General features: G+C 51.8%; 45 protein-coding genes and 1 pseudogene (1 of these 46 only partly in view). 32 read left to right on the top strand and 14 right to left on the bottom strand.

The annotated features are described in order from the left end of the window. The first annotated feature begins 81 nt into the window (after nucleotides 1-81). The 3 genes from M6D81_RS01830 to M6D81_RS01820 all read left to right on the top strand — a co-directional run bounded on the left by M6D81_RS01830 (nucleotide 82) and on the right by M6D81_RS01820 (nucleotide 6,077). Nucleotides 82-726 carry an HAD family hydrolase gene (locus tag M6D81_RS01830; RefSeq protein WP_262675071.1) on the top strand — a complete coding sequence of 215 codons (645 nt, stop codon included), beginning with the start codon at nucleotides 82-84 and terminating at the stop codon, nucleotides 724-726. A gap of 35 nt (nucleotides 727-761) precedes the next feature. Then, complete coding sequence (locus tag M6D81_RS01825; RefSeq protein ID WP_317259084.1) at nucleotides 762-1,553, top strand: aminoglycoside phosphotransferase family protein; 792 nt, start codon at nucleotides 762-764, stop codon at nucleotides 1,551-1,553. Between the two features lie 99 nt (nucleotides 1,554-1,652). Next, nucleotides 1,653-6,077, top strand: coding sequence for a carbohydrate binding domain-containing protein (locus M6D81_RS01820; protein ID WP_262675070.1), 4,425 nt, complete (start codon nucleotides 1,653-1,655; stop codon nucleotides 6,075-6,077). Between the two features lie 17 nt (nucleotides 6,078-6,094). On the opposite strand, the gene M6D81_RS01815 is transcribed toward M6D81_RS01820, so the two are convergent. The 4 genes from M6D81_RS01815 to M6D81_RS01800 form a co-directional block, all read right to left on the bottom strand. After that, nucleotides 6,095-6,955 carry a carbohydrate ABC transporter permease gene (locus M6D81_RS01815; protein ID WP_262675069.1) on the bottom strand — a complete coding sequence of 287 codons (861 nt, stop codon included), beginning with the start codon at nucleotides 6,953-6,955 and terminating at the stop codon, nucleotides 6,095-6,097. Between the two features lie 12 nt (nucleotides 6,956-6,967). Continuing rightward, nucleotides 6,968-7,879 carry an ABC transporter permease gene (locus M6D81_RS01810; RefSeq protein WP_262675068.1) on the bottom strand — a complete coding sequence of 304 codons (912 nt, stop codon included), beginning with the start codon at nucleotides 7,877-7,879 and terminating at the stop codon, nucleotides 6,968-6,970. A gap of 60 nt (nucleotides 7,880-7,939) precedes the next feature. Continuing rightward, on the bottom strand, nucleotides 7,940-9,577 hold the full coding sequence (locus M6D81_RS01805) for an extracellular solute-binding protein (RefSeq protein WP_262675067.1): 1,638 nt from the start codon (nucleotides 9,575-9,577) through the stop codon (nucleotides 7,940-7,942). A gap of 159 nt (nucleotides 9,578-9,736) precedes the next feature. Next, nucleotides 9,737-12,055, bottom strand: coding sequence for an AraC family transcriptional regulator (locus M6D81_RS01800; RefSeq protein ID WP_262675066.1), 2,319 nt, complete (start codon nucleotides 12,053-12,055; stop codon nucleotides 9,737-9,739). A 252-nt stretch (nucleotides 12,056-12,307) separates the two neighbouring features. Between M6D81_RS01800 and M6D81_RS01795 the strand changes: the two genes are divergently transcribed. From M6D81_RS01795 to M6D81_RS01770, 6 genes are all read left to right on the top strand, one after another. Beyond that, on the top strand, nucleotides 12,308-13,297 hold the full coding sequence (locus tag M6D81_RS01795; RefSeq protein ID WP_262675065.1) for a Gfo/Idh/MocA family protein: 990 nt from the start codon (nucleotides 12,308-12,310) through the stop codon (nucleotides 13,295-13,297). A gap of 84 nt (nucleotides 13,298-13,381) precedes the next feature. Then, nucleotides 13,382-14,848, top strand: coding sequence for an ABC transporter substrate-binding protein (locus M6D81_RS01790; protein WP_262675064.1), 1,467 nt, complete (start codon nucleotides 13,382-13,384; stop codon nucleotides 14,846-14,848). A 21-nt stretch (nucleotides 14,849-14,869) separates the two neighbouring features. Continuing rightward, nucleotides 14,870-15,760, top strand: coding sequence for a carbohydrate ABC transporter permease (locus tag M6D81_RS01785; protein WP_262675063.1), 891 nt, complete (start codon nucleotides 14,870-14,872; stop codon nucleotides 15,758-15,760). Beyond that, nucleotides 15,760-16,602, top strand: coding sequence for a carbohydrate ABC transporter permease (locus M6D81_RS01780; protein ID WP_262675062.1), 843 nt, complete (start codon nucleotides 15,760-15,762; stop codon nucleotides 16,600-16,602). Before M6D81_RS01785 ends, M6D81_RS01780 begins: the two co-directional genes overlap by 1 nt. A gap of 84 nt (nucleotides 16,603-16,686) precedes the next feature. Beyond that, nucleotides 16,687-19,395 (top strand): cache domain-containing sensor histidine kinase, encoded by a 2,709-nt coding sequence (locus M6D81_RS01775; RefSeq protein ID WP_262675061.1) that lies wholly within the window; start codon nucleotides 16,687-16,689, stop codon nucleotides 19,393-19,395. A 1-nt stretch (nucleotide 19,396) separates the two neighbouring features. Then, nucleotides 19,397-20,971 (top strand): response regulator, encoded by a 1,575-nt coding sequence (locus tag M6D81_RS01770; RefSeq protein WP_262675060.1) that lies wholly within the window; start codon nucleotides 19,397-19,399, stop codon nucleotides 20,969-20,971. 27 nt (nucleotides 20,972-20,998) lie between these two features. On the opposite strand, the gene M6D81_RS01765 is transcribed toward M6D81_RS01770, so the two are convergent. The 3 genes from M6D81_RS01765 to M6D81_RS01755 form a co-directional block, all read right to left on the bottom strand. Next, on the bottom strand, nucleotides 20,999-22,156 hold the full coding sequence (locus tag M6D81_RS01765; RefSeq protein ID WP_262675059.1) for an MFS transporter: 1,158 nt from the start codon (nucleotides 22,154-22,156) through the stop codon (nucleotides 20,999-21,001). Between the two features lie 27 nt (nucleotides 22,157-22,183). Then, nucleotides 22,184-23,092: an NAD(P)/FAD-dependent oxidoreductase gene (locus M6D81_RS01760; protein ID WP_262675058.1), complete on the bottom strand. Its 909-nt coding sequence runs from the start codon at nucleotides 23,090-23,092 to the stop codon at nucleotides 22,184-22,186. Between the two features lie 129 nt (nucleotides 23,093-23,221). Beyond that, on the bottom strand, nucleotides 23,222-23,608 hold the full coding sequence (locus tag M6D81_RS01755) for an Rrf2 family transcriptional regulator (protein ID WP_262675057.1): 387 nt from the start codon (nucleotides 23,606-23,608) through the stop codon (nucleotides 23,222-23,224). Nucleotides 23,609-23,974: 366 nt separating this feature from the next. Between M6D81_RS01755 and M6D81_RS01750 the strand changes: the two genes are divergently transcribed. The 11 genes from M6D81_RS01750 to M6D81_RS01700 all read left to right on the top strand — a co-directional run bounded on the left by M6D81_RS01750 (nucleotide 23,975) and on the right by M6D81_RS01700 (nucleotide 30,797). Next, entirely contained in the window at nucleotides 23,975-24,232 is a 258-nt protein-coding gene (locus tag M6D81_RS01750; RefSeq protein ID WP_262675056.1) for an RDD family protein, read from the top strand. Between the two features lie 7 nt (nucleotides 24,233-24,239). Then, the gene (locus tag M6D81_RS01745; RefSeq protein WP_262675055.1) at nucleotides 24,240-24,380 is read left to right on the top strand and encodes a hypothetical protein; all 141 of its coding nucleotides are present in this window, start codon (nucleotides 24,240-24,242) and stop codon (nucleotides 24,378-24,380) included. 27 nt (nucleotides 24,381-24,407) lie between these two features. Beyond that, entirely contained in the window at nucleotides 24,408-24,809 is a 402-nt protein-coding gene (locus tag M6D81_RS01740) for a GNAT family N-acetyltransferase (RefSeq protein ID WP_262675054.1), read from the top strand. Nucleotides 24,810-24,880: 71 nt separating this feature from the next. Beyond that, nucleotides 24,881-25,201 (top strand): hypothetical protein, encoded by a 321-nt coding sequence (locus M6D81_RS01735; protein ID WP_262675053.1) that lies wholly within the window; start codon nucleotides 24,881-24,883, stop codon nucleotides 25,199-25,201. 221 nt (nucleotides 25,202-25,422) lie between these two features. Beyond that, entirely contained in the window at nucleotides 25,423-26,640 is a 1,218-nt protein-coding gene (locus tag M6D81_RS01730) for an MFS transporter (RefSeq protein WP_262675052.1), read from the top strand. Further along, nucleotides 26,621-27,430: a GNAT family N-acetyltransferase gene (locus tag M6D81_RS01725; RefSeq protein WP_262675051.1), complete on the top strand. Its 810-nt coding sequence runs from the start codon at nucleotides 26,621-26,623 to the stop codon at nucleotides 27,428-27,430. Before M6D81_RS01730 ends, M6D81_RS01725 begins: the two co-directional genes overlap by 20 nt. 99 nt (nucleotides 27,431-27,529) lie before the next feature. Continuing rightward, complete coding sequence (locus tag M6D81_RS01720) at nucleotides 27,530-28,321, top strand: PhzF family phenazine biosynthesis protein (RefSeq protein WP_262675050.1); 792 nt, start codon at nucleotides 27,530-27,532, stop codon at nucleotides 28,319-28,321. A 33-nt stretch (nucleotides 28,322-28,354) separates the two neighbouring features. Continuing rightward, nucleotides 28,355-28,987, top strand: a complete 633-nt coding sequence (locus tag M6D81_RS01715; protein ID WP_262675049.1) for a histidine phosphatase family protein — start codon at nucleotides 28,355-28,357, stop codon at nucleotides 28,985-28,987. 33 nt (nucleotides 28,988-29,020) lie between these two features. Beyond that, nucleotides 29,021-29,488, top strand: coding sequence for a hypothetical protein (locus M6D81_RS01710; protein WP_262675048.1), 468 nt, complete (start codon nucleotides 29,021-29,023; stop codon nucleotides 29,486-29,488). A 16-nt stretch (nucleotides 29,489-29,504) separates the two neighbouring features. Next, nucleotides 29,505-29,915 (top strand): hypothetical protein, encoded by a 411-nt coding sequence (locus M6D81_RS01705; RefSeq protein ID WP_262675047.1) that lies wholly within the window; start codon nucleotides 29,505-29,507, stop codon nucleotides 29,913-29,915. Nucleotides 29,916-30,029: 114 nt separating this feature from the next. Next, nucleotides 30,030-30,797 carry a DUF3891 family protein gene (locus tag M6D81_RS01700; RefSeq protein ID WP_262675045.1) on the top strand — a complete coding sequence of 256 codons (768 nt, stop codon included), beginning with the start codon at nucleotides 30,030-30,032 and terminating at the stop codon, nucleotides 30,795-30,797. A 124-nt stretch (nucleotides 30,798-30,921) separates the two neighbouring features. Here M6D81_RS01700 and M6D81_RS01695 read toward each other — a convergent pair whose 3' ends face one another. The 6 genes from M6D81_RS01695 to M6D81_RS01670 are packed head-to-tail and all read right to left on the bottom strand — an operon-like array spanning nucleotide 30,922 to nucleotide 35,606. Then, nucleotides 30,922-31,767, bottom strand: a complete 846-nt coding sequence (locus M6D81_RS01695; protein WP_262675044.1) for an urease accessory protein UreD — start codon at nucleotides 31,765-31,767, stop codon at nucleotides 30,922-30,924. Further along, nucleotides 31,733-32,437: an urease accessory protein UreG gene (gene ureG / locus M6D81_RS01690; protein ID WP_262675043.1), complete on the bottom strand. Its 705-nt coding sequence runs from the start codon at nucleotides 32,435-32,437 to the stop codon at nucleotides 31,733-31,735. Before ureG ends, M6D81_RS01695 begins: the two co-directional genes overlap by 35 nt. A 12-nt stretch (nucleotides 32,438-32,449) precedes the next feature. Next, nucleotides 32,450-33,136, bottom strand: a complete 687-nt coding sequence (locus M6D81_RS01685) for an urease accessory protein UreF (protein ID WP_262675041.1) — start codon at nucleotides 33,134-33,136, stop codon at nucleotides 32,450-32,452. A gap of 29 nt (nucleotides 33,137-33,165) precedes the next feature. Further along, entirely contained in the window at nucleotides 33,166-34,884 is a 1,719-nt protein-coding gene (gene ureC, locus M6D81_RS01680; RefSeq protein WP_262675040.1) for an urease subunit alpha, read from the bottom strand. After that, the gene (locus M6D81_RS01675) at nucleotides 34,881-35,258 is read right to left on the bottom strand and encodes an urease subunit beta (protein WP_262675039.1); all 378 of its coding nucleotides are present in this window, start codon (nucleotides 35,256-35,258) and stop codon (nucleotides 34,881-34,883) included. The genes ureC and M6D81_RS01675 overlap by 4 nt, the downstream gene beginning before the upstream one ends. Nucleotides 35,259-35,297: 39 nt before the next feature. Next, the gene (locus tag M6D81_RS01670) at nucleotides 35,298-35,606 is read right to left on the bottom strand and encodes an urease subunit gamma (protein WP_262675038.1); all 309 of its coding nucleotides are present in this window, start codon (nucleotides 35,604-35,606) and stop codon (nucleotides 35,298-35,300) included. Nucleotides 35,607-35,894: 288 nt separating this feature from the next. Here M6D81_RS01670 and urtA point away from each other — a divergent pair, with 288 nt between their 5' ends. The 8 genes from urtA (at nucleotide 35,895) to M6D81_RS01630 (ending at nucleotide 43,095) form a co-directional block, all read left to right on the top strand. Continuing rightward, nucleotides 35,895-37,148, top strand: a complete 1,254-nt coding sequence (gene urtA / locus M6D81_RS01665; RefSeq protein ID WP_262675037.1) for an urea ABC transporter substrate-binding protein — start codon at nucleotides 35,895-35,897, stop codon at nucleotides 37,146-37,148. 16 nt (nucleotides 37,149-37,164) lie between these two features. Continuing rightward, nucleotides 37,165-38,070, top strand: a complete 906-nt coding sequence (gene urtB, locus M6D81_RS01660) for an urea ABC transporter permease subunit UrtB (protein WP_262675036.1) — start codon at nucleotides 37,165-37,167, stop codon at nucleotides 38,068-38,070. Nucleotides 38,071-38,086: 16 nt separating this feature from the next. Next, a complete protein-coding gene (urtC, locus tag M6D81_RS01655) occupies nucleotides 38,087-39,202 on the top strand; it encodes an urea ABC transporter permease subunit UrtC (RefSeq protein WP_410795677.1) in 1,116 nt (371 codons plus the stop codon). Further along, the gene (gene urtD / locus M6D81_RS01650) at nucleotides 39,147-39,905 is read left to right on the top strand and encodes an urea ABC transporter ATP-binding protein UrtD (RefSeq protein WP_262675035.1); all 759 of its coding nucleotides are present in this window, start codon (nucleotides 39,147-39,149) and stop codon (nucleotides 39,903-39,905) included. The genes urtC and urtD overlap by 56 nt, the downstream gene beginning before the upstream one ends. A gap of 2 nt (nucleotides 39,906-39,907) precedes the next feature. Next, the gene (urtE, locus tag M6D81_RS01645) at nucleotides 39,908-40,603 is read left to right on the top strand and encodes an urea ABC transporter ATP-binding subunit UrtE (RefSeq protein ID WP_262675034.1); all 696 of its coding nucleotides are present in this window, start codon (nucleotides 39,908-39,910) and stop codon (nucleotides 40,601-40,603) included. Between the two features lie 120 nt (nucleotides 40,604-40,723). Further along, the gene (locus M6D81_RS01640; RefSeq protein WP_262675091.1) at nucleotides 40,724-41,197 is read left to right on the top strand and encodes a GNAT family N-acetyltransferase; all 474 of its coding nucleotides are present in this window, start codon (nucleotides 40,724-40,726) and stop codon (nucleotides 41,195-41,197) included. Nucleotides 41,198-41,286: 89 nt separating this feature from the next. Beyond that, nucleotides 41,287-42,006 carry a YebC/PmpR family DNA-binding transcriptional regulator gene (locus tag M6D81_RS01635; protein ID WP_262675033.1) on the top strand — a complete coding sequence of 240 codons (720 nt, stop codon included), beginning with the start codon at nucleotides 41,287-41,289 and terminating at the stop codon, nucleotides 42,004-42,006. Then, nucleotides 42,007-43,095 carry an NAD(P)H-quinone oxidoreductase gene (locus M6D81_RS01630; protein WP_262675032.1) on the top strand — a complete coding sequence of 363 codons (1,089 nt, stop codon included), beginning with the start codon at nucleotides 42,007-42,009 and terminating at the stop codon, nucleotides 43,093-43,095. A gap of 1 nt (nucleotide 43,096) precedes the next feature. On the opposite strand, the gene M6D81_RS01625 is transcribed toward M6D81_RS01630, so the two are convergent. Further along, entirely contained in the window at nucleotides 43,097-44,032 is a 936-nt protein-coding gene (locus M6D81_RS01625) for an NAD(P)/FAD-dependent oxidoreductase (RefSeq protein ID WP_262675031.1), read from the bottom strand. A 115-nt stretch (nucleotides 44,033-44,147) separates the two neighbouring features. Between M6D81_RS01625 and M6D81_RS01620 the strand changes: the two genes are divergently transcribed. The 4 genes and pseudogenes from M6D81_RS01620 to M6D81_RS01605 form a co-directional block, all read left to right on the top strand. Further along, nucleotides 44,148-44,717 carry a YhcN/YlaJ family sporulation lipoprotein gene (locus tag M6D81_RS01620; protein WP_262675030.1) on the top strand — a complete coding sequence of 190 codons (570 nt, stop codon included), beginning with the start codon at nucleotides 44,148-44,150 and terminating at the stop codon, nucleotides 44,715-44,717. Nucleotides 44,718-44,805: 88 nt separating this feature from the next. Continuing rightward, nucleotides 44,806-45,270, top strand: a complete 465-nt coding sequence (locus M6D81_RS01615) for a MarR family winged helix-turn-helix transcriptional regulator (protein WP_262675029.1) — start codon at nucleotides 44,806-44,808, stop codon at nucleotides 45,268-45,270. Nucleotides 45,271-45,374: 104 nt separating this feature from the next. Continuing rightward, nucleotides 45,375-45,671, top strand: a pseudogene (locus tag M6D81_RS01610) (MFS transporter); the annotation flags it as partial. A gap of 67 nt (nucleotides 45,672-45,738) precedes the next feature. Further along, nucleotides 45,739-45,862, top strand: partial view of an MFS transporter gene (locus tag M6D81_RS01605; protein WP_410795676.1) — the 5' portion only. 728 nt of this gene lie beyond the right edge of the window; 124 of the gene's 852 nt are visible here — the first part of the coding sequence; the start codon lies at nucleotides 45,739-45,741; its stop codon lies off the right edge, out of view.

Genomic DNA, 45,862 nt, shown 5'->3' with positions numbered 1-45,862 from the left:
AGCATTATACATTCGGAGTGGCCTGAGGTGAAAGCGAGACTTGAAGGCATGCTGTTAATCTGAAGTGACATAGGGGATCGGATGAATAAATATAAAGGGATTATTTTTGATATGGATAATACATTATTGCGCTCCGACATTGATTTTGAATCCATGAAGCGGGCTACTCACGACTATTTGTTGAAGAAAGATGTATTGCCATCGCCTCTTGATCTTCATAAGCATACTACGGCAACCGTGATACAAGCAGGGCAAGCGTCGCAGAAGCTAACCGAGGATATGTCGGCCGAGATGTGGAGCATCGCAACGAAGTATGAAATACAGGGGATGCATAATGCGCCGCTGGAGCCGGGAGTGATGGAGCTTCTTAACGAGCTTCACGGGCATTATTGCATGGTTGTTGTGACGAATAATGCGATAGATGCAGCGAAGCAGGCGCTTACGGATAATGGTATTATCCATTTGTTCGACTTGCTTATTGGAAGAGAAATGATGAACGAGCTGAAGCCTTCACCATCGGGAGTTATCTATGCCCTGAAGCAATTCAACCACTTAAATACCGAAGATTGGGTGTCGGTTGGCGATGCATGGGTTGACGGGAGAGCGGCGTTGGATGCGGGCGTCGACTTTATTGCGTATCGGAGCGACCGGGAGAAGTTATGTGCCAACGGCGTTGCGCCAATGGCGGAGATTCAGGAAATACATGAGCTGCTGCGATATGTATGAGCTTTAATTACAAATTCCATTCGAGGTGACGTAAGCTGCTTAAAATAGGAGAAGGTAGAACGGCGGATATCTACGATATAGGAAAAGGCAAAATCTTAAAGCTATATAAGATAGGGTTCCCTAAGCAGGCCATCGACGAAGAGTACTTGAATAGTCAATACGTGTACGCACTGGGAGCGGCGGCACCCGAGCCTTATGAAAGAGTTGAAAACGGTGAACGTTACGGGATTGTTTTCCAGAAAGTCGATGGTACGACCGTTCTTCAGCAGATTGTGAACGATCCGCCGAATATCGAACAGTATGCTTATATGCTGGCGGAAACTCATGTTCAACTGCATCAGATGTCTGCCGACAGGATGGAAAGAAAACAGAAAGCGGCGTTAGCACAGCAAATTGCAAAAACAAATCGGCTGACCAGGGCGGAGAAGGACGCTGTGCGGGGTCATCTCGAACGCTTGCCGGACGGGATGCAGTTGTGCCACGGCGATTACCATCCTGGCAATGTGATTGCTGGCCGCAAGTCTTGGGTAATCGATTGGATGTCCGGCATGTCCGGCCATCCTTGCGGCGATGTCGCCAGAACGTGGCTACTGCTGACGTTCGGCACTGTTCCTGATGAGATGCCCGAGAAGGAAGGCAAGCAGTTAAATCTAATGCGAAGACGGCTGACCGAGATTTATTTGAACAATTATGTAAAGCTGTCGGGAGCTACACAATCTGGCATTGAGGAATGGTTGTTGCCGATGGCAGCCGCGAGACTGGACGAGTGGATACCGGAAGCAGAATTGAACACCCTAACTGCATTCGTGCAGGGCCGATTACGTTAAAACATCATATGTTGACATCAAAAGTCATAAAAAAGCATGTATATTGACCGATTCTTTCTGTATCCTTCATTTGAATGCGCTTACATTACTAGGAGGGATATGATGAGGAAGAAGGCTATATTATGCGTGTTGCTGTGCGTCCTGATTTGGCCGCAGCTGGTGTGGGGGGCCGATACTAGCGTAGATGAGCTGCAGCAGTATGACCAACCCATTAACTTCGGCAGAGGGGTGTCGGAATCGCCGGATGGAGGTGCGCTCGCATGGGGCGAATCGTATTATTTGAAGAGCTACATGAATATGTATGACGCAACCGGCGACAAGGTCTGGCTGGACAAGATGACCGATCACTTCGACCGGATGCTGCTCAATGCTTGGGATCACAATGGAGACGGATACAAGGGCTGGCCCGATATTCGCTATGCCCATAATCAAGTAAAGAATGGACAATTCGCTATCGAAGGCTCATTGGCAGGAGATGAGGCCGAATTACTAATGAATGGATCGTTCGAGGTCGATTCTGATCTGAATGGCATACCAGATGGCTGGCAGCAGGAAGGCAACCCGTTATCGGGCTCTCGCTCTGTCTTGCCGGATGACGTATTCCATGGTTCTGCGGGCTTCATATTGGAGAGCGACGGTGCACAAACGAACCGGCTGGTGCAGCAGCTCGATTACGTGCCTGGGGAGACTTATGTCGTGGAAGGCTTCTCTGGCGTAGACACGGAGAAAACGCAAGCGAAGATCGAAATATATCATGAAGCCGGCAATAAAGTGCTTGGATACGTTCGTATACATCATGTCGGCTATGAGCGTCAAGTATTTACCTTCCAGGCGCCGCAGCTTGGTGCCGTTCAATTACGGTTAAGCCTGGAGCACTATGATCAGCCGGGCTATAAGGCGAGATTCGATCAGCTAAGCGTGAAGCCGGTTCGCACATCCGATTCCGATGGGGGCGGCTTTCCTCTTCTGTTGAATGGCGGCTTCGAGGACGTCGACTCGCAAGATTCGACGATGCCGGAGCATTGGTCGCGCTGGAGCAACTCTGTGTCCCAGAATGTCTATCTGACTTCGGACGCATATGCCGGAGACTATGCGTTCGCGGTTACGACAGACGCTTCGTCGTGGGAGATTGCCGAGCAGGAGATCTCCTATACGCCGTCCGAGAAGTATACGGTATCCTTCCATGGCAAGGTACTGCAGGCCGCGGGGGCAGGACGAGTGGAGGCTTATAATGCAACGGATAATATCAAAATAAAATCCGTTCTGTTCAATCAGACCGATTGGCAAGCGCTCTCCTTCACGTTCACTGCGCCGGAGCAAGCCGGAAAGCAGCTGAAGATCCGCATCTATCAGTCGAACTGGCAGCTGCAGGGATTCACCTCGATCGTCGATGAGTTGACGGTCACGCCCTATCAGCCGCAGCTGCTTATGAACGAAGGGATGGAAGCGGTTGACAGTGCGGACCCTACTATGCCGGAGCATTGGTCGCGCTGGAGCTATTCGGTGACGGACAACGTGTACAGGAGCGGAGCTGATGCTCACTCCGGCAACTACGCATTGGCTGTCACGACGGACAACACCTCATGGGAGGTGGCCGAGCAGACAATCGGTTACGAGCCCGGGGAGACGTATGCCGTCCAATTCTGGAGCAAGGTGCTGGGGACGGCAGCGGGCGGAAAGGTGCAAATCTATAATGCGACCGACAATGTGATGCTGGCCACAACGACCTTCTACGCAGCGGAATGGAAACCCTATACCTTCACATTCACAGCTCCGAATGCGGAGGGAAAGCTGCTGAAGCTGCGCTTGCTTCAAACGGATTGGCAGCTTAACGGACATACGGTTCTGTATGACGATTTCAGTATGAGCAAGGTCCTGATTAAGCCTGCTCTACTCGAGAATGGCGGATTCCAGTTCGCGGACAGCCAGGATTCCACAATGGCGGCAAGCTGGTCGCGAACATCGGGGGCGAATGCAAGCGATGTCTACGTGACGGAAGCGCTCAACACCTACTATACAGGGAATAAAGGGCTTGCTATCACAATCGGACATGGCGCATCCCAGCAGCTGAATACGGAGTCCGGCACGAAGTATGTATTGCAATATAGAGGCCGGACATCCAGACCGGACGAATCGGCCAATGTCGACATCTTCAATGTGACGGATCAGACCATTCTGGCATCGGCGCATATAAGCGGGCCCTCATGGCAGAAGCGTGCACTTGTCTTTACAGCACCCCATGAGAAGATGCTGGAGCTCAGACTGCACGCGACAGGCGAGCAGAGTAGCGGGAATGACGTCTATTATGACGATATCGCCATTAATGAAGTCGTCGCAACACTGCCTGCCGGTTGGCAGCTGCTTGATACAGATGTTGCGCAAGCGCACCGGACTAACGACACATCAGTCTATTACGAGGGTGGTGCGACGAATACGAACGATTGGGTGCTGGAGCTGCTGCATGACGGCGTGAGCGAATCTGTCATCACGCAGCAACTGCATAACTACGTTCCGAATGTTCCGTACGCATTCGCGATAACCGGACGGGTAAGCGATGGGGCAACAGGAACAATACGCGCACGCGACCTGACGACAGGAATAGAGCTCGCATCAGCATCGTTCCAGAACAACGAGAAATTCGAACGGATATCTGCAGGCTTCACAACGCCGGCTGAAGGCCATGACATTCGTCTGGAGATAGCCCTAAGCGGCGGATCGAGCGGCGACAAGCTGTACGCCTATGATGCGATGGGCGGGCAGCTATGGGAGCAGATGGTGCATGAGGGGATTATTATCGCGCCCGTACTGCGATTCGTGAAGGCGATCTATGATGATGAGACACTGCATGAACAATACTTAAGCAGAGCGGATGCATACCGTGACTTCGTGGTGGACAATCTTGTTCATAAGTGGGACCCGTATTGGAAGCAGATTAGCGGAATAGACGGTGCGAACAATGGTCGGGGAACCTATATTTTCCCGCCGGGGTTCAGCACAGAGTGGTTCCCTTCCCGCAGTCTGCCGCATAATCAGTACCTGGCTTACGCCGTCATGCTTCATCTCTTGTACGATGTGACGGAAGATGCAGCCGAGTATGCAGCTGAACGCCCGTTATACTTGAGCAGAGCGAATGACATGAATCGGACGTTCAAGGAGACGTTACGCGAACATCCCTTGAACGCATCTCTCGGGACGGACGCGTATCTGTGGAATTACTGGGACAATCTGGGCGTATGGGATGACGGCCATTACTACACTTCCAACCAGGAGGATATGTCTCATGCCGCGCTTACCTTGACCGGTCCGCTAGAGGCATATGCCTATAATCAAGTGTTCGACGCGGAAGACATGGTGAAATTAACGCATACCTTTACCGACATTATGTGGAATCAGAGTCTTGTCGACCCCGTGCTGTCCTGGTACAATTCGCGGCAGCCAGCCTACACGGTAGATCAGATCAGAACGAGACAGTTCCACCATTGGATGGACTTCGCCCAATTCGATCCTGTCGTATGGGAGATCGGCAACGCTGTATGCGAGACGGGCTTATGCTCGAATTATATCGCCTCCGGCGTAGCGAAGTGGAGCCGGAATAAAGTCGTCAATGGCGGGTTCGAATTCGCGTCACCCGCTTCATCCTCCTTGCCGGGCTATTGGACAGCATCCTCAAGCGCCGGCACAGGTGATGCGATCTACCGGAGCAGTACGGAGGCATATCGCGGGGCTTGGTCGGTTGCCATTCCGAAGAACGGTCCCGAAGTTCATCGACTGCAATACCGCATGCAGCATTATGAACCGAATACAACCTACGAGTTGTCGTTCTTCGGGAAGACGGACGGAAGAGCAATGGGACGGATCGAGGTCGTGAACGAGACGGATCAAGAAGTGCTGAAGGGAAGGTACTTCAGAAGTGAGGAATGGAGCGGTGAGCAACTGACATTCCGAACGCCGGAAGCAGCTGGCAAGGAGCTGTACATCTCGTTCGCCGCACACGAGAACGAGCATCTGGACGGCATCGTCTATGTCGATGAAGTACGCGCTTACCCGTCGCTTCATCGCTCTCAGCTGCCCAACAGCGGCTTCGAGACGGCAGATAGATGGGATGAAGCGTGGCCGCGTTATTGGCGGCGAGGCGAGACGACGGAAGCAGGTCTTATTCAGCTGGATGCGAGCGTCTCCCAAGCCGGAAGCCAATCCTTAAGGCTGGAGAGCGCTGCAAGCGGAGCGGAGCAAGAGGCGATATACGAATGGACCGGTTATCTGCCCGGATCAATCTATCAATTGTCCGCATACGGGAAGGCGGAAGGCAGCAGCGAGGGAAGCATTCAAGTGATGGATACGGCAACGAATGAGCTGCTGGCGGAGGGGGGCTTCTCCGACAGTGAATGGCGGAAGCTGTGCATCACATTCGCTGCTCCCGCGGAGCACGATCACAAGCTGAAGGTGATCATCACGCATGACGATCCCTCGCAGCCTGATCAGACCTTATGGGTGGACGAGATTGGCATTGTGCAGGCCGATTAGCCGGATACCTTGCAGCCTTATCCCTTAACGGAACCCAGCATCGCGCCTTGAACGAAGTATTTCTGCACGAACGGATAGAGGCAGATAATTGGAAGAATGGCCACATACACGGTCGCGTACTTAATATTCAAGCTCATCACGGCCAGTTCTTCCGCCCCTGTCGTCGTCGTCTGTGCAGCCATATCGCCCTGTATCACGATATTGCGGAGAATAATCTGCAGCGGGTACAGGGCTTTCTCGTTCAGATAGATGAGTGCAGGGAAGAAGCTGTTCCAATGGGCGACGGCATAGAACAGGAACATCGTGGCCATCACGGGCAAGGATAGCGGCAGCACGATTCGGATCAAGGTGCGGAATTCGCCTGCTCCGTCAACAGTGGCCGACTCATGCAGCGAATCAGGGATGTTCTGGAAGAACGTGCGCATCAGAATCATATTGAATACATTAATAGCGGTCGGGATCAGAATCGCCCATACCGAGTTCACCAGGCCGAGCGAGTGAACGACCATGTAGCGGGGGATAAGACCGCTGTCGAAGAACATCGTCAGCACGACGAACAGGGAGATCAAGGAGCGACCGTACATATACCCCCGCGACAACGGGTACGCGCATAACGCGGTCATGATCAAGTTAATCGCGACGCCTCCGGTTGTATACATGAGTGTATTGGCGTAAGAACGCAAGATGGAGGGATCAGCCAGAATGACATCGTAAGCTTGCAAGGTGATGTCCTTGGGGAAGAAGTAGACCTCGCCGCGCGAGACGGCATCCCCGGCGCTAATCGAGACGATTCCCATGTAATAGAGCGGGTAGAGTGTGATCAGTATAAGAAAGATCATGAATAAGATATTGCAAATATCGAATATTCGGCCGCGCATAGGAAGGCCTCCTTAGAACAGCTTCGTGCCGCTAATTTTTTTGGCGAACTGGTTCGCCGAGACGACAAGCGCGAATGCGATGACGGACTGGAAGATGCCGACGGCTGCGGCAAAGCTGAAGTCGCTGTCAATGAGCCCCCTGCGGTAGATAAATGTCTGGATGACGTCCGCCGTCTCATAGGTAGGCCCGCTGTATAGCAAAATAATCTTCTCGAAGCCGACGGACAGCATATGGCCCAGCGTGAGCAGCAGCATGATTGTCACAACAGTCGAGATGCCGGGCAGCGTTATATGCAGCATTTTTCGCCAGCGGCTTGCGCCGTCCATCGTGGCCGCTTCGTACAGCTGCGGGTCGATCGACGTCAACGCAGCCAGATAGATGATGGAATTCCAGCCCATGCCTTGCCATATCTCGGAGCTGATGAAGATGGTGCGGAACCATTGCGGCATGGACAGGAACGTCTGTGCTTCGCCTCCGATCCACTTGATCAGGCTGTTGATCAGCCCGTCAATGGACAGGAAGTTCACCAGCATGCCTGCAACAACGACGACTGACAAAAAATGCGGCACATAGGTAACCGTCTGAATAAATCGTTTAAACAGCTGCAAGCGCAGCTCATTAAGCAACAGGGCGAAGATGATGGAGGAAGGGAAAAAGAACAGCAACGAGTACAAATTGATAAGCAGCGTATTGCGGAACACCTTCCAAAAGTACGGATCGCCGATAAATTGCCCGAAATACTTGAAGCCTGCCCAGGGACTCTTGAAAAAGCCCTTCACGATCGAATAATCCTGGAACGCCATCAGATTGCCCACCATCGGGGCATAGTGAAAGGTCAGGAAGTAGATAATGGGCAAGGAGATCATGATGTACAGCGCTTTGCTTTTATAGAGTTTTTTCTTCATATCCACCACGGATTGCATGCCTATCGCCCTCTCTTTCCAAACCGGGGGAAAGCGAACGTGCTTTCCCCCGTCCATTGCCTATCGTACCCGATCCAGCGCCGCGTTGTAGATGCTGACGAGCTCGTCGGAGCCTTTCTTCTTCAGTTCCGCGACGAAGCCGTCCCAATCCTTCATCGAGCCTTCGATCATAATGAACTTATCCATGTTCTGCGTCAGATACGCGTCCAGCTGCGAGCGAAGCTGCTTCAACCGTTCCCGCTCCTCCATCGTGAACGGAGGATCGCTGACGAAGCGGATATTCTCGCCCGCTTGCTCCGCCTTGGCCGCCTTGTCGTCCCACCGGATGGACTCCTCCGTCTGCCAGGTGACGCCCATGCGATTGTCCTCGTACAGCCCGAAGCCCAAGTAGCCAAGGCCTAGCGCAGAGGCGAGCGAGTAATAGGGACTTTGCTCGTCTTTATACTTGTTGTATACGTCATCCGCCATCTTGTACTCGCCGTTCGTCAGCGTATAGTCTTTTCCTTCCATGCCGAGACTGGTCAGGCTGGAGCCTTCCTCGGAGTATAACCAGTCCATGAACGCAATGGCCTTTTCTGGGTTTTTCAGCTTCGCATTCAGAACATAGGACTCCGACAGATGACCTTTCGGATAGATGAGATTCCGCTTGGCGCCGGTCGGAGCAGTCAATGTATCCAGCATGTCGAATTGATGCTCCGCATTCACCTTCTTCAATGTGACGTTGAAGGAGCCGGCGAAGCCATGATTGTCCTGGAAGTAGAACGACTTGCCGGAGCTCAGCTTCTCTTGCCAGATCTGAGAGGTGGCCGTCGAGTAATCGGGGTCCAGCAGCTTCTCTTTATAGAGCATATGGAGCCATTCTACCGCTTGCTTGAATTCCGAAGATTCCGGTCCGAATTGATATTTATCCGTCTCGGGCTCATAGTAGACCTTGGAGCCGTTGAAGGTGGTGTAACCGCTTCCAAATCCGAAGGTAATCGGATTGAGCAGATTCTCTGTGCCCGTCAGGCCGTTCGCGGCGCGAGCGGTGAACGGATAGGAATCGGGGTAGGCTTCCTTCATTTTTTTCAGCACCTGATAAAGCTCGTCATAGGTGGTCGGCTGATTTAATCCCAGCTCCTTCAACACGTCTATGCGCATCATCGGAAGCTGTCCGCCCGAACCGGATTTTTTAGCCGCAAGCGGAAATCCGTACAGCTTCCCGTCGATTTTGTTTTTGTTAATATCGGGCTGCTCTTGAATCACTTTCTTGAAGTTGGGCATATCGTCCAGGTAAGGGGTCAGGTCCAGGAAGATGCCTGAATCCGCGAAGTTCTGTATATCGTCTTGCTTTACTAGCAAGATGTCCGGCATCGTATTGGTTGCAATCAGTGTTTTTTTCTTATCATCGTAATTGCTTTGGGGCACACCTTGCACGTTCAGCTTGACATTCTGCCGTTTCAGAAATTCTTGTACAGCGACGGAATCCGTCAGCAAAGCTTGCGAGGGATGCTCATACCTCATCCAGGTCAATTCCAGAGGTTTGTCGTCAGAGCCGGCTTTTTCTTGCTTGCCGCTGTCTCCTTTGGCCGTTGGCGCGGGACTGGCCGTTCCTCCCGACTCGGTATTGTTGTTGTTCCCGCTACAGCCCGACAGCAACCCCAGCAGCAAGGCCATACAGCATAACCATAACCATCCTGTCCTTCTTTTCCGGTGCATCGTGATAACCCTCCTCAGCGTTCATCTATTTTCTTGCACTTCCCACGATAGCACCGGACTATCTACATATATAGAGTCAAAAAGGAGCTAAGCGCACCAATATCCCTTATTCCACGAAATGTTTCACATTTCCACCATGCGCTAAAAAGTCGCCTGTGCCTATAAACCTTGCTTTCGCGTATGAAGCTGGCGATAGTCAAGAGGAGAGAGACTCTCGTGTTTCTTGAACAGTCGCAGGAAGGTCGTTCGACTTGTTATTCCGATACGCTCCGATATTTCGCTTACTTTCATATCCGTCTGCGCCAGCAGCTCCTTGGCTTTGGATATGCGAACGAGGCTGATATATTGGGTAATGCTCGTTCCTGTCGTTTCCTTGAACAGGCGGGAGACATACTTGGGTGACAGGCCGATCTCATCGGCGATCGTCTCCAAGTAGATGTTGTCGGCATAATGCTGTTCGATATATCGGGTTATGTCCGACACGACGGAACCCGACTTGCTCCCGCCTTTTACCGCAGTCTCCAATGCGATTCTCCCATAGAAGTCCAACAACTGCTCCGTCCGCTCATGCAGCTCGCCGGGAGACATGCTGGGTCTGACAAGCACGGCATATTGCTGGTCGCTGAGCAGGAGGGCGAGAGGGAGCTGGCGGTCATGAACGAAGCGAACGCCTGTGTGCATCAGATCCGTCAGCAGGGCTCCCAGATACGTATAGGACACGCCGATGTTTTTATTCGCTTGCAGCAGTCGTTCCACCTCGGCTCGCAGAAGCTCCAGATTGCCTGCTTTTAGTCCGTTCACGATTTTGTTCTCATCCAGGAAGGAATAATAATACGTTTGCTCGATTGCTAAATCTGCGGCGTCCGTCATCGTTACGCCAGTTGATCTTTTGCCGTGGACAATAGCCGTTATAGCGTCGCTGTACGATTTCACTATATCGCCCGGCTTGTCGTACAACTTGCCGATTCCGACCGTCATCCTGCAATATATCGAATCATACTGAAATGTCGTCTTAATCTGCTCCAGCGCCTCATCGAACAGCTCCCGTTGTTGCGGCTGCTTCAGATTGACGATACCTGCATACAGATTGGGCTCAGCCTCCAGCACATAACAGGATACGTAGCGTCGCAGCAGTCCCCATATAACATTTTTCATCTTGTCCTCGATCATGATCCGGTCAGATTCATGCACCTCCTCGTAGAAGCGCTCCTTGTAGTGAAAGAGGAAGCAGCAGCATAGATAGTTGCCGTCCTGAAATTTCAGTTCATCCAATATCCGGCTTGGCGGCTCTTGCTGCGTCCATACGCTTCCTTTCATCATGTTGGTGAAAAACTGGTCGAGCAGCTCGCTGGAGTATTCGTTCAGCTTGATTGAAGCGTCTCGGTTGTGCTGGACAAGCTGACGGATCATGCTGCCGATGGCCGTCAATTCGTCATGGTTGTCGTACGTACCGCCAGCATTCATGTCTTGCTCGCTGCGCAGCAGTATGTTCTTAATGTTGCGGATGGGATTGTACAGATTGACGCTGAAGATGAAAGAGAAGATGATTCCGATCAAGATAAGGCTGATGCAAATCCAGATGACGAGACTCAAGATGTTGGCCGCTTCTCCGCTGAATGCGGATAGTGGCGTGATAGAGATATAATTCCAACCGAAGGCGTCGGACGGGATGTTGACAACGAGAGCGTCGACGCCGTCAATCTTCATAATACGGTTTGATTGGGTATGGAATAACCCTTCATGCATGGAGGTTATCGCTTCCGGCTTCAAGGCGCTGGTATTAAGAATAAGATGGCCGTTGCCGTCTGTAATGAGGTAGGCAGTGGATGAGTAGAGTGCGTTGTTCTTAAGCGTAGATGCGATGGCCGGAACGGAGAGTGTCGTGACAAGCGTTACCCGGTTTCCATTGACGTATTGTGTCGATATGCTCGGAATGACTTCATTCGATTTGCGCTTAATGCTGCTGCTTGCTTGCGTAGGACCAAGGATCTGGAAGAAGCTCGTTGAATGAAGCCTTTCTTCCCAGTAAGGCTTGTCGTAACCGTCGAGTGAGTAGAACTTATCGAAGAACGTATTGAACTCGACAAGTCCTTCACTGGAGAATACGCGTTCGGCATCCGCATAGAGGAAGATATAATCGATGAAGGAGCTGATCTCATTCCGCTTCTGGGCGATCGCCCTTACGATGAGCTGGAGATTGACCCGTTCCGAGTCGGTCAGCTGGGGGTAGGGGGTCAAGTGCTGTTGGATAACATCACTGAGCAATAAGTTGTTGTTCGTCGTATGCGCCATGCCCAGGTAGATGTCTATGGTTCCGGAAGAGAACTTTAAATTGGCCGTGAGCTTCTGCGTGACGTCGCGCTTGGCCATATGATCCACATTCAGATAGACGATGCAGCCGATGACGATGATGGGGATCAGTAGAGAGAGAAAGTACATGAGTATTTTTAAGTAGAGCTTATTTTTTACGATATCCACAAGACGATCCCCCATTTCCATCTTCATTAGAGTCATAAATGCACATTAAAAGTCATTATTCGGCCTTCTGTTGTCCATTTCCTTCTGATACGCTACCGAATGAAGCGTTTACATGAAATTGAGAGGGATGGGATAAGGAATCGGCTGGTTGTACCTTTGTATATGCTGCTCAGCGGATTTTATTCATAATTCCGAATGAAACGGGAAGGGCGGCACGAAGACACAGAATTTACAGAAAAGCGGGGAATAGAGATGAAACGTATTCGAGCAGTTATCGTCGGTGCAGGCGCCATATCGGAAAATCACCTGAAAGCTATGCAAGACAGCAGCAGGACCGAGCTTCTGGCCGTTGCCGATCTGGAGCAACAGCGATTGGAGCAGTGCGCCGCTGCATACAGCATCAGAACTTATCACGATTATAAAGCAATGATTCTACAGGAGCGTCCGGATGTAGTCGTTATCACGCTGCCTCACTTCCTCCATAAGGAAGCGGTCATCTGGTGCGCGGAGCAAGACTGTCATGTGCTGGTCGAGAAGCCGATGGCCATGAACGTGCAGGAGTGCCGGGAAATGAACGAAGCGGCGGCAAGAAACGGTATCATCCTGGCTGTCGGGCATATGCAGCACTATTTCCCCGCTTTGATTCGCGCCAGAGAAATTCTGCGTTCCGGCCGGCTGGGAAAGCTCATTATGATGGATGACCGGAGATGGTGCAATTACTTCCATCCCGGTCGTCCGGCCTGGTTCCTTGAACGCGCGAAGTCGGGCGGCGGCATTGTCGTCAATCTCGGCAGTCATTCCATCGACAAGCTGCAGTGGCTGACGGACAGTCGGGTGACAAGCGTGAAAGCGAGCTTGACGGCATATGGCGAGCGAGGCGATGTAGAAGGGAGCGCCAGTCTGTTCCTGGAAACAACAGAAGGCGTGACTGCAACCGTATCGCTGTGCGGGTATCGCCAGAGTATCGTGAACGAGACTGAGTTGCTGCTGACTGGAGGTCAATTGAAGCTGCAAGGCAGCAATAAGCTATGGTTGTATGATGGACAATCAGACGGGTACGAGGCTATCGACACAGATGACCTGCCGGAAGCTTTCGCGGCGCAATGGGACGATATGCTGAATGCCGTGCAATTTGGGGGTGAGCTGGGCATCTCGGGCGAATACGGCCAGTCGGTGGCAAGCGTCGTAGAAGCCATATATCGTTCTCATTCTTCCGGCCGGGAGCAGATAGTCATAATTTGAACACAAAAGTAATAATCGCACATGTCAATCGACCGCAAAAAGTAGTTCAATGGAGACAAGAACAAATAAGGGGGATAAGCCGAAATGAATGCAAAGAAGAAAGCACTTACATGGATATGCTTGGTCCTTATGCTTGGCTTGCTTGCAGGCTGTGCCGGGAACGGCGATAACAAGAACAACGAGCCGTCAAAGCCTCCAGCAGGCCAACAAGAAGAGAACGGACAATCCGGCAAGGGAAGCGATACGGCCGATGGATTGCCCAAAACGGAAAAACCTGTATCGCTGAAGCTTTATACGACTTCCGCTGTCGATAAGACAGAGTTCGATGAAATTATCGGGGAGTGGAAGAAGGTTGAACCCAATATCGATGTGGAGATGGTCGTTCTGAGCGGACAAGACTCGCAAGAGAAAATTCGGGTCGCCATTGCCGGCGGAGAGAAGATTGATCTGGCCATGATGGAACGCACGACGTTCAGCGACAAGGCGGATAAGCTTTACTACAAGCTGAACGATCTGATGGAGCAGGAAGGACTTGACTATCTGAAGGAGTACGGCGATTACGGGAAAGCGACGATGGTAGGAGACGATATATACGGGATTGCCAAAGTGCTGTCGCCCGGAGCTGTCTATGTCAATAAGGAAATGTTCGAGAAAAACGGCGTTCCGATTCCGGATGACAATACATGGACCTACGAGGACTATTTCAAGATGATTAAGGACTTGACGGTAAAGGATAGCGGCGGACGCACGCAAGTTCGCGGAGGCATGCACTGGCAAGGCTCATTCTTGGCTGTGACCGATCTCGCTTCCATCGGGGGCTGGGATATCGTGAATGAAGACGGCACGCCCAATCTCGACAGTCCTATTCTAAGAAAGTCTATTCATTACTACTATGACGCTATGTACGTAGACGGCTCGATGCCGACTGATGCGGATGTGCAAGCCAATAAAGTGGTCGGACTGTTCGATTTCGTCGGTGAGAAGTTCGCGACATTGATCGGTGCATCCAACAGCATTCTGTTCCTGGATGTATGGAAGGAAGCAGGGCATCTCGATCCTGCGGTCGATGACAGGGATCCCTTCTTGCTGCTGAAGATGCCGCGGTGGGATGAGAACAGCCCTCCCAATCAGATTACGACAATCGTGACCAGCTATTCCGTAACCCGCACGACGGAGCATCCTGTGGAGGCTTATAAATTCCTTCGCTGGTATACGACCAAAGGATTGGAGCTGTCCGCGAAGGTGGCGCATCGGGTGCCGGCATGGCAGGGGGCGGACGAGGAGCTGCTGATGGACAGCTGGCGGTACTATAAAAACAACGATGGCGAAGTCGTGCAAGGCAAGGATAGAAAAGAGCTGTACCAGCGGGCGCTGGACAAATCCGCCAACGTCGTGTTCCCGAAATACCGTGGACAGTATCCTTACTCCTCCATGCTGTTGGAAGAGCTGAAGAAGGAGCTTAGCCTGATTCTTGCCGATGAGAAATCGATCGAACAGGGATTGCAGGATGCCCAGGCTGCGGGATTGAAAATCTATGAGCGCGAAAAATGAAATTGAATGGGGCGTGAAGCGATGAAAACGTTAAAACAGCGCGCCAGAGAAAATGTGGCAGGATATTTATTTATCCTGCCCAACATCCTCGGGTTTGTCGTTTTTACTGCCTTTGGAGTAGGCTTCTCCATGGTAATGAGCTTTACCGATTGGGATATGTTCAGTGAATTATCCGATGTGAGCTTCGTAGGCTTCGATAATTACATTGAAGCATTCAAGGATAAATGGTTTATCGATTCGATCAAAAATAATCTGTTCTTTCTTCTGTTTATCCCGGTTCAGATGCTGCTATCGCTTATGTTCGCCGTTTTTTTAAACGAGAAATTTTTCGGAAGAAATCTGCTTAGAAACTTGTTTTACTTGCCTTATATTACGAGCTTCGTAGCGATTTCATTAATTTGGTTCCAACTGCTGCATCCTTCCGAAGGCGTCATTAATCAGCTGCTGATTCGTCTCGGCGTCGAACAGCCGCCGTCCTGGTTCGGGAGCAGCGATTGGGTGAAGCCGGCCATTCTGGTCATCCTGACATGGCAGAGCCTGGGTTATAAGATGCTGCTTTATTTGGCTGGGCTTCAGGGCATACCTTCGCATTTATACGAAGCGGCCGAAATTGACGGCGCGACGGGCGTCCGCAAGTTTATTCATATTACGATACCGTTGATCTCTCCCGTATCCTTCTTTATCTTCATTATTTCCATGATCGATACATTCGTCATGTGGTCGAAGATACAAATTTTGACCTCGGGAGGTCCCGGTACGGCAAGCACAGTGATTGGCTACTATATTTATAAAATGGCATTCGAGCACAGCAAGATGGGGTACGCCTCCGCTATTGCATGGATATTGTTTATCATCATTTTTGCCGTCACGCTCATCCAGTGGCGAGGACAGAAGAAGTGGGTGAATTACTGATGATCAGGTGGAGATGGGGCAAGTGGATCGGAATCGCGCTTTCCTATGCGTTAGGCGTGACGATGCTGTTTCCTTTCCTATGGATGGTATCGACTTCCTTCAAGAGTCCGGGTGATGTATTCAACTTTCCGATCGAATGGATTCCGAATCCGATTGAGCTGGACGGTTATCTCTACGTTTGGAAGAACGCCATATTAGGCGTCTCGTTCTTTACATTTTATATCAATTCCATTAAGGTAGCCGTCATCGTATTAATCGGCACATACTTCGCATGCTCGATGTCCGCTTATGCGTATGCCAAGATCAAATTCACGGGCAGAAATGTGCTGTTTCTCATTAAAATGTCGACGATGATGATTCCGTTCCAGGTGACGATGATTCCAACCTTTATGATCTATCGCAAGCTGGAGCTTCTGGATACCCATGCAGCGTTGTGGCTGCACGTCTTCTTCGGATCGACCTTCGGCGTCTTTCTGCTGCGACAGTTCTTCATGTCCATCCCGGATGAGTTGTCCGAGGCGGCGAGAATAGATGGGGCGGGCCATGCCCGTATCTATTGGTACGTCATCTTGCCGCTGACGAAGCCCGCTATGTCTGCGTTGCTCGTTCTGACGTTCGTGTCTACCTGGAACAATTACGAAGCGCCCCTGCTCTATCTGCGCAGTCCGGAGCTGTTCACGATACCGCTTGGGCTGAAGGTAATGAGCGACGATATATACAACATTCACTATCCGGGCATTATGGCCGGGGTTGTCAGTTCGTTAATTCCGATTCTGATCATATTCGCGCTGGGGCAGCGTTACTTTATACAGGGAATTACATTCTCGGGCGTGAAAGGATAGATTAGGCTTCATGAGCAGGAATGACGTGCCCTCATGCAGAAATTGTTGAGAACAAGATAGCGCTTTCAACAGAAAAGGGGGGGCATGTCTATTAAAATCAAGCATAAAATGGCCTCGACTGCATTCATTCTTAGCACGTTGTGCTTTGCCCTGACCAGCGGCCTGTTCTACTTGCTGTTCACGAACACGATCCAGACCAATGCGGCCAGAATGAACGCCACACAGCTGCAGGTTGTGCAGGAGAATGCGGATTATTTCTTCCAGAATATCGAGGAAGGGGCAAGGCAGGTTACAGAGCATGCCAATATTCAGTATTTATTTCAGCATTATCCCGAATTGTCCTCTAACAGCAGAAATCAACTGCTTCTGAAATCGTATGATGTGCTGGACAACCTGAGTATGCGTTTAACGCAGGAAATTGAATATATCGAAATATTGCCGGCCAAAAACGATGAAAGGCTCATGATTAAAAATACTTGGGATAGCCCCACATTGTCTTATAAACAGCTGGAAGATATTCTTCAGGGGAAATCTTCCAATTGGGGAAGAGCGAACAAAGTAGTGTATGTCAAGGAGTTCGTGCAGAAGGAAAATGACAGAATGCTGGGATACATCGCCATTCACATCCGTGACAGCTTCTGGAAAAAGCTGCTGGAGGAGATGGAGATCAGTCTATATCTGTTCGACGGAAACGGCGATTCCATCTATCAGCAGCATGCCAAGGATGCTCCAGCTATACCTAGCTTGAGCGGTCTGGATCAATTGAGTCGCGAGACATTTATTATCAATCGGGTGCAAGCGGGAGATACGGACTGGACATTCGCCAGCGTCATCAATAAGCAATCATTGCTGGACACATTCACCAATCCTGCCCGATACCTGATATGGTCCGGCGTCGCGTGCTTCTTCATCTCGATTCTCTTCTCATTCATCGTCTCGTATCGCATTACGTCCTCTCTGGGGCGTATGGAAAGGCTAATTATTCGCATCCGCAACGGCGAGCTGGAGCCTGGAGGCGAGCTGCCGTTAAGACTGTCGCGCTTCAGCCGTGCATTGGGCCGCAGATGGTTCGTCATCGCCGTCTACCTGTGCATTATCATCGTGCCGCTGACGTTGTCCGTATATGTGATGAACCGAATGTTCACGGAATCGATTGGAGAGCAATCGGAGACGTATTATCACAATGAAGCGGAGCTGGTGCATCAGATAGCAGATAGGAAGTTGAAAGAACACTTTGATAATTTAAGCTATATTTTCGGTGATAGCGAAATGAATGAGTGGCTGGCGGACTATTCGAAAGAAAAAATATCCCGGCCGGATTTGGCTGAAAAGATCTTGGAAAAGCTGAATGCGATCGAGGAGTTCGAAAGTGGCGATGCTTCCATTCTGCTGCTGGACCGAGGCAAGAACGTCATTCTGAACACAGGCTGCAACCGAATCAATAACAGCCTATTGTCGACTGTATTTGATGATAAAAACAACACAGTGTGGCTGCCTTCCGAGAGAAATTGCGGCACCTACACCTTCCATCTGGGCAAGAAGCTGGTCGCAATAGGGAACTATTCGGACACTTACTTTCTTGATCCGTTAGGGTATGCCTGGCTGTCGATAAATGAATCAGAGCTGGAGGGCATGTATCGTCCTTGGATGAAGTCGGTCGACAGTCTGATCTACATCATCGACAGTGGAGGACGTATACTGTCGCATCCTGACAAGGCTCTCATCGGTACAATGACAGGTTCTGTCCATGCCAGCTCTCTTGAACGCAACGACATAAGGGTACAGGCTGAACTGGATCTAGTAGATTGGCAATTGAACAGCACGGTTCCGCGATCGAGCCTTCACATGAATGCGAGGCATCTGGAACGGTTCATTGCTGTTATGATAGCGGTTAATACGCTCGTCGTTGCGCTCACTTACTATTACGTTATTGGCCGTATGACTGCCAGAATCCGTGCCATTAACGATGCGATCGAGCATGTGTCCAAAGGGGATCTGGGCGCGCATGTCACCATTACCTCAGGTGACGAGATGGAGCGCCTTGCCGAAGGCTTCAACGGCATGGTCCGCAAGCTGAAGGAGCAGGTCGACGAGATCTACAAGCAAGGCTTGCGCAGGAAGGAGGCGGAATTGAACGCTTTGCAGGCGCAAATCAATCCGCACTTTCTGTACAATACGCTGGAGTCGATTAATTGGGAAGCCATGATGCTGACTGGGGGACCGAATAAAGTCAGCGAGATGGTAACTGCTTTGTCCGATCTGCTGAGACTCAGTATCAGCAAGGGACGGGAGATCGTTACCTTCGTGGACGAAATCAATCATGTGAAAAATTACATTATTATTCAGAAGGAGCGTTATAGTGACAAGTTCGATGTCCATTGGGAGATCGAGCCCGCTATCCTGTCATGCAAAACGTTAAAACTCATCTTGCAGCCATTGGTCGAGAATGCGATTTACCACGGATTGGAGCTGAAATCCGGCAAAGGTCTGATTACGATAAGCGGGAGTATTGTGCAAGGAAATGTCCGATTGGAGATCTCCGATGACGGGCTTGGCATGGATGAAGAACAGCTCGCTTCCGTAAGGAAGCTGCTGCAATATTCGGAGCATAACGAAGAGGGACGCAGCATCGGCATACAAAATGTGAATGAAAGAATCCAGCTGTACTTCGGCAAGGAATTCGGCATTGAAATCGACAGCAGACCCAATAAAGGAACTCGAACCCGAATCGTATTGCCTCTGGTGCACGACGTAGAGCAACCACTCTTTAATCGCCGACTGGGAGGTGCTTAGCTTGTACAGCGTACTCATTGTGGATGATGAAGACAAGATCAGACGGGGGCTGAAAGCCATCGTCAACTGGAGTGAGCTTGGCTTTACCGTAATTGGCGATATGAGCCATGGACAAGAAGCCCTACAGTGGATGCATGACAATGGCGTACCTGACGTCATACTGACGGATATCCGGATGCCGCTTATGGACGGACTTGCATTCATGCAAGCCGTCAGGGAAGAGTGGAGGGACAAGCATATTCCGTTCATCGTGTTAAGCGGATACGATTACTTCGAATATGCGAAGAAAGCGATCGAACTGGGTGCTTTCGATTACTTGCTGAAGCCGACGAAGCTGCCGGAGCTGCAACAGAAGCTGGGCAGTCTGCGTCAGAAGCTCGATCGACAACGTGATGTCGAGAAGCTGGTGAGCGAACAGCAGCAGGTGCAACGGGAGAAGGGGTTGCGGCTTGTGCTGGAAGGGAAATCGGACATCGAGCATGATTATGAGCCTGTGAAACACAGCCTGTTCGAACCAGGTGTCGTAAGCTATTCCGTAATGGTCGCGGAAGTGCTCTCCGACCAACATGCCGAAACGCTTCAAGCAATGGCAAGGGAAATGGTCACCATGGCGAGAGGACGTATGTCTTGCTGCGAACTGGTTGATTCCGACAGCCGCATCATCTGGCTGTTCGGCTGTCATTCCGAGAAGTCTTCAGAGGAGCTATTGCGTCATTACGCTGCAGAATGGATGAACAAGAGGCGGGCGGGCTTCGCAGGTGTTAATATCGGAATTGGCCTCACTGTCAGTGGATTAAGCCAGACCCGCAATAGCTATGAAGAAGCGAAATCAGCTTTAGCGCAATGCTTCTATTCCGGACCGTACTCCGTTCGAAACTTCGATGCTGCTATACACGAAGAGCCGCCGCTGATCTATCCGCTGCATAAAGAGAATGAACTGGATGACCTGATAAAGAAAGGTGACCGGCAGGCGATGCTGCTCGCAGTTAATGAGATGCTCCATAAGGAATTGCCGGGCAAGCCGCCTTATCAGCCACGCCAGCTGATTGAATTGCTAACCAGGCTGGCATGGTCGCTGGAATTGCGGGTGTCGCGTCGCACCTCTTCACAGCATCATGAGTCCGTCGGATTGGAAATTTCTTCGCGTGAATATCCGCGATTCGTTGATTATAGTACGCTGCAGACTTGGTTCCGCGATCGCATGATGAAGCTGATGGATTGGCAAGCTGCCGCATCAGACGAAGGGGACACGGCCCCGGGAAGAATTGTCAAGCATATGATAGACGTCGTTGCCAGAAAGTATCACGATCCCATTACACTATATACGATCGCGGATTCGCTTCAAATGAACGCCGAGTACCTTAGCCGCCTGTTCAAGAGAGAGACGGGGCAATCGTTCATTCAATACTTGACGGCTTATCGCATTGAGAAGGCAAAGCTGCTGCTAAGGGACGTCTCTTGCAAAAGCTATGAGGTAGGTTACCGCGTCGGCTATCATAATCCCGGATACTTCGCCAAAACATTCAAGAAGGTGACCGGTCTGTCGGTCACGGATTATCGGGAAGCTGAGTTATAAAAAAATGAGAGTGGCAGGTGGCAGCAGCTACCGCAAGTTTCCGGACTTAAGTGAGAAGGAGTACGCTGCGACGGCAAGCGCCAGCAAAACTGAGATTCCGCCTATCCATCCCAGAGCGTGGATGGGGGCATATTCGATAACTAATCCGCCCAATGCAGCGCCAAGCGTGATGCCTATGTTCAACAGTGCGGTGTTCACGCTCAAAATAATCTCGGCGGACTGCGGCTTCAGCGAGATCATGTAGTATTGATTAGCGGGCGTCGTCGTCCATGCGGCCAAGCCCCACACTATGATCATGATGAATACAGCCGGCATCGATTGGGAGATTAGCATTAATGCGATCAGTGAAGCGGCGTGAATAACAAGGCTGACGCCGATCGTACTGACCGGCCCCCACCTGTCAACGGCATATCCGCCGACACGCGAGCCAATGAAGGCGAATATGCCCAACAGGAATATCGCCGTACTGATTTGCTGCAGACTAAACCCCGCAGTTTTGCTTAATATTGGTGCAATGTAAGCAAAGACGATCGTATAGCCTAATATCCAGAATAAAGTCGTCAACAAACCGCTAACCAACTTTTTATCGCAGATAAGCTTGAGCTGCTGCTTGAGAGGAACAGGAGAACTGCCTTCCAGCATCGGAATAAACCGGTAGAGCAGCATAATGACCATTAGCGACACAATCGCCATGATGAGAAAAATATAACGCCAGTCCATATAAGCTGCCAGATATGTGCCGATCGGCACACCCAGTACGAGTGATACGGTAAAGCCGGTAATGACTGTAGCAATTGCACTGCCGCGCTTGTCTGGCGGGGCAAGTCTGGCGGCGTAATAAGTAGCTACGACGAAATACAAGCCGCCGCTTATCGCCAATACAATGCGAGACAGCATGAGCCAGCCGTAATGGTAACTAACAAAGGAAAGGAGATTGCCGGCGGCAAATACAAGCATTGCGTATAACAGAACCTTTTTTCTCTCCAGTCTGGCAGTGAGCATGACGAGTACGAGAGCTCCGAACGCATGAGATAACGCGTATACTGTAATTAATTGACCTGCAACCGATACGGACACGTCCAAGTCGCCTGCGATTAGTTCCAACAGACCGGAAATAATAAATTCGGCTGTTCCTACGCCGAATGCGCCGAGAGCCAATAAGAGGACGGCAATACGATTTTTCATAGTGATAGCCCCATTCTAGATAGAACGTTATTGATTGGTAAAATCTTCTTCGGTCAGCTCCATATTTATACTTATAGCCGCACGACTGCCGCTGGCTGCCGCCATAATAAGCTGGGCGGAACGCATCGCTATCGCATCGCCTGCCGAGTAGAAGCCGGGAACGGAAGTTTTGCCCGATGCATCGGTACGAATTTCTCCGTTTTCCGTCAATTCACACCCTAACTCTTCGCCTATCGATGAGCTCTGTATAAGCTTGGGAACTACGAATCCGCCAGTTCTGGCAAGGAACGCTCCATCGGAGAATCGCAGCCCTTGAAGCTGTCCGTCACTGCCGATGAATTCTGCAATAGGCTTCTCGATGACAGGAATGCTTCTCGCTTGGAGCAGACGTGCTTCTTCTTCGCTCAATACCGGATTGCCGTTCGTGCACACGATGATATCTTTGCTCCAGTTGAGCAGAAGCTTGGCTGTATGGAATGCGGTAGGCTGTTCCGATACGACGACTAAAGCCCGATCACGCAGCTCCCATCCGTCGCAATATGGACAATTGAACAGGCTTCTGCCGTAGAGCGGCAGGAGCCCTTCGATAGCGGGAAGAATTTCCTTCAAGCCGCTGGACAGTAGAAGTTTCCTGGAACGCAATACTTGGCCTGTACCGACTTCGATCTCGAAGCCTTCGTCCGTCTTAACCGCTGCTACGGCTTCCTGCTGTATGTGCTCGACAGTAGGATAGTGAAGAACCTCTTCGTACGCAATACGGCGAAATTCGCCGGGCGTGACACCGTCTCTTGTAATAAACCCGTGAGAGGATCGGGTTACTGCATTCCGAGGCTGATTGTTGTCCACAATCGCTACTCCTCTTCTTGCGCGACCCAGCACCAGCGCAGCATTCAATCCCGCAGGACCGCCTCCGATAATGACACAATCGTACAACATGATCATACACTCCTTTAAAGGGATATTACGGACTCGTTATGTCTATAATTGAGCGCTAATGAGCCCATTCAAAGCCAAGCGAAAGAGTTGTGCCGCAATCCGGCATGCAGAAGCCCCTCATAAGGGGCTTCATGTTCGGACTAGATCGACAAGCTTGGCTTGTCTCAAGTGCTGCTCCATCTTCTGCTCCGCTTGCTTCATAATCTCCTGGATGGCACACTCCTCACCGTGTACGAATCCACACTGGAACAAGGAAGTGGTTCCCTCAATCGCATGAATAATGTCCAAAAATGAAATGTCGTCCCTTGCACGCAACAAGCGGTATCCTCCGCCTGCGCCCGAGGCAGACTCAATCAATCCGGCTTTCACAAGCTTCGTTAATATTTTGGACAAATAAGTGGGGGAGACGCCTTGAGATTCCGCCATCTGCTGAACGCCTATCGGTTTAATCGGAGAGGCCTCCAACATCAGTAGCATCGTATGAAGCGCATAGTTGGTTGCTTTGGAAAATTTCATGGCGATCACTCTTTCGCAGACTTATTGTATCCATAATATCTCTTATTAAAAAGAAGTGTCAAGTCCAAGAAAGGTTTGTTAATAAAAGCGAAAGATTTGCCCCATCATGCGTTACTACTTGGGTGTACTAAAGCAAGTAGGGGGCTTATCGCTCAAAATGGTCACATAGAGTCGGAAAAGAAGTGGGGATTGTGCACTATCGCTCATTTTGATCACATAGCCTCGCCAAGTGAGCACCGTACCGAATGAACCTAAGTAGCAACCATGATGAAGAGAAAAAACGTTCTGCCGTAACCGCTTCATTTGTGGTAAACTTCTCCATATACGATTCCGTACACTTGAGACTGAAAAGGAGGAGTTTGCAGAATGACTGAAAATGCCGGGTTTTGGATCAGATTCGGAGCTATTCTGCTGGATGGGATCATCGTTGCCGTTCCATTGACGCTGCTCATGCTTTTGGTGCCCGGACCGGAAGCCGTTAAGTCTCGTTTTACGGATGTTCTAAGCTTTCTCTATGCCTTGCTGCTTCCCGTCTTCTGGAATGGATACACGATCGGCAAGCGGATATGTCCGACTTTAACGCAGGAACCGAAGTCGTACATGATTAACAGCAGGAAGGAGTGAATGGAGTTTGGGACTGTTTATCGTCATTTTGCTCATTGTCATTCTGATCTTATTATTGAAAATTAACAGCAAGCTGACTGCAAGGGATTATGTGAGAGAAGCCTTGAAGAGAGATGAAGATAGAAAGCCGAGTGAGCGACGTCATTAAGGCGAGAGGAATAAGGAGAGATGGTAAATGTCCGATGTTGCGTATAGGGAAAATGCACATGTTACGCCGGAGCAGCTCGCACAAGTATTCAGTTCTTCGGGCATCCGGAGACCTTCCGATGACATGGCCAGGCTTCAATTAATGATTGATCACGCTGACTTGCTCATTACGGCATGGGATGGGGATAAGCCCATCGGTGTGGCAAGAGCGCTGACAGACTATAGTTATTGCTGTTATCTGTCGGACTTGGCTGTAGACCGCGCCTACCAGAAGCATGGGATCGGCAAGGAGCTGGTTGCAATCGTACAGGAGCGCATTGGCGAATCCTGTTCCTTAGTACTCTTAGCGGCGCCGCAAGCGGTAGACTATTACCCGAGGCTGGGATTCGAGCGAGCGGATAAAGCGTACTTGATCAAACGGAAGAGATAAGGTTTACGAATTGCTGAATGGAGAATCTAGCCGCAATCGACAAATGAACAAAGAAGGATTTGAAAACGAATATGCGAAAAAAAACAATCATCATGATATTGACAGCGGGTTTGCTGCTTGCAGCTATGTTCATCCCCGTATCCGTTGCACCTTCGAATGAAACGAGAATCGTTCTGGATCATACCAACAAATACTATATCGCTCCGCCATGCTTCGAGCAGGCGGAAGGCGTAACCAACCATCTGGCCGATACGACATGGAAAGAAGCTCTGGCAAGCGGTTATAAGCCGGAATCGGATTGTACAGCCGAGAAGGTGAAAGCGAAAACGAAAACAGTCGGCTATTGGATCGGTTATCGGCTGGGGCTGGTTAATGGCGGTTGGGATTGGTAGGAGGATATTTTGTTAATTGAACATTCAAATATATGCGGAATTGGAGAGGCTTGTCTGATGCGAGGCGCATAGGCAAGCTTTTTTGCGGTCTTCGGCATGACAGTATCAATTCCTCAAACAGTTGTTCTATTGTACATTGGATAAAGATGGTATAATCAGGCTACATCCGAAGAATAGCATCCTGAATGATCTATTATCGTAGCCGGAGGAGAGATGAACAATTGACTATTTGGGCGGACATCAGGACTTTCAGCGCTGTGCCGGGGGCGCGCCGGTTGCTGGGAGCACTGTTTTTCTACGGAATTGGGCTTGGCATTCTAGCGCCGATGAATTCCATTTATTTAAGTGACAGCATCGGTCTTGGGAAAGGGGAAATCGTCTCCGTATTCTCCATCTCGGCCTTGTTGAATATGGCCGTTACAATGACAGTTGGCGCATACAGCGACCGGATGAGACAGAAGAAACCCATCGCGTTGACTGCGGCCGTTATTTGCATGCTGGGCCTGCTTGTCTATATGCGAGCGGACAGTTACACTGGCGCATTAATTGGCATGTGCATAGCTGCTGCGCCATCGGGATTAATCATGGGACAACTGTTCGCCATCTCCCGCCATCACTTCACCAGGCTGGCTCCGACGCTTGTAGAGATGGCATTAATATGGCTTAGATCTTCCCTCAGCGTCGGCTTCTTCAGCGGACTGCTCATCGGTGCGAACCTGTATGTGCTTGCGACCTTTCAAGGGGTGTTGTGGGGGAATGTAGGCGGCTATGCCGCATTGGTTATTCTGCTTCTGCTTCATCGCGAGCTGGATTCAACTCCGAGCAAGGAGGCGGGTTCCGAGAATGCTTCTACCGGAGAACGCTTCTCGCTTCTTATGCTGCTAGCCATCCTCATGATTGCATGCGCGGATTCCATTCGCGGACTGTACTTGCCGCTTGTCGTGAAGGAGCTGTTCGGTCGAGCGGAGATCGCTTCCTATATTTGGAGCGTACAAGCCGTATTCGAACTGTTGCTAATGACGGTCTCCGGTTATTGGGCGGCCAGGTACGGTACGAAGCCCGTCCTTATCATTGGCGGTGTCAGCGCCATTATCTGCTACGCTGTCTATATCTGGTCTCCGCCGCTTATCCTGTTCTTTCTCGTACAGCCGCTCTATTCCTTGTTCGTGTCCATCAAGTTCGGCGTTGCAATGGGCTATGTCCAGCGCATGTTCCTATCCCGCAGCGGCTTCGGAGCCAGCTTGTACGAGTGTATCATTCTCATGGCGACGCTGGTCGGCTATGTGCTTCCGTTATTTATTGCGGGGTATCATCCGCTGTTGTTCTACATGCCGCTCGTCATTGTTGCATTGGCGCTGCTTATGATTGGCTGGACAATGCTGTCGGATCGACGCCAACATGATAAGAAGGGGGATTACCGTGACAGTGCTGCCATCTGAATGTCTGGTCCAGGAGATTGAACATTCCGAAATTCAGTATATGCTGGACAGAATGTCGGCCATGCAGAGCATGGAAGGCAACCCGGAAGGAATTGAAGTGAAACATTTTGGTATGACGGTGTGTTTATATAGTGAACATATGCCTTGGGCGATGTTTAATACGGTGAAAGGCATGACGAGCGCGGATGCGAAATACCTTGATGACATTATCGCATTTTATCAAGTCAGAGGGCGGGCGGTGCAATTCGAAATCGTGCCTTCGCGGGCGGACCGCAACTTGCTGAAGTCGTTGGCGGAACGGGGGCTCTATTCATCCGGGTTTCATAATTCCTTATACACAGTGCCTGGCGACTCGGAAGAACGATTGCCGGAATCCATTGTGATCCGAGAGCTGCAGCAGGACGAGTTCCAGCTATACGCAACTATTCATTGCAAGGGAACGGGGCTGTCGGAGAACGGAATTCCCTACATAGCGGCCAACAATCAAATCCTGCATAGCCGCCGGGGGTGGAAGTACTTCCTTGCTTATTGCGACATGGAGCCCGCAGCGGTCGGGGTCATGTATATGCAAGAAGGTGCGGCATCACTTACGTTCGCTGCGACACTGCCAGAGTATCGGGGGAGAGGATTGCAGCAGGCTTTGATCAGAAGAAGGATAAGGGAAGCGGCAGTTCAAGGCTGCAGGCTAGTGGTAGGGCAATGCGCCTTCCTGTCCCAGAGCCATCGCAATATGGAGAGAGCCGGCATGAAGCTCGGTTATGTCAGGTCGACTTGGATCAAGCAGGAATAGCTGTCCACTGGCAGGTTGCAAGCTTGTTACAGGCGAAATCGCAATTGAATTACATAATTATAGTTATGTCAACTAATGAGGCGTCGAGGAGAGAAGAAGATGAACATTTATATTGTGGACGCTTTCACGAACGAGCCCTTCCGGGGCAACCCGGCTGCCGTATGCATGCTGGAGCAGGAGAAGTCCGAACAATGGATGCAGCAGGTGGCTGGCGAAATGAACCTGTCGGAGACGGCGTTCGTCATTCGGCGGGACTGTGGAGACGGCTATACATTAAGATGGTTCACGCCCGTCGCGGAAGTGGAGCTATGCGGTCATGCTACGCTGGCCGCCGCCCATCTGCTATGGGAGCGCAGCGGGGTTGATGATCAGACAATTGCGTTCCATACGAAGAGCGGAGTGCTTCACGCAACCAGGCAAGGGCATTGGATTCAATTGAATTTTCCGTTGGAGCTGGAGCAGGAATGCGTTCCGCCGCCACAGCTCATCGTCGGATTGGGGGAGAGATTTCATTACATCGGCCGGAACCGGATGGACTATCTCATCGAAGTGGAGGATGAGAGCGTACTCAGAGCGCTTAAGCCCAACTTCCAGGAATGGTCGACGGTGAAAGCGAGAGGCATCATTGTTACTTGCAAAGCGAAAATGCCGGATGTCGACTTCGTATCCCGATGCTTCTATCCCGTCATCGGTGTCAACGAAGATCCCGTCACCGGCTCTGCCCATTGCTGCCTCGCGCCATACTGGCAGAAGAAGCTCGGGAAGAGCAGCTTTACGGCGGTTCAGCTGTCGAGGCGCGAAGGATTGCTCACGCTGCGCATCGAGAACGACCGGATTCTAATGTCCGGCCAAGCGGTTACGACGTTAGCAGGCAGGTTGGCCAACATATAATCATCCGACAGCGCAGAGAGGGGAATATGCCATATGGAGCAGAAGACGCTGCTATATATCGTCCGACACGGACAGACGGAATGGAACGTTGAGGAGCGATTCCAAGGCCATCATGATTCACCGCTTACGGAGCTTGGCAGGAATCAGGCCATCCGGCTTGGAGAAACACTGGTGAACGACCCGATCGATATCATTTTCTCCAGCTCGAGTAAGCGTACCCGGCATACTGCAGAGCTTATTCGTCGCAATCGGGATATCGGCATAGTTGAATCGGATAATTTGAAGGAGATTCATCTGGGCATATGGGAAGGAAGACGGAAGCAAGAGATCGAGCGAGACGATCCTTCGAATATGGACAGGTTTTTCCGAGATCCGGAACGATTCTCCGTCGAAGGTGCGGAATCGTTCCGGCAGGTACGGGAGAGGGCGCTGAGCCAGTTACACATTATTATGCAGGAGCATGCTGGAAATTCTGTTCTGATCGTGACGCATACGGTCGTCGTGAAGCTGCTGCTCGCCTACTTCGAGAATCGGCCGATGGAACGGCTATGGCAAGAGCCCTACATCCATCCCGCTTGCTTGAGCAAGGTTGTGATCGGGAAGGATGGACATGAAATTGTGCTGCAGGGAGACACCTCCCATTATCGGGATTGTCACGAACGATAATTGTACGATAAGCGAGGAGAGGGAGGGGCACTTGTGCGGAAGTTGGTATCGTCTCTGTTGTTCATGGCGGCCATTGGGTTCCTCTTGAGTTCATGTTCAAGAGTTGGAAGCGGCAATAAAAATGAACCTTCTCCGCCTTATCCGTTCCCAGTGGATCTATATTCTGTACTGAAAGTGTCGGAAGTCAGTCCGGGAGCAGAGTCCGCTACATTGCTGTTAATGAATAACGTGCAGCGGAATACGGAAATGTATGGCGCCGTCACGCTTGATTATGAAATACATCTCTATGGTAACGAGCATAGCGAGCAGCTACAGGAAAAGCGGCTGCTGGATCAAGATATTGCGCTGTATGTGAAGAAGATTGTGAATGAAGAGATATTGCTGGACAGGTATGGTGAATATACCATTAAGACAGAAGCCTACTACGGCTCCTCGGGACAGCAGCATCAATTCGTCGTCAGCTTCGGTCCCGATGGCATCAGTGTAGAAAGGCTGCCTTAGGCAGGGAGTGACGAAAATGAAATTTCGTTATCAACGTCCCGAGATTGGAAACGCCGCAGTCGCTCCGCTAATTTGCTTTTCCACCGTATCCACTATAGCAATGACCAGCGGGGATCGGCAGTTAACGTGGGTAGATTCTATAATCATGGTGCTATTGTCGTTCATTTACATCGGATTCGCCATTAGACTGGCTATGAAGAAGCATGAGCTGATCGTGGAAGAGTCGCGTATCATCTCCAGACATCGGGAATTTGCATCATCCCATATGACGGCCATCCGTATTGTGAAGAAGCGCAGGGTCATTATGCTGAAGAGTAGCAGATATTGGGGCTGGAACAACTTTGTCATCGTGCGGGATGAGGCAGAGGATGCTATGAAAGCCGTCGAGGAATGGGCGAAGCGCAATGAAGTCAAGTTGTCTGATTAACAGAGCAGCCTGATGAGGAAGGCGAAGATAAAGTCAGCTGAAAGGAACAGGAATTGCGTCTGCTATTGACGAAGTAGGGAATAGGATATACACATCACATGAGGAGGGATTTGCATGATTATACGGGAAGAACCGCAGCATTTCATTATGATCGCACAGCATGATCACGGTCAACTGTCCGGAGAAATCGCCACTTCTATAAACCCTTCCTATTTCATTGATGAGAAGCTGAGAGACACGGTCATTAAAGCCATCTACGAGCACGACCGCGGTTGGATCAAGCTGGATGAGACGCCAATCTGGCATGATGCAGCAAGCCGTCCCTTCACCTTTGAAGATTATCCGCTCGCTCCCAAGCTGCAATTTTACGGATTGGGGATAGACGAGATCGAAGAGAAGAATCTTTATGGCGGCTTGCTGTGCAGCATGCATTTCTCGACATTTGAGCTGCTTCGCCAATCGGATCAGGAGGATTGCGTCGCTTTTTGCGCCCGGGAGGACGATAGACAGAAACGGTTAAGAGAGCAATTGGGCAGCTGGAATGAGGAAGCGCTTATGGCGCATTTTAAAATTCTTCAGCTCTGTGATGATCTATCGTTATATGTATGTCTTAACCATGCCGGAGCAGCCAAAGAGGAAGAGCATCCTTGGTTCCGTGACGGCTTCAAGCATGCGGATTACTTCACCGGCAGGACAGATGGCGTGCTAATGGCTTCATGGCTCAGCTGTGAGGAGGTCCGGGTAACACCGGAAGTGTTCGCAACAAAATGCCAGGCTAAGCTGCTGTATAAGCGAGTTGCGAAGGAGGAAATAAAGCGGTTCGGCATACATGAAGCCTATCTTCAGTCGCCGTTGCTGGAGCAAGTTGTAGCATTCAGTTGAGTGACTGCAAGTATGTATAGGAGTAAGCAGGGGATGTCTAGCGCGGCTTCCAAGCGGCGAAAAAAAGCGGAACGGCGATTCCGCCTTTTTGTTTGCAGATCTCTTCTGCTTATTCGCGTACCTATCACTTCCTCAGCGAGCAGGGGGGAAGTCCCCACAAGCTGCTGCGGCATTCTGCCCAGATGCGATTCAGCAGCAGCTGCAGCTGCCAGACGTTCATGCCGAGCATTCGGACGACCAACCCTCCATGCGCATGCAAGCTCGCTCCTGCAAGCAGCTCGTCTCCAGCCGGCAGCAACAGGCGTATTCGATCCAGCATCGCCTCCAGCCCCGCTCCTTCGTGGAACAGCCAGAAGCTCGCTTGATGCGTATAATGCTCCATCGCTCCCAGGCTGCCGCCCACATCCCGTCCTGGCTCCAACCGAAAGTGATCCCAGCCTATTAACGATTCGCCCCGATAGATTTCCAACCGATTGGAGACGGAGTGAAAGGCGAAGCGTTCCCCGCGTCGAGTTCTTCCCGGCGTCCAAATATCTCCGAACATGAGAACAGCACCCTTGGCAAGGTGAAAGCTCGTGACGCTCTCGAACCGACTATTAGCATAGGGGATAGCCGGTTCGGGCATAAATTCCAATACTGCGTCGGGACCAATTGTGAATCTCTGCTCTATGATAGAAGTCAGTTGGCCGGAAGGGTGGACCTTCGTGAACGACTGATTAGTCAGAACAAGCCGAGCATCCCTCTCAAGCGTCACCGCAATGTCATAATGATCGCCTTCCAGCAGACCGGGCGAGACGTCCATCACGTACAGAATCAGTCCGCTCGTCGCAGCTTCCCGGAATGGCTTGGCAACCTTCAACGGCGCTGTCGCATAACAGGCTGTCAGTTCCGTCTTCCCAACCTGCGAGCTGCATAATGCGCGGAGGACAGCTCGCTTAGAGGGGAAGGTGTCGGGATATGCGATGTCCATGCTCATGCTCACCTTGATGCAATAGCTGATGCTCGATCCAGTGAACGATCGTGGGAAGGCCATCGCCGGCCATCAGATTGGTCATGACGAACGGACGTGCTCCGCGCATATATTCCGTATCCCTTCGCATCACTTCCAGACTGGCGCCCACATAGGTAGCCAGATCGATCTTGTTAATGATGAGCAGATCGGACCGCATAATGCCCGGTCCGCCTTTCCGCGGCAGCTTCTCTCCTTGCGCCACATCGATAATATAGATGAAGCGGTCAACCAGCTCTGGACTGAAGGCCGCGGCCAGATTGTCTCCGCCGCTCTCGATCAGGATCATATCCAGATCGGGGAAGCGGCGCTCCAGCTCTTCCACAGCTTCGAAATTCATAGAAGCATCTTCCCGAATTGCGGTATGGGGACAGCCTCCAGTCTCCACACCAATAATTCGTTCCTCGGGCAGCGCGGATTGACGGAGCAGAATTAATGCATCTTCCTTTGTGTAGATATCGTTCGTGATGACGGCCAGACTGTAATGCTCCCGCATGGCTTTCGCAAGCTTCTCGACGAGCATCGTCTTGCCAGAGCCCACAGGTCCGCCTATCCCGATGCGAATCGGGCGGTTGCCGGCTACTGCGGGCGCTGCCCATTGTTCATGCGAATGATCTGATCCTTGACACATCGTACATTCCTCCTAGGACATGAATAATCTGGAGTAAAGCGTTTCGTGCTGCATGGCACGAATATCGTTCGCGATGGCATAGTTGGATGGAGGGCGGGGAGGATTCGACATCTCATCCTGCCAGGCTTCCTCGATCCGATCGATCAACAGCCGTATCATTCGCTGCCCATCGCTCTGTCCGATTGACATCAGGCGCAATGCGCTGTTCACCATCATGGTCATGCTTGTGTACAAATAACCTTTCACCGTGTCGTCAACATTCATGCCGAGCTCATAGCTTATCCAGCAATGGATGGTCGGCAATGTGCCGTAAGCGCCATGCTTGCCGGCGATGGTGTCCCATTGCATCCATGGCAGCTCGGGGTACAGCTTGCGGCTAAGCGCAAGCAGCCGCTTCCCCATCTTCAGAGCGCCTTCGCGCGATTCTCTGGCCGTACGCTGCACATGCAAGATGTTATCGTAATAGGCGACAAGGTCGAACCGCTGCGTCTCCAGAGCTTCGAATACGCTGCGTATACACCGTCCATCCAGCGGAATGAGCGTATTGTGGAGCAGTGCGGTCGAATAATGTTCCAACTGCTTCAGCGTCGCAATCTTCTCCTGCTGCACATACGTTTCCAGTCCGAAGGAATGGGAGAAGCCGCCAATGGGCAGGGCGGAGTCCAGCAGCTGCACATAGGACAGAAACGAACGGGACATGCTCAAGCCTATCCTCCTCCTTGCCGCCGTCAAAACATGAAGTACCGCTGAGCCATCGGCAACACTTCCGCAGGCTCGCAGCTCATTAGCTCGCCGTCGACCGTCACCTTGTACGTCTCCGGGTCGACTTCAATATGCGGCATGACGTCGTTGTGAATCATATCCTTCTTGCCGATGCTCCTGCATCCCTTGACAGGCTCCACATGCCGCTTAAGTTCCAGCCGCTCATGCACCTTGCCCCGATAGGCCGCTTGCGAGACAAAGGTGATGGAAGTGGAGGCTGCGGCTTTCCCGTATGCGCCGAACATCGGTCTTGGATATGACGGCTGTGGGGTGGGGATCGAGGCGTTGGCGTCGCCCATCTGGGCATAGGCGATGAATCCGCCTTTCAGCACCAGCTCAGGCTTCACTCCGAAGAACGCGGGCTGCCAGATGACCAGATCCGCCCACTTGCCGATCTCGACCGATCCGACGATATGCGAGATCCCGTGTGCAATCGCCGGATTGATGGTATATTTGGCCACATAACGCTTAATGCGCCAGTTGTCTCCGGCGGAATCGCAATCCTTCTGCAGAGGTCCCCGCTGCGTCTTCATCTTATCTGCCGTCTGCCACGTCCGCATGATGACTTCCCCGACTCTGCCCATTGCTTGCGAATCGGAACTGATGATGCTGAATACGCCAAGGTCGTGCAGAATATCTTCGGCGGCAATCGTCTCCGGTCGTATGCGGGAATCGGCGAAAGAGACGTCTTCCGGAATCGAGCTGTCCAGATGGTGACAGACCATCAGCATATCCAGATGCTCTTCGATCGTATTCACCGTGAAGGGACGCGTCGGGTTGGTGGAGGAGGGGAGAATATTCGACTCCGCGGCGGCCCGGATAATATCTGGCGCATGACCGCCGCCGGCCCCCTCGGTATGGTAAGTATGAATCGTCCGCCCCTTGATCGCCGCCAGCGTATCCTCCAGAAATCCCGCTTCATTCAACGTATCGGTATGAATCGCGACCTGCACATCATATCGATCGGCAACGGTCAGACAAGTATCAATCGTCTGCGGAGTCGTGCCCCAATCCTCATGCAGCTTCAATCCGATCGCGCCCGCTTCAATCTGCTCCTTCAGCGGCTCTTCCGTCGCACAGTTGCCCTTGCCCAGGAAGCCTACATTCATAGGGAACGCTTCGGCCGCTTCCAGCATGCGCGCCATATTCCAGGCTCCCGGCGTGCATGTCGTGGCGTTGGTTCCTGTCGCGGGACCGGTGCCGCCGCCAATCATGGTCGTTGTGCCGGATTCCAGAGCCGCCGTTATCTGCTGCGGACAGATGAAGTGGATGTGGGCGTCAATGGCGCCGGCCGTCACGATTCGTCCCTCGCCTGCGATCACTTCCGTGGATGCGCCTAGCACTAGCTCGGGAGAGACGCCGTCCATCGTGTCCGGATTGCCCGCTTTGCCTATGCCGACGATACGGCCGTCGCGCAAGCCGATATCGGCTTTCACTACGCCAGTATGATCAATGATGATAGCGTTCGTGATGACAACATCCGGTACTCCATCGGCTCTTGTTGCCCTTGAGGACTGTCCCATGCCGTCCCGGATCACTTTGCCGCCCCCGAACTTCACTTCGTCTCCGTATACCGTATAATCATGCTCGATGACGGCCCATAAGTCCGTATCCGCCAGACGTACAGCGTCCCCGGTCGTTGGGCCGAAGTGTGCGGCATACTCGTTGCGCGGCAGCTTCATCATCCCCGTGACACCCCCAACCAATGCTCTAACTGAGCCTGCTTCTGCAGGAGCCAATCCTTCACTTCCGGCAACTGCGGCCCGTTCATTAATCCGTTGAAGCCGTAGATCTCTCTGGCGCCGCCGAACGGGATCAGATTCACCGGCTTCTCTTCGCCGGGCTCGAATCGGACGGCGGTGCCCGCCGCTATCCCCAGCCGCTTGCCCAGCGCTTGCATGCGAGGGAATGACAATGCCGCATTCACTTCATAGAAGTGGTAATGCGAACCTACTTGAATCGGACGGTCTCCCAGATTCGTTACGAGGACGGGTGTCACTTCACGGCCAGCGTTCAACGCAATGTCGCCTTCTTGTACACGATATTCTCCCGGTATCATGCTTCATCTCCTCTCACGGCTCTCTTGGAATCGGAACGGCTATGCCTTGCATATGGGCTCATGCACCGTGACAAGCTTCGTTCCATCAGGGAAGGTGGCTTCCACTTGAATTTCATGAATCATTGCCGGCACACCTTCCATGCAGTTGCTCCGCTTCAATATGGTCTTGCCGTATGCCATCAATTCAGCCACGGTCCGACCATCGCGTGCGCCTTCCATCATCTCGGACACGAGAATGGCCATCGCTTCCGGATAGTTGAGCTTCACGCCGCGCGCCAGCCTTCTTCTCGCCAGATCGGCGGCACAGCTGATGAGCAGCTTCTCTCTTTCTCGCTCAGTCCAATGCAAACCTATCACCTCGTCCCGCGCGCATAATGTGTTACTATATCTAACATAATACACAATTCAGATGCGATTGAATAGACTTATTTCAATGTAACGAGCATAAATGTCATTATATCTAACTTATATCGAGGTTTTATGCGTGTCCCAACTACAAATTCGACTGAATCATAAAATTAAATGTAATATAAGTTGACACTTATTGTGCGCCCATCTATAATGAGCTCACGAACGTTAAGAGAAAAATATGGTAAATCGTTCGTGAAAATACATGATATGAAAAGGAGTGGTTACATGACAAAAACATCCAGAGGCATCATCTTTGCATTAATGGCATTCATCCTGTTATTGGCGGGTTGCGGCAACGAGGGAGCAGGTTCAAACAACGGGGAAGAGGCGGTGAACGAACCCGCCAGCGCTGCTAATGAAGGCAAGACGATTGAAGTTGGCATTCTGCACTCTCTGAGCGGAACGATGGCGATCAGTGAAGTGTCGGTGAAGGATGCCGAGCTGCTGGCCATCGAAGAAATAAACGCAGCCGGTGGCGTGCTTGGCAAGACATTGGTGCCGGTCGTCGAAGACGGTGCATCGGATTGGCCGACATTCGCTGAGAAAGCGCGAAAGCTGATCCAGCAGGATGGCGTCGCGACAGTATTCGGCGGGTGGACATCGGCAAGCCGCAAAGCGATGCTGCCTGTGTTCGAAGAGTTGAACGGCTTGTTATGGTACCCCGTGCAATACGAAGGGGTGGAATCTTCTCCCAATATCTTCTATACCGGCGCAACTACGAACCAGCAGATCGTCCCGGCAGTCGAGTATTTGCTGGATACCGGCCACAGCAAATTCTTCCTTCTAGGTTCTGACTACGTATTTCCTCGCACCGCCAACAAAATCATTAAAGCACAGCTTGAGGCAACAGGCGGTGAAACGGTCAGCGAAGAATACACCCCGCTTGGACATACCGACTTCAGCACTATCATCAGCAAAATAAAAGCGGCAAAGCCGGATGTCGTATTCAACACCCTCAACGGGGACAGCAATGTCGCGTTCTTCAAGCAATTAAAGGATGCCGGCATTACCGCGCAAGACTTAACGACGATGTCGGTGAGCGTAGCGGAAGAGGAGATACGGGGTATAGGCCCTGACGTGCTCGCCGGGCATCTCGCAGCATGGAACTATTACCAGACAACCGACACGCCGGAGAATTCGAAGTTCGTAGAAGCCTACAAATCGTTCACTTCGGCCGATCGTGTCACTTCCGATCCGATAGAAGCGGGGTATATCGCCGTCTACTTGTGGGCTGCAGCCGTCGAGAAGGCCGGTACGACGGATGTGGACGCCGTGAAGGAAGCCGCCAAGGGACTCCAGTTCAATGCGCCGGGCGGACTTGTGACGATTGACGGGGACAATCAGCACATTTACAAAACGGTTCGGATCGGCGAAGTACAGCCGGACGGCATGTTCAAGGAGTTGTGGAAATCCGACAGCCCCGTTAAGCCAGATCCATACTTGGAGGGCTATGCCTGGGCGGAAAGTCTGACAAAATAACGGAGGAGGGAATGCGATGGAAGTCATGCTGCTGCAGCTCTTCAACGGAGTGAGCGTTAGCTCCATTCTGCTGCTTATTGCGCTTGGCCTTGCAATCACATTCGGGCAGATGAACGTCATCAATATGGCTCACGGGGAATTCATCATGATCGGAGCTTACGCAGCTTATGTGACGCAGCTGTTTTTCTCGGCAAGTCTGCCGGAAGAGTTGTTCAGCTACTATTATCTGCTTGCCATCCCGGCTGCCTTCCTGACCGCGTTCCTTCTCGGATACGTGATGGAGATCAGCCTGATCAGGTATTTGTACGGAAGACCGCTGGACAGTCTGCTTGCAACATGGGGCGTCGGCCTCATGTTGCAGCAACTGGCACGCACTATCTTCGGCGCTCCCAATGTCGCGGTGATAAGCCCGGATTGGCTAAGCGGAGGCGTGACAGTGATGAGCGGCGTCGTGCTTCCATACAAGCGGCTGTTCATTATCGGGCTAGTTGCCGTCGTACTGCTCGCAGTCTACCTCTATATGTATAGAAGCCACTCCGGAAGAAGGATGCGGGCCGTTATGCAGAACAGGGAGATGGCGGCTTGTCTGGGCATCTCCACCAGACGAGTGGACGCCGCAACGTTCGCCATCGGCTCCGGTATTGCGGGCATCGCAGGCTGCGCCATTACTCTTCTTGGCTCCATCGGCCCGTCAATCGGCACTTATTACATCGTGGATGCGTTCATGGTCGTCGTGCTGGGCGGTGTTGGGAAGCTGATTGGATCCGTTGCCGGCGCGTTCGGAATCGGCATGACGAATACGCTGTTCGAGTTCTGGACGAATGCATCAATCGGCAAGGTGCTTGTATTTGTAGCCATTATCGCCTTCTTGCAATGGAAGCCGAAGGGGCTCGTCATGATGCGAACGAGATCGCTGGACTAAGAAGAGAGGTGAGAATGTGCTGCTGCACAAAGTTTGGCAAGAGAAAAGATGGGTGTACACGCTGCTGCTTATAGCTGCTGTTCTGTTATTGCTTTGCGCACCGATGTACTTGAGCGATTTTCGGCTCAATTTGCTGTCCAAGTTTTTGGCCTTCGCCATCGTAGCACTGGGGTTGGATCTTATATGGGGCTATACCGGTATTCTCAGTCTGGGTCATGGCGTATTTTTCGGACTAGGCGCCTATTGCATGGCCATGTATTTGAAGCTGGAGGCGTCAGGCGGCGCTATGCCGGACTTTATGAGCTGGAGCGGTCTTGAGGGGATACCCTGGTTCTGGGAACCTTTCAACTATGCATTCTTCGCCATTCCCGCCGGTATAGCGCTGCCCGTCCTGCTGGCCCTCCTGCTAGGCTACTTGACGTTCCGGAACCGGATTCGCGGCGTCTACTTTACGATATTGACGCAAGCGCTAGTGATGATAGCGGTTACCTTGTTCGTTGGGCAGCAACAGTATACGGGGGGGACGAACGGCATTACCGGCTTTCAGACACTGCTTGGGATGCCGCTTAAGGATGAAGCGACGAAGTTGATTTTGTACTTCGTGACGGTTGTGTTCCTTGTGCTCGCCTTCCTGTTGTGCCGTTATCTGGTGAACAGCCGGACGGGACGCATCTTGAAGGCAATCCGTGACGGAGAGAACCGAGCGCGCTTTATCGGGTACGATCCGGCGAGGTATCAATTGTTCGTCTTTTGCGTATCGGCAGGTCTGGCGGGCCTGGCAGGCATGCTGTTCGTGTTGCACGTCGGCATCATCTCGCCCACGACGATGGGAATTGTGCCCTCCATCGAGATGGTTCTCTGGGTTGCGCTAGGCGGACGGGGCACGCTGATTGGCGCCATCATCGGCGCAATTGCCGTCAATGCCGCGAAGAGCGGCCTTAGCGAAGCTTATCCGGAAGGGTGGCTGTTCTTTTTGGGCGGATTGTTTGTCGTGACCGTCGTATTTTTGCCGAAGGGGTTAACCGGTCTGGCTGCGAGTGTTCAGACCGCACTACTATCGAGGAGGCGATGGAGCGATGATAAGAGAGAGCAACGGCTTTCTTTCCTGCGAAAACGTAACCGTGTCGTTTGACGGCTTCAAAGCGGTGAACGGTATGAATCTTCATCTGGAGCAAGGAGAGCTGCGCTTCCTGATCGGACCGAACGGCGCGGGCAAGACGACGATGCTGGATGTCATCTGCGGAAAAGTAAAGCCGGCTTCTGGCACACTGCGCTTGGAGGGCGGCATCGATCTCACAGACAAGAAGGAATATCAGATCGCCGAGCTTGGCATCGGCAGGAAATTCCAGGCGCCTTCCATCTTCCCGGGATTGACAGCATTCGAGAATCTGGAGTTGGCTATGAGTCAGAACAGAAACGTATGGTCAACGCTTCGTTCCCGTATGACGAGGACGGACAGAGAGCGAATCGAACGGCAGCTGGAGTTGATTGGGTTAATCGACTATGCAAGCAAGCTATCCGGCAGTCTCTCGCACGGTCAGAAGCAGTGGCTGGAGATCGGGATGATGCTCATGCAGGAGCCGCGGGTTCTGCTTCTGGATGAGCCGGTAGCCGGCATGACGGATATGGAGACGGTCAAGACTGGAGAACTGCTTATAGAGATCGCCAGGGACAAAGCCGTCGTCGTCGTGGAGCATGATATGGAATTCGTACGCCACTACGCTTCGAAGGTGACGGTTATGCACGAAGGCAAGCTGCTGAAGGAAGGCACAATGAAGGAAGTGCAAGCGGATCAATTGGTTGCGGAAGTGTATCTCGGGAAGAAGGCGGGTTGACAATGCTGTCCGTGCAGAACATTCAATCGGGCTATGGAGAGAGTATGATTCTTAACGGCGTATCCCTGGAGGTGAAGCCCGGTCAGGTCGTCAGTCTGATGGGGCGCAACGGCGTCGGCAAGACGACGCTTATGAAGACGATAATGGGAACGCTGAAGGCGCGGCAAGGCTCAATATGCTACAAGGATAGCGACCTGACGAAGACGCCGCCTTCCAGAAGGGCGAAGGCCGGCATCGGGCTCGTGCCTCAAGGAAGAGAAATATTCGGAACGCTCAGCGTGCGGGAGAACTTGCTGCTTGGTCTGGAAGCCGGCCGAACGGGAGAGAAAGAAGTGCCGCCGGAGGCGCTGCAGAAGTTCCCGGTGCTTCCTTCGATGTATGATCGGCGCGGCGGCGATCTGAGCGGCGGCCAGCAGCAACAGCTTGCATTCGCGCGCGCATTGGCTTCGCGACCGGAGCTGCTGCTGCTGGATGAGCCGACCGAAGGCATACAGCCGTCGATCGTCAGCGATATTCAAGATGTCATCCGCTCGATCAGAGCTAGCGGCAAGGTGGCCATATTGCTTGTCGAGCAAAGCATTGAATTCGTCAAGAGCGTCTCGGATTATTACTATGTGATGGATAAAGGGACAATTGTGGCGGAAGGTTCCATCCACGAGCTTGATGAAGGGAGCATCAGACAGTATCTCGTTGTATAAAGCAGGAAATAGCCTCCGGCGCCGCTTGCACAGGGTGTCGGAGGCTTCGCTATGTATGCTATAATGGGGAAATTATACAATGGACTGGGGGCTTCAACGATGATGAAGGAGGCAATGGATATGGAGAATGCCGACAACTTGCGAGTGGAGCGACTGGCTGTGGGAGAAGAGCCTCCTTACGAGCTGTTATTGCTGGCCGACCCGTCGAAAGCGCTTGTGGATTCCTATCTGAAGAGAGGGTATTGTTACCTTGCTTATATTGGGGACGAGCTGATCGGGGAATACCTGCTGATGGAGAGTGAGCCCGGAGTGATGGAGATTATGAACATCGCGGTCAGCGAATCCTATCAAGGCAGGGGGATTGGCAAGCGGCTGCTGCTTCATGCGATCCGGGAAGCTGCGCGCCTGAAAGCTTCGGTGCTGGAGATCGGGACAGGCAATTCCAGCACCTATCAATTGCTGTTCTATCAGAAGTGCGGCTTCCGTCTCCATCGCATCGATCATGACTTCTTCGTCCGCCATTACGAGGAAGAGATCATAGAGAATGGCATTCGATGCAGAGACATGATCAGATTGCGCATGCCGTTGGATTAGCGATGTATTTCATGCGAACGCATTGCAAGAACGTTTTTATTTCGTGTATGATAGTGGATATGATTTGATAGAAGGAAGTGGGAGTCAGCATGGGACGCAAGTGGAATAATATTAAGGAAAAGAAGGCTTCGAAAGACGCGAACACGAGCCGCGTCTATGCCAAGTTCGGCGTGGAAATTTATGTAGCCGCCAAGAAGGGCGAGCCGGACCCGGAATCCAACCGCGCGTTGAAGGTCGTCCTGGAGCGCGCCAAAACTTACAACGTGCCGAAGGCGATTATCGACCGTGCGCTGGATAAAGCGAAGGGCTCCGGAGACGAGACTTATGTCGAGCAGCGATACGAAGGCTTCGGCCCGAACGGTTCCATGGTCATTGTGGACGCACTAACGAACAACGTCAACCGTACGGCGCCGGCCGTTCGCTCTGCATTCAACAAGAATGGCGGAAGCATGGGCGTGACGGGCTCCGTATCCTATATGTTCGATGCGACGGCTGTGTTCGGCGTGACAGGCAAGTCGCTGGATGAAGTGATGGAGATGATGCTGGAGGCGGATGCCGACGTACGCGACATTGTCGAGGAGGATGATGTTGTCATCGTATACGCGGAGCCGGATCAATTCCATAACGTGCAGGAAGCGTTCAAGGCGTCCGGGATTGAGGAATTCTCCGTTGCCGAGCTCACTATGCTGCCGCAAAACGAAGTAGCGCTGCCTGAGGACGCACAGGTGCAATTCGAGAAGCTGATTGACGCTCTGGAAGATTTGGAGGATGTGCAGCAAGTGTACCATAACGTTGATTTGGGCGATTAAATGCCCATTGGGACCTTCATTTATCGCATCGCTGCGGCAGATGAAGGTCTTTATTATGCTCACCCTGATGGCAAGCTGCGCTTATTCGGCCGGATGGGACAAGATCCGATAGGAGAGGTGACGACGATGAAAGCAATCTTGCACGATCAAGACGTGTTATGCGTAGGTGAAGCGGCGGAGCCGTCGGTCGAAGACGGCGAGCTGCTGATTGCGGTTAAAGCAACTTCGGTTAACCGGGCGGATTTGCTGCAGAAGCGCGGGAATTACCCGCCTCCTGCAGGTGCTTCCGGCATTCTAGGGCTGGAAGCTGCCGGTGAGGTGATCGAAGGCGCCGGTAGATGGAAGTGCGGCGATCGGGTCATGGCCCTATTGCCCGGCGGCGGATATGCGGAGCGGGTTCGTATTCCCGCCGCAATGACGATGCCCATACCGGAGTCTATGACGTATGAGCAAGCGGCAGCCATACCGGAAGTGTTCCTGACGGCCTACTTGAATATGTTCCAGCTGGGCGGATTGCAGGCAGGCCAGTATGTGCTTATTCATGCAGGGGCAAGCGGAGTCGGAACGGCGGCCATTCAGTTGTCGTGCGATGCCGGTGCGCACCCGATCGTCACCGCCGGTTCGCATAACAAGCTCCAGGCTTGCAGAGCATTGGGAGCCATGCATGCGATCAATTATAAGGATGGACCGTTCGGGCCGCGAATTCGGGAGCTCACTGACGGGGCTGGCGTTCACCTCGTGCTGGATTTCATCGGCGCACCTTATTGGGATCAGAATATCGCATCGCTCGCGAATGACGGCAGGTTGATTCTCATCGGCATGATGGGAGGGAGCAAGCTGCCGCAAGTCGATCTGGGCCCGCTGCTTATGCGCCGCCTGCAAGTGATTGGCACGACGCTGCGCCCATTGTCATTGGATCGGAAAGCTGCTCTGACGGCTGACTTCACATCGTACGCATTGCCTCGATTCACAGATGGACGGCTTAAGCCTGTGATCGATTCCGTCTGGAACTGGGAACAAGCGGATGAGGCGCATGCTTATATGGAAGGCAATCGGAATATCGGCAAAATCGTTCTGCGGGTTACATAGCTTAGTGCAACCCGCTTTTTTTCCATTCCTGCTCCAGCAAGTCGTTGTTAATGATCTCCCCGACGATGTATCCGTCGTTCGCCGCACCGATCAGGCCGGAAAATATTGTCCTTGCGTCTCCGATAATGTAAAGGCCCCTCACTTCGGTTTGTCCATGGTGATCCGTCTCATAATGACCCGCTGCCGTACGTCCGATGCCTAAGCTTTCCGGCATGTTCGTCGCCTGCCGCTCATTCGAGTCCAGCAGAAATCCGCCAGTCCGGGCGACACTGCGGCCGTCACGCATAACGACATGAGTCAGTTGACCGTCTGCCGAATGCTGCAACTGATCAATCTCGCCTTCCTCCAAGCCGATTTGACGAATTTGCAGTGCCAGCTTTTGCTTCTCATTCAGTTTGGCGGGCCCGTCAGTGAATACAATCAACTCTTTGCTCCAACCGTAAATTTTCCGGGTAAAAGCATAAATGTTGTTCCCATTCCCGAATACGGCTAACGGCTCGTCGCGCAGTTCCCATCCATCGCAATAAGGACACAGAAATACGGACTTGCCGTACACTTGCGCCATTCCTTGCCATGGCGGCAAGCTATCCTTCACTCCTGCCGCAATTATGATATTCCGGCTATACAGATTGCTTCCGCCACAGGTGCCGGCCACAAAGCTGTTCTGCTCCTTGACGACCTTCGTTACAATATCTTCTACTCTCCATACCGAATCGTATCGCGCCAATTCCTCATGCGCCGCATGCCTGAACTCGGCAGGCGCAATCCCGTCTCTCGTCAGGTACCCATGGGCTTGTTTCGTGACACTGTTGCGCGGCTTCCCCTCATCGATCAGGGCGACCGTTCTGCGGGATCTGCCCAGAATAAGGGCCGCACTAAGTCCTGCGGGTCCTCCGCCTACAATAACAACATCCCATAGCTGATCATATCGCATCATAAGCGCTTGACCACACACCTCCGCATCCAAGGTTACGACTGTAGTGTGCACAATTATGCGGATATAAAACAAAACAATCGGCATACTAAGAAAAAATGCAAAGGGGTGTGTTGAATTGAAAAGAAGCTCAATCTTGCTGCTGTGCCTTGTCGCGTGCCTGCTTATCGTTGCACCGGCTTGCACCATGAAAACGAAAAATAACAACGGCGTCACCGATAACGGGATGGAGGCCAAAAATTATCGCAACAATGCTATTAATAAGGGAATGCGTGGGTACGATAGGGAAATGCGCGGATACGACGGCAATCGCGATTACATGAATCAGAGATACACGGGAAAAAATAACACGATGAACGAACGCGTCGATATAGCGGAGAAAGCGGCAGACAGCATCACTACCATTAAGGGTGTAAAAAGCGCAAATGTATTCGTGACACGCAACAATGCTTACGTGGCAGCCTTGACGGATACCGGGAAGGATCTGTCGAAGGATATGGAGAAGCAGATTGCGGATAAAGTAAGAGCGACGGACGCCAATATTCATCATGTCTATGTATCCACCAATCCTGAGCTGATGGATCGCATGAATACGTATATGAAGGATGTTCGCGAAGGCAGACCGGTCTCGGGATTCGTGCAAGAGTTCAATGACATGATTATGCGCATCTTCCCGAACGACGAATAATCGCAGAACGATGAAGCCGATGCCTCAAGCGTTATGCTTGGGCATCGGCTTTATTGACAGATTTATGTTTAGCAACTAAACTATATGCATGAGAGAACAACAACATCAGCATTATTCCCCTTCCATTGTGAAAGGAAGCCACCAACTGGGCCGATTCATTATGCAGTTGAAGCGGCTGGAACGCGAACCGAATGTATTCGGCGAGGCAGGTAGGTTGACACCGAGCGAAATGCATATGATTGACGCCATCGGGCTGGGAGGAGACATGCTCATGAGTGAAGTGGCTGCTCGTCTGGGTGTTACGAAGGGAGCTGTCACCCAACTGATCGTCCGGTTGGAGAACAAAGGAATTGTGAATCGCAAGCCGCATCCGCAGGATGCGAGAGGCACGATCCTCGCGCTTACGCCGCTAGGAGAGGAGGCATTCCGCATTCATGAAGCGATGCATATCCAGTTTTATGCCAAGCTTCGGGAGCAATTGCAGGAAGAAGAGATCGCCATTTTCGAGAAGAGTATTGCCATGCTGACGGAAATGATGAAGAAACATACGTAGTGGAATATTGTGCCGTTCCCTTCTAAGGTGCAGCGGTCCTTATTTTTGTGATAAGGTTTAGAAACTAAACTAATGAACAACTTATTCATTCGACATATGGGAAGGTGATAGCTTTGCATATAAATACGAAGCCGCATAGCGAGTCGGCAATAGCGGATATTGGCTACCGTCGACCTGTTCCGAATAAATCTCTCGTCATTGCGGCGATTGGAATCGGTGCTTTTCTGTCCCACTTTACAGCTGGTGTGGTCAATGTATCTTTACCTTACTTGATTCAAGCGTTCCATACGGATATGGCGCTTATGCAGTGGCTGACGATGGGTTACCTGCTCGCCATTGCCGTTCTGCTTCCGGTTATGGGCAAGTTGGGAGACCGATTCGGCCACGCAACGATACACCATATTGGCTACATTTCTTTTTACTGTAAGTTCAGTGGGATTGGCCTTGTCCCCCAGCTTTCTGCTATTGATGCTTGCGCGCATCATGCAAGCGATCGGCGCATCGATGTTCCAGGCAACCAATATCGCGATAATTGCCGCCTATTATCCGGCAGGAGAGAAGGGCAAGGCGCTCGGCTTGATGACGACATGTG

It is taken from the genome of Paenibacillus sp. J5C2022 (assembly GCF_025567625.1).
Classification (GTDB): domain Bacteria; phylum Bacillota; class Bacilli; order Paenibacillales; family Paenibacillaceae; genus Pristimantibacillus.
This window is presented reverse-complemented; position numbering and strand designations above follow the sequence as displayed.

Bases quoted from the DNA above. Each gene is read 5' to 3' on its own strand.
- M6D81_RS01830 (WP_262675071.1), top strand. From the start codon at position 82: ATGAATAAATATAAAGGGATTATTTTTGATATGGATAATACATTATTG.
- M6D81_RS01820 (WP_262675070.1), top strand. From the start codon at position 1,653: ATGATGAGGAAGAAGGCTATATTATGCGTGTTGCTGTGCGTCCTGATT.
- M6D81_RS01815 (WP_262675069.1), bottom strand. From the start codon at position 6,955: ATGCGCGGCCGAATATTCGATATTTGCAATATCTTATTCATGATCTTT.
- M6D81_RS01810 (WP_262675068.1), bottom strand. From the start codon at position 7,879: ATGCAATCCGTGGTGGATATGAAGAAAAAACTCTATAAAAGCAAAGCG.
- M6D81_RS01805 (WP_262675067.1), bottom strand. From the start codon at position 9,577: ATGCACCGGAAAAGAAGGACAGGATGGTTATGGTTATGCTGTATGGCC.
- M6D81_RS01795 (WP_262675065.1), top strand. From the start codon at position 12,308: ATGAAACGTATTCGAGCAGTTATCGTCGGTGCAGGCGCCATATCGGAA.
- M6D81_RS01790 (WP_262675064.1), top strand. From the start codon at position 13,382: ATGAATGCAAAGAAGAAAGCACTTACATGGATATGCTTGGTCCTTATG.
- M6D81_RS01785 (WP_262675063.1), top strand. From the start codon at position 14,870: ATGAAAACGTTAAAACAGCGCGCCAGAGAAAATGTGGCAGGATATTTA.
- M6D81_RS01780 (WP_262675062.1), top strand. From the start codon at position 15,760: ATGATCAGGTGGAGATGGGGCAAGTGGATCGGAATCGCGCTTTCCTAT.
- M6D81_RS01775 (WP_262675061.1), top strand. From the start codon at position 16,687: ATGTCTATTAAAATCAAGCATAAAATGGCCTCGACTGCATTCATTCTT.
- M6D81_RS01765 (WP_262675059.1), bottom strand. From the start codon at position 22,156: ATGAAAAATCGTATTGCCGTCCTCTTATTGGCTCTCGGCGCATTCGGC.
- M6D81_RS01760 (WP_262675058.1), bottom strand. From the start codon at position 23,092: ATGTTGTACGATTGTGTCATTATCGGAGGCGGTCCTGCGGGATTGAAT.
- M6D81_RS01755 (WP_262675057.1), bottom strand. From the start codon at position 23,608: ATGAAATTTTCCAAAGCAACCAACTATGCGCTTCATACGATGCTACTG.
- M6D81_RS01750 (WP_262675056.1), top strand. From the start codon at position 23,975: ATGACTGAAAATGCCGGGTTTTGGATCAGATTCGGAGCTATTCTGCTG.
- M6D81_RS01740 (WP_262675054.1), top strand. From the start codon at position 24,408: ATGTCCGATGTTGCGTATAGGGAAAATGCACATGTTACGCCGGAGCAG.
- M6D81_RS01735 (WP_262675053.1), top strand. From the start codon at position 24,881: ATGCGAAAAAAAACAATCATCATGATATTGACAGCGGGTTTGCTGCTT.
- M6D81_RS01720 (WP_262675050.1), top strand. From the start codon at position 27,530: ATGAACATTTATATTGTGGACGCTTTCACGAACGAGCCCTTCCGGGGC.
- M6D81_RS01715 (WP_262675049.1), top strand. From the start codon at position 28,355: ATGGAGCAGAAGACGCTGCTATATATCGTCCGACACGGACAGACGGAA.
- M6D81_RS01705 (WP_262675047.1), top strand. From the start codon at position 29,505: ATGAAATTTCGTTATCAACGTCCCGAGATTGGAAACGCCGCAGTCGCT.
- M6D81_RS01700 (WP_262675045.1), top strand. From the start codon at position 30,030: ATGATTATACGGGAAGAACCGCAGCATTTCATTATGATCGCACAGCAT.
- M6D81_RS01695 (WP_262675044.1), bottom strand. From the start codon at position 31,767: ATGGACATCGCATATCCCGACACCTTCCCCTCTAAGCGAGCTGTCCTC.
- ureG (WP_262675043.1), bottom strand. From the start codon at position 32,437: ATGTGTCAAGGATCAGATCATTCGCATGAACAATGGGCAGCGCCCGCA.
- M6D81_RS01685 (WP_262675041.1), bottom strand. From the start codon at position 33,136: ATGTCCCGTTCGTTTCTGTCCTATGTGCAGCTGCTGGACTCCGCCCTG.
- ureC (WP_262675040.1), bottom strand. From the start codon at position 34,884: ATGATGAAGCTGCCGCGCAACGAGTATGCCGCACACTTCGGCCCAACG.
- M6D81_RS01675 (WP_262675039.1), bottom strand. From the start codon at position 35,258: ATGATACCGGGAGAATATCGTGTACAAGAAGGCGACATTGCGTTGAAC.
- urtA (WP_262675037.1), top strand. From the start codon at position 35,895: ATGACAAAAACATCCAGAGGCATCATCTTTGCATTAATGGCATTCATC.
- urtB (WP_262675036.1), top strand. From the start codon at position 37,165: ATGGAAGTCATGCTGCTGCAGCTCTTCAACGGAGTGAGCGTTAGCTCC.
- urtD (WP_262675035.1), top strand. From the start codon at position 39,147: ATGATAAGAGAGAGCAACGGCTTTCTTTCCTGCGAAAACGTAACCGTG.
- urtE (WP_262675034.1), top strand. From the start codon at position 39,908: ATGCTGTCCGTGCAGAACATTCAATCGGGCTATGGAGAGAGTATGATT.
- M6D81_RS01640 (WP_262675091.1), top strand. From the start codon at position 40,724: ATGGAGAATGCCGACAACTTGCGAGTGGAGCGACTGGCTGTGGGAGAA.
- M6D81_RS01635 (WP_262675033.1), top strand. From the start codon at position 41,287: ATGGGACGCAAGTGGAATAATATTAAGGAAAAGAAGGCTTCGAAAGAC.
- M6D81_RS01630 (WP_262675032.1), top strand. From the start codon at position 42,007: ATGCCCATTGGGACCTTCATTTATCGCATCGCTGCGGCAGATGAAGGT.
- M6D81_RS01625 (WP_262675031.1), bottom strand. From the start codon at position 44,032: ATGATGCGATATGATCAGCTATGGGATGTTGTTATTGTAGGCGGAGGA.
- M6D81_RS01615 (WP_262675029.1), top strand. From the start codon at position 44,806: ATGAGAGAACAACAACATCAGCATTATTCCCCTTCCATTGTGAAAGGA.